Genomic DNA, 57671 nt, shown 5'->3' on the forward strand with positions numbered 1-57671 from the left:
GAACATGTGACCCCTGCCGTGTGAAGGCAGTGCTCTACCGCTGAGCTAATCGCGCTTTAATTGGTGGGTGATACATGGATCGAACATGTGACCCCTGCCGTGTGAAGGCAGTGCTCTACCGCTGAGCTAATCACCCGAAGACCGCAATTCTAGCAGCATCCAAAGCGGCTCTTCGGGAAAACTCGTAAATTTCCTGAAAAAACTCAGTTCGACCGCAGCTCGCGCCGCAGAATTTTGCCCACATTGGTCTTGGGCAGCTCATCGCGGAACTCGATGAAGCGCGGGCGTTTGTAGCCGGTCAACTGCTCCTGGCAGTAGCGCATGACGCGGTCTTCGGTCAGCGACGGGTCGCTGCGCACTACATAGACCTTGATGGATTCACCCTGCTGCTCGTCTTTGACGCCGACGGCCGCGCACTCCAGCACGCCGGGGCACATGGAGATGATGTTCTCCAGCTCATTTGGGTAGACGTTGAAGCCGCTGACCACCATCATGTCCTTCTTGCGGTCGATGATGCGGGTGTAGCCCTCGTCGTCCAACACGCCGATATCGCCGGTGCGCATATAGCCGTCTGCCGTGAAGGCCTTGGCGGTTTCTGCGGGCTGGTTGTAGTAGCTGTGCATGACGTTGGGGCCCTTGATGCACAACTCGCCCGGCTGCCCGTTGGGGACGCTGTTGCCGTCGTCATCCTTGATCGCCACCGAGATGCTGGGCAGGGGCAGGCCGATGGTGCCGGTGAACTCTTTGTTGGTGACCGGGTTGTTGGTGCCGATGGCGCAGGTCTCGCTCATGCCCCAGCCTTCAATCATGGCGCAGCCCGTGACCTGCTGCCACTGGCGCGCCGTGCCTTCTGAGGCGGCCATGCCGCCAGCCTGTGAGATGAAGAGCTGCGAGAAATCGAGCTGGCGGAACTCGGGGTTGTTCAGCAAGGCGTTGAACAGCGTGTTGACCGCAGGGAACACATGGACGGGGCGCTTTTTGAGTACCTTCACAAACTTCGGGATATCGCGCGGGTTGGGGATCAGGCTCAGGCTGCCGCCTAGCCGCATGGCGAACAGGCAGACCGTGAGCGCGAAGATGTGATACAGCGGCAAGGCCGCGACGATATGGGTTTCATGGGCCTTGACCCGGCCCTCCAGCGCGGGTGTGAACCAGGTGTGGGCCTGCAGCGTGGCAGCCACGATGTTGCGGTGGGTCAGCACCGCGCCTTTGGACAGGCCCGTAGTGCCGCCCGTGTATTGCAAGAAGGCGGTTGAGTCGAGCGTGGCCGTGCTGGGGGTGAGCTTGCGCTCTGCACCTGCTGCCAGCGCCTTGGTGAACGGCGTGACCTGGCGCTGCTGGCTACCGGTGCCAGGACCCGGACCAAGAGGCAGATCAAAGGCGGGCACCATCTTGGCCAGATGGCGCACGGCAAACGTGATCCAGCTGCCGTAAACGCCGCCCAGCAAGTCGCCCATGCTGCTTAGGCAGATGTGGCGGATGGCTGTGCGCTCCAGCACCTGGCCCAGCGTGTGCGCAAAATTTTCCAGAATGATGATAGCTGTGGCACCCGAATCCTTGAGCTGGTGCTCCAGCTCGCGCGGGGTGTAGAGCGGGTTCACATTCACGCAGGTAAAGCCCGCGCGCAGCACACCGGCCATGCTGACGGCGAACTGCGGCACGTTGGGCAGCATTATGGCCACGCGCGCACCGGGCTCCAGCCCCAGACTTTGCAGCCACGCGCCCATCTTTGTGGATAACTGGTCCAGCTCGGCGTAGCTCATCCAGCGGTCCATGCAGACCGAAAACGGACGGTCTGCATGCTGGGCAAAAGCCTCTTCCAGCAGGTGCACCAGCGAGCGGTACTGCTCGGGATGCACGTCGTGCGGCACATCGGGCGGGTAGTTCTTGAACCAGGGAGCTGCAGCGTCCATGAAAGGCACCTTGGAGAGGCCGCTCATGCATGCAGAAGGCGGCAGGTTGAACAAAGTGAAGCGTGCTTGCGCTGCGGCTGATTCTGCGGATCGTGTCTGCAAGGGTCTACGGGGGCTTGTCCTAGGCGCTTGGGGCCCGGTTTGCTAGGCTGCGCTGGTGGAGGTGTTGAACGTGAATACCTGGTTCTGGCGCTGTGTGGTGATGAGTAGCTGGCTGGCGTTGCTGCTGTGGTGCGGCTACTGGTGGCAGCGATCGGTTGCGATCGCCTTGCTGGGTGCGGGCCTGATTGCCTGCGGCGCAGGGCTGCAGCTGGGCGTGCAGATGCTGATGATGCGTGCGGTGTTGCGCCGCAGGGGGCAAGCGCTGCCGGCGGCCAGCATCGCCTGGCGCGCATGGCTGGCGGAGTGGCGCTGGGCGGTGCGCATTTTTGGCTGGCAGATTCCGTTTCAGGAGCATGCCGAGGCGGATGGCATCCACCCTCATCGCGCCGTACAGGCCGATGTAGCTCCCCAAGGGCTGGTGGGCGTGGTGCTAGTGCATGGCTATTTTTGCAACCGTGCTGTGTGGAATGGCTGGCTGTGCAAGCTCAAGGCACGCGGCATTCCCTGCGCAGCCATGACCTTGGAGCCAGCCCACGGTAGCCCTGTCGAAGCCATGGTGGAAGATTTGGATCAATGCGTCAAAGCGCTTGCACAGTATACGGGGGTAGCTCCACTTTTGGTAGCGCATAGCATGGGCGGGCTGGTGGTGCGGGCCTGGCTCAAGCGGCTGAGCGCCAGTGAGAGGGCGCAGTATGCAGCCCATGTGGTGACGGTTGCTACGCCGCATGGCGGCACATGGCTGGCGCGGTTTGCGCACCGCCAGCCGGCCGTAGATATGCGCGAAGGCAGTGACTGGCTGCAGCAGCTGGGTCAGCCGCCGCTGGATGTGCCGTTCAGCTGCTGGTGTAGCAGCAGCGACAACATCGTGTTCCCGCCCAATCTGGCGACCTTGCCGCAGGCGCAGCTGCATCAGGTGGATGATGCTGCGCACATGCAACTCTTGTTTGATGCGCGGGTGTGGCGCCATTGCCTGCAACTGCGTGGGCAGTTGCAGGAGGAGGTGGATCAGGCCTGAGGCGCTGGGGCAGCCGGGGCTGCAGAGCTTTCCGGGTCGCGGACCAGGTGGATATCGGTGGCCGATACCAGCGCAATGTTCTGCTCCGCGCAGCGCTGCAACAGGCCAAACAGCAGATCGCTGCGGGTGCTGTAGACACTGCGCGAGCTGGAGACATGGCCAAAGCTGGTGATGTTGACCACGCTGCCGTTGATGGAGTCCACATACATGGCTGGTGCGGGGGTGGCCAGCACGGCTTCATGCTCGGCGTACAGGCCCAGCAGCACTTCGCGCAGCTTGACGATGTCGGTGTTCAGCGGCACGGAAAACGCAATCGAGATGCGGCCCAGCGCGCCATCCATGGTCAGGTTCTGCACGGACTTGGTGATGAACTCCGAGTTGGGGACGATGATGGTTGATTTGTCATCGGTCTGAATCTCGGTGGCGCGCACGCTGATGCGGCGAATGTCACCCACCTGGTCGCCAATGCGTACCCTGTCGCCCAGCTTTACGGGGCGCTCGGCCAGCAAGATCAGGCCAGAGACAAAGTTCTGCGTAATGGCCTGCAGACCAAAACCGATACCGACGGATAGCGCACTGGCCAGCAGCGCCACCTTTTCAAAACCAATGCCCAGCGCAGCCAGCGTCCATAGCGCTGAGAGCGTGATGCCCACATAGCGCGCCACGGTGCTGATGGAGTTGCGGGCGCCAATGTCCAGTTCGGTCTTGGGCAGATAGGTCTCGACCAGCCAGTGCTGCAGTGTGCGAAAGATGGTCAGGCCCGCAACCAGCACGACGAGGCCACGCACGATGGTCATGGGGCGCAGCACGGCGTCGCCAATGGACAAGCCCTTGGTCAACGTGTCGGTCAGGGCCAGCAGACTGCTGGAGTTGCCGAAGGGTGCAGTCAGGGCCAGCATGCCCAGCAGCAGCAGGCAGACTCGGCCCAGTGCCGACAGCAGCACGCCAATCTGCTCCAGCCGCGATGACTTCAGGCCCGTGCTCAGCACAATGCCCTTGCCAATGCGGCTGTCGGCAGAAAATATCCAGCCAAAGAAGTCATCGGTGAACTTCATTAGCAGCGTGGTGGCCAGCACCACGACGGTGATCCACACCATTTGCGTGGCGACAAAAACGGAGAAGTTCAGGTAGCCGATCAGCGCTGCAATCAGCGCGGCCAATACCGTCAGGTGCCCGCCCAGCCAGGCGAACATCAGCCAGTTGCTGGTGGTGGCGGGGCGATGCTCTTGCGGGTTCTGTGCGGCTTTTTCGCGGTCTATGACTTGCTGGCGCTGGCGCTGCTTTTTGATGACCACCAGCACCGACATGATGAGGGCGACATAGGTCAGTGCGATCAGACCATCCAGCGCCACACTGCTGATGGCGCTGGTGCGCGCGGCGATGTCTACCGCGTTGAGCATGATTGAAAACCAGGTCAGCGCGGCGGCGCCCCAGGCCAGGTGGGTGAGCTTGGGCGCAGCTTCGTCGTCAATATTCAGCAGCCGCCATGAGGGGCGCTTGGGCACCAGCAAGCTGGCGCTGACGGACAGGAAGAATGCCGCCACAAACATGCCCTTGACCCAGGCGTCTGCCACCAGATCCAGCCGCGGCGCAATGGCGTCGATGGAGCGCAGGCTTTCGATAAAGACCATGCCCGCCAGACCGGGAAGGGCCGTGCCTACCAGCAGCATCCACACCGCCAGACCCGAGCGGCGCAGGCGGCCATTGGGCGCGCGCTCAGACGCGGCAAAGTTGCGACCCAGAGTGCGCAGCCAGATGCGCAGCGGAAACATCAGCACCAGCGCGGCCAGCGTGCCCAGCAGCGGAATCTTCCAGCCGTGCTTCGCAATGGCGGCGTTGAAGCTGGTTTCGCCCTGGCGAATCAGGCCATTGATGCGTTGCAGGTCAAGGGGGATGTCAGCGGCAAACTTCTTCCACAGCGAGGGCGACAGGGGCGATGCGACTTTGCGCGCAATTTGCTCGTTGAACTGCTGGGTGCGGATTTTTTCAATGCTGTCGACCGCCTGCTTGGCCTCAACCGACAGCAGCTTGCCGCGTTTGATGGCCGAATCCAGATCGCTGTGCTGCTGCAACAGATCCTTGCGCTGCTGCTTGATCTCTGGGCTTTCTTCCACACCATCGGCCGGAGTCCCTAGCTGGGCGATGCGGGCGTCAAGCTGCTTGAGCAAGGGCTCCAGCGTCATGACGGCGCTGTCCGCATCGCGCTTGGATTGCAGCGCGCTTTCAGACAGGGTTTGCAGGGTATCGGCCGAGTCGGTGTCATCCAGTGCTTTGCGCATGGCGTCCAGCGAAGTGGCTGCCTGCTCCAGTTGCTGAAGCGATGCGGTCTGCGGATCGGTGGTGGACGACGAAGGCTCAGCCGCGATGGCCAGACCTATACAGAGATGAAGCGCTATGAGCCAGCGCAGCAGTCGGATGCAAGGGTGTTGCATGGTTTGATTGGGGGTGAGGCGGGGCCGCAACGCGGCGCGGATTGGCGGCCTTGTGGGCCGCCAGCACGCTACAACTATAGGTGCAATGCTGCGAGCAGGGTTTCCCTGTGCCCCTCTGGTCTGCTATGCAGAAGATAGCTGCCGGTGCTTGATATGTAAGCGCTGGAGCCCTGAATGACTTGTTTTTTACAGTGGTTGTTCACCTGCCAGCAACTCCCTGGCGCCGACGGTAGGCTGCTGGCGCAGCTGTTCATACAGCGGTGCAAATTCGGTGTTGGCCAGAGCGAGCAGTTGCTGCATATCGTCGATGACGAAGTAGGTCTGCTGGTAGGTGTCGATCTTGTAGAGAGTGCGCATGGTGCGCTCCAGCTGCAGGGGCAGGCGGTGCGGCTGGGGGCTGTTGACGCTGTACTCCAGCTCGCCTACGGAGCTGAGAATGCCCGCCCCATAGGCGCGCACGCCGCCATCCTCACGAATCAGCCCAAACTCCACCGTGTACCAGTACAGACGCGAGAGCATCTCGCAGGCGCCCAGCTCGGCAGCCTTCAGCCCGCCTTGGCCGTAGGCCTGAATGAAGTCGGCCATGACGGGGTTGAACAGCAGGGGCACATGGCCGAAGAGGTCATGAAAGACATCGGGCTCGACGATGTATTCAAACTCTTCGGGCTTGCGAATCCAGTCCGTAACGGGGAATTTGCGCTGGGCCAGCAGCGAGAAGAAGGGCACCTCGGGGATCAGCCCAGGCACACCCACAATCTCCCAGCCCGTGGCTTTGAAAAGGCGATCGTTGATCTCTTCAAAGCGCGGAATGCGCTCTTTGGCACCCAGCGATGGCAGGGCGTCAATGAAATGCTGGCTGGCGCGACCCGCCAGCAATGCGGACTGCCGCTCGTACAGGTGGTGGTAAGTGTCGTGCTCGGCCTCGGTATAGGCGGCGTAGTCCTGCGTGCAGGTGTAGTCGGCATGCGCGCGTGTGTAGTCGCCGCGCGGTGGGCGGTCGGATTGGCCATAGACAACAGGGGCTTGTCCCATCATGTGCTCCTTTTTGTAGAGGTCTGGCTAAACCACCGCCTGCAGGCGACGACTTAGCCTGCCTTGATCTTGGTTGCGCTGATCAAAAACTGAAATCTTCGGTTCTCGCGCTTCACAAATTCTGAAAACTCAAGCAGTCGCATGTTTTCCTGGGCAATGCCCATCTTGCGGTACTGGCTGCGGTATTTCGGGTCACTCAGTGCAGCCTGAAATGCCTCTGCGTACTTCTGGGCGTCCTTGTCAGGCAGGCTGGCCGGCGCAAACACGCCAAACCAGGTGGCCACATCAAAGCCTGGCACGGCTGTGTTCATCGGTGGCACATTGGGCAAGGCAATGTTGGGCGACAAGGTGGTGACGGCTAGCGGGACCAGCTCGCCCGATGCGATCAGGGGCAGGGCGGAGGCGAGGTTGTCAAAAACCACGTCCACCTCGCCTTTGAGCAAGGCTTTCTGGGCGGCAGATGCACCCTCGTACTGTTGGCTGCTGATACGCAGATTGGCGAGAGTCTTGAACATCTCTCCCGCGATGTGGCCAATGCTTCCGTTACCCGCGGCGCCCAGCTTCAGGCCATTGGGGTGGGCTTTGATATAGGCCACCAGATCGGTGGTGTTTTGCAGTTTCAGCTCGGCTGCGCGGGCCTTGGTGGTGACCAGCACGTTAGGTACGCGGGCTACCAGAATCAGGGGCTTGAAGTCTGCGTTGACGTCATAGCTCAGAGCCTTGCCCAGGTGCGGGAGCACGGCATGGGTGGCCACGGCACCCATGACAACCAGATTTTGCTGGGGCTGGGCCTTGGCGATGAGATCGACGCCTGTTACGCCCCCTGCGCCGGGCTTGTTCGTGACGGTGATGTTGCCCAGGTTTTGCCGGGCACCTTCGGACAGCAGGTGAGCTGAGGTATCGAGAGGGCCGCCAGCAGGATAAGGGACGACGAAGGACAGGGGCTGGGCCGCGTTTTGGGCAAAGGCGCTAAAAACGGAAGCGGAGAGCAGGGTAGCAAGCAGTAACGTACGTTTCACAATGGTTTCCGGGAAAAATAGGCCCGCCGAGGGCGTCCGGAAGTATAGAAACGCAGAGGACAGCGAAATCCCAGCAGGCGGAATATATTCCGCGGCGTCAGTAAAGGCTTGCGTCGCTTTGGGCGGTGGTGTCAGGGGATCAGCTGATGGGCCTTGAGAACTTTGCCGTAGTAGCTGTGCTCTTGCTGCAAAAAACGGGCGAAGTCCTGCAGTCGCAAGTCCTCGCGGATCACGCCCATGGCGTCGAAGTATTCCTGCACCTTCGGTCTTTGCAGCGTCTGCGCAAAAGCGTCTGACCAGCGCCTGGCCAGTGCATCCGGTATGCCGGCGGTGGCAAACACGCCAAACCAGGTGGGCAGGTTCAGTCCCGGCACGCTGGCTTCCAGGCTGGGTACTTGCGGCAGCACGGGCAGCGGTGAACGCGCAGTCACGCCAATAGCCTTGAGGCGACCGGCGCGCAGATGAATCAGCGCTGAGGCAATGTTGTCGAACATCAGATCGGCCGATCCGTCCAGCAGAGCCGACAACGCCGGACTGGCTCCGGAAAATGGCAGATGCTGCAGCGGCACGCGGGCGAGTGCCTGAAACAGCTCGCCCGCAATATGGCCAATGCTGCCGTTGCCCGCTGATGCATAGCGCAGGGGCTGCCTGGTTTTGCTCATGAAGCGCAGCAAATCGTCGGGCGTGTAGATGCGCCATTGCATGGCCAGATCGGCCCGCATGACCAGTACATGAGGCATGCGCGCCACCATGGTGAGAGGCTGAAAGTCGCGCAGCGGGTCGTAGGGCAGTTGTAGGTTGAGCCAGGGCAGGATGGCATGCGTGGCCACAGCGCCCATCAGCAGCATGGGCTCGCGTGCACCCGCTCTGGCCACCATGGCTGCGCCCTTCGCCCCACCATCGCCATACACATTGAGCACCTGAATGGAGCCCAGCGTCGTGGTCTCCGCCGCCAGCTTGCGCGCTGAGCGATCGAGAGGGCCACCTGCTGCGTAGGGAACGACCAGAGACAGCTCGCTCTTGCGGCGGCTGGTGTTTGAGGGAAATTCGCCATGCACCCCTGCAGCTAGGGCGCTGGAAGCTACTAAAGATGTAGCAGTTGTGGCGGCCAGCCTGAGGGCCTGGCGTCTTGAAAGTCCGGGGGCTGCGGCAGGCAACTCCATTCCCGGCGCTCTGCAGGCTTGTAAGGCAGTGGCGGGTGGATGAGGGTGCGGCACGTGGGCTTTCAGGGCGTTGATCAGCGCTGCAGTGGGCCGGTGTCACCTGAGGGGTGAGCACAAATGCGGCGATGCAGCATTTGTGAAAGTATAGATATGAAAAATGTAACGGATATGGTCCGTTTGATCGTTGGTGGCTACCGGGCAACAGTACCTCGCCCCAGTCTGCTGCAGGGCGGCTGGCGCAGGCAGAAGGGGTGGGGCGGGTGCTGAACATGGCCGTGTTGCCGGTGTGATGGCAGTGGCAGGCTCAGCTCTTGAGCACGCCGCGGCGCATCTGGTCGAGTTCCATGGTCTCGAACAGGGCCTTGAAGTTGCCTTCGCCAAAGCCGCTATTGCCCTTGCGCTGGATGAACTCGAAGAAGATGGGGCCGAGCTGGTTCTCGCTGAAGATTTGCAGCAGCAACTCGCCCTGTGCGCCATCCACCAGAATATTGCGCGCCATCAGCTCGGGCACAGGTTCCTGCAGATTGGGGATGCGCTTGGGCAGCAGCTCGTAATAGGTCTCGCTGGTGTTGAGCAGCTTGATGCCGTTCATCTGCAGGCCATCCACCGTGTCGTACAGATTGGTGGAGCCCAGGGCGATGTGCTGAAAGCCCTCGCCGTGGTACATGTCCAGATATTCCTGAATCTGGCCGGCCTTGTCGTTGCCTTCTTCGTTGATGGGGATACGAATCTTGCCGCAGGGGCTGGTCATGGCCTTGCTCTTGACGCCCGTGGAAAGGCCTTCAATATCGAAGTAGCGAATTTCGCGGAAGTTGAAGATGCGCTCATAGAAGTCGGCCAGTCCGCTCATGCGGCCCCGGTAGACGTTGTTGGTGAGGTGGTCGATATAGGTCAGGCCCAGACCTTCGGGGTGCAAGTCGGCGCCGGGCAGGGGCTCAAAGTCCACGTCAAAAAAGCTGATGTTGCCCAGGTCACCGTCCTTGGCGCCGTTCTTGCCGCGCCATTTGTCGATGAAATAGATCAGGGAGTCGCCAACGCCCTTGATGGCGGGAATGCTCAGCTCGCCGGGGGCGGCCTGCTGGGCATAGCCCCAGGCACCCAGCGAGGTGGCGCGCTCATAGGCAAACTTGGCATCGTCGACACGAATGGCAATGGCGCAGACGCTGGGGCCGTGCAGGCGGGCAAAGCGCTGGGCAAAGCTGTCGGGCTCGGCGTTGATGATGAAGTTGATCTCGCCCTGGCGGTACAGCGTCACATTCTTGCGGCGGTGCTTGGCGATGGCGGTAAAGCCCATGCGCTCGAACAGAGCGCCCATCGCCACGGGATCAGGGGCGGCGTATTCGACAAACTCGAAACCGTCCGTACCCATGGGGTTGTCCCAGGTCTGGAAGTTGCTGGGGGTGCTTTGGGTCAGGTCTGCGTTCATGGCGGGGTCTCCATCCGGTAGGGGGTCAACACATGAAAAACAGGTGTCGAAGGATGGATTTACTGTAGGGCAGAGCATGAACAGCCTTCATGCAAAAATACCGTGGTCGCTACCACTTGAATGCATGAAAATTGCGAGAAATATTGATTTCGTGCAATTTAAGTGGGTATTGCGGGTTAACCCCGAAAAAAACCTGCACTATTTTTATAATCTGCCGCCATGAGCCCTACGCACACCATCGACAAACTGGATAAGGCGATTTTGCGCCGATTGCAGGCCAATGGCCGAGAAACTTATGACGTGATCGGCGAACAAGTCGGCCTGTCGCCCAGCGCCGTGCTGCGCCGGGTTAAACGCCTCGAAGAAAACGGCGTTATCGACCGCTATGTCGCACTGGTGCAGCCCGAAAGTGTGGGTCTGGGCCTGACGGCTTACATCAACGTGCGCCTGGAAAAGTACACCGAAACCAGCAAGCGCAATCCCATGGATCTGTTTCGCGCCAGCGTGCAGACCTGGCCCGAGGTGGTGGAGTGCGTGTCCCTGACCGGTGAGATGGACTATTTGCTGCGGGTGGTGGTGGCTGACATGCAGCATTACAGCCGTTTCATCATGGATACCCTGCTCAAGCACCCCAGCGTGCAAGATTGCAAGACCAGCTTTGTGATGGACAGAGTCAAGGTCACAACGGCGGTTCCCCTGTAGAGTGCAAGGGGCGGTGGCGTCCTTCATACGGACCATGGACTAGCCAAAAAATGGCGCTAAGGTGTTGAATTAACGCAAAATCCTTACAAGATTGTTGCGATGCAATATGGAGCTTGTGATGATTCGGGTTTTTACCTATATTTCATGCCATGAACCTCCCCAAAGACTGGTTGAAATCGCCCTGGCAGGCTGGCTCAGGCTGGCTGCGCGACATGGGTAAGTCCCATAGCGCCGAGCGTCGCTCGCCGTCCTTGGTGCCCATTCGCTCGCTGAGCCCGCGCCATCGTGACCGTATTACCAAGCACCTGCTCAAGCTGGATGCGCGGGATCGCTATCTGCGCTTTGGCTATGCCGCCAGCGATGAGCAAGTGGCGCGCTACGTTGAGCAGCTGGACTTCGAGCGCGACGATATCTTCGGTATCTTCAACCGCCGCCTGGAGCTGATCGCCATGGCCCACCTGGCGTTTGCCGGTCACCCTGAGTACGAAAAATGCGCCGAGTTCGGTGTCTCCGTGCTCAAGACTGCACGCGGCAAGGGGCTGGGCGCGCGTCTGTTTGACCGTGCCGTGCTGCATGCACGCAGCAAGAATGTGAGCATGATGTTTATTCATGCGCTGTCTGAGAACACGGCCATGCTCAAGATCGCACGCAATGCGGGCGCGACCGTCAAGCGCGAAGGCTCGGAAGCCGAAGCCTATCTGGAGCTGCCGCCTGCCAACTTCGAGACCCATGTGAGCGAGCTGGTGACCGAGCATCTGGGCGAGATGGACTACCAGCTGAAGAAGCAGGCTGTCAATTTCTGGAGCTTTCTGGCCGGCGTGCAGGAAGTGCGCAAGGGTGTGCAGGAAGGCCGTCACAAGTCGGGCGAGTAAGGGGGCCTTGGCGCCTGCTTTCGATTGCGTCGCAAATCTGTAACAGTGTTCGAAGTTTGAAGTCTGAAATGCCTCAAGCCCAATCCAGAAAAGCGCAAGCAGCTATCAAAAAGTGATCAATTTGCGACAGCTGGAATATCGGGTCATGGCTTTTGCGCAGTCGCAAGCCTGTTGTCATCACAATCCGTTATTCTTAGTGGCTTGTTTGACTACCGCACGTCCTGCACTCCAAGACAGTGTCTGACCCCCATCATTCGCGCCTTCCTGAGAGGGAAGACAAGCGAAGCTTCCTGCAAAAGGTGGCTGAGTTCATCCATCCGGCTCCGGAATCCCCCGATGAACTGATCGAAACCCTGGCTGAGGCCGAAGACAACCAGGTCATCGGCACCGAGTCCCGCGTCATGCTGGAACGCGTGATTCGCATGGCCGATATGAGCGCCGGAGATGTCATGGTGGCTGCGCCACGCATGGATCTCGTCAATATCGACGCTCCGTTTGAAGAAATCCTGCACCAGGTCATCACCACGGCGCATTCGCGCTTTCCGGTGTACCAGGGCGAGCGCGAGAACATCATTGGCATTCTCATGGCCAAGGATTTGCTCAAGCTGCAGCGCTCTCCGACCCTGAGTATTCGCGCTCTGGTGCGCCACGCCGTGTTTGTGCCCGAGAGCAAGGGTCTCAACGATTTGCTGCGCGAGTTTCGCGCCAACCGAAACCATCTGGCCATCGTCATCGACGAATTTGGCCGCGTGGCGGGCTTGGTGACGATTGAAGACGTGCTCGAAGAAATCGTGGGCGAGATCGAAGACGAGTTCGACATCCCCGAGGATGAGGGCGACATCTTCGCTTTGGCTGACAACAGTTACCGCGTGGCGGGCGATGCCAGCGTCGAGCATGTGAGCGAGGAATTCGAGACCACGCTGCAGGCCAGCGACCCGCATGAGCATTTCGACACCATTGGCGGCCTGATCGCCCATGAAGTCGGCCATGTGCCCAAGCGCGGCGAGCAGATTCATCTGGGCGGGCTGGAGTTCACCGTGCTCCACACCAAGGGCGGCGCGGTGCGCTGGTTCAAGGTCGTGCGCGATCCATCGCCAGACAGTCTGGTTAAGAACTGATATCCCTTATCCTTGAACACACCCAGCCACCCGGTTGGGTGTTTTTGTTAGAGCCTGTCGATTCTTATGACCACAACCGCCGCCACTGTTAAGACCCCCGCCGCCAAGCCCCAGGGCTGGATGAGCGGGCTTTTGATGCTGGTCGCGGGCGGCTTGCAGGCCTTTTCTCTGGCCTGGCCCTGGGCACGCGGTCAGGGTGATGGGCTGCTGACGCTGGTGGGTGGCTATGGTCGCCCGCTGTGGTGGCTGCAGATTCTGTCGCTGGCCGTGCTGGTTCATGCATTGCTGGCGGCGGGCACCGCAAGGCAGGCCGCAGGCAGGGCCTGGCTGTTTGGCACGGCATGGCTGGCCGCTACCTTCTGGTGGCTGTTTATCTCCATGCACACCTACGGCGGTCTGGCCGCACCGCTGGCTGTGGCTGCGGTGCTGGCGCTGGCTGCTTTTTTGGGCTGTTATTACGCCATTGCTTCCTGGTTTTTTAAGCGTCTATCGCATACACCGTATGCGCTGACAGCTATGATTTTTGCAGCCTTATGGACGCTAGCCGAGCTAGCGCGTGGCTGGCTGTGGACCGGCTTCCCCTGGGGGGCTGGCGGTTATGCCCATGTAGAAGGCCCGCTGGCCGCGCTGCCGCGCTGGGTGGGTGTCTATGGCACCGGTTTTGTGGCGGCCTGGGTTGCGGCCTGGCTGGCCATGCTGCTCTGGCGCTGGCAGACGCAGCAGCGCGTGCTGCATGCCAAACCTGCGGTGGCCAGCGTTCTGGCCCTGTCTCTGGCCTTGGGCGGCCTGTGGTGGCTGCGCAATGAAGCCGTTGAGGCTCCCAGTCAGCAGCCCGGCATGAGCGTGGCATTGCTGCAGGGCAATATTCCGCAAGATGAAAAATTTGAAATGGGCTCTGGCGTGGTGGATGCGCTGCGCTGGTATGCCCAGCAGTTGCATGACGCCAAGGCGCAACTGGTGGTGGCGCCTGAAACGGCGATCCCGTTGCTGCCCCAGCAACTGCCTGAAGGCTATATGGACTTTGTGCGCCAGCCGTTTGTGGGAAAAAACTCCCAGCAGGCCGCGCTGGTAGGTATTCCGCTGGGTAATTGGGACAAGGGCTTTACCAACACGGTGGAAGGCTGGCTGCCCGGGCAGACCCAGCCTTATCAGTACGACAAGCACCATCTGGTGCCGTTTGGCGAGTTCATTCCGCCCATGTTCCGCTGGTTTACTGAGTTGATGAACATTCCGTTGGGCGACTTCAACCGCGGCGCTTTGGGTCAGCCATCCATGAACTGGGCGGGCGAACGTCTGTCCCCCAATATTTGTTACGAAGACTTGTTTGGCGAAGAGCTGGCAGCGCACTTTGGCAATGCCGCCACGGCTCCCACAGTGATGGTCAATCTAAGCAATATTGGCTGGTTTGGCGATTCGGTGGCCATTGACCAGCATCTGTCCATCAGCCGCATGCGCTCTCTGGAGTTTGAGCGCCCCATGCTGCGCGCTACCAATACAGGGGCCACCGTGGTCATCAACCACAAGGCCGAGGTTGTCAGCGCGCTGGCGCCTTTTGACCGGGCGGTGCTGCAAGGCGAGGTGCAGGGGCGCGACACTCTGACGCCTTATGCGCGCTGGGTGCATGCGCTGGGGCTGCTGCCTTTGACGCTGCTGTGTCTGGCGGTCTGTGGCTTTGCATGGCGCAGGAATCGAAGCGCTGAAAATTGAATTTCATGGGGGAGTTCCCCATGTGGGATAAGCACTTCTGTCATCAGGCCTTGCCGTATTTGTGGCAGAGTTTCGATCCAGATAACGGGTATTTTGTCTCGGGTATGGCGGCAGCCTTGATAATGCCGGGTTATGTGCGCCCGTGTGGGCGTAGACCCACCCACCCAAATATAGAGTAACGGGTAGCTTGCACAGGCTGCCGTGGAGCAATTGAAAGAATGGCTGAATCTTTTTCCTACGAACAATTGATCGCGTCCGGCGAAGGCAAGCTGTTTGGCGCTGATAGCGGACGTCTGCCCCTGCCTCCCATGCTGATGTTCGATCGCATCACGCACATTGATGAAGACGGCGGCGAGCACGGTCTGGGAAAGATTGTGGCTGAGCTGGATGTGAACCCCGACCTGTGGTTCTTCAAGTGCCACTTCCAGGGCGATCCCGTCATGCCCGGTTGCCTGGGCCTCGATGCCATGTGGCAGCTGATCGGCTTTTACCTGACCTGGCTGCGTCTGCCCGGCAAGGGCCGCGCTCTGGGCGCTGGCGAAGTGAAGTTCACAGGCGAAGTGGGCCCGGACGTCAAGCTGGTGACCTATGAAATCAATATCAAGCGCGTCATCAAGCGCAAGCTGAACATGGCCATTGGCGATGCACGCCTGCTGGCTGACGGCAAGGAAATCTACGTGGCCAATGATCTGCGCGTGGGTCTGTTCCTGCGCGAAGACGGTGCCAAGGGAACGCCAGCATGAGCAAGAAGCGGGTAGTGATCACCGGCGCGGGCATTGTCTCGTGCATTGGTAATGACCTGGCAACGGTGGAGACTTCGCTGCGCGAAGGCCGCACCGGTATCAAGGCCATGCCGAAGTTCACCGAGCTGGGCATGCGCTCGCAGGTGGCCGGTATCCCTGAAATCGACATCGAAGCACGCATTGATCGCAAGCAGTTGCGCTTCATGGGTGACGCTGCGGCTTACTCGCAGATCGCTCTGGAAGACGCCATCAAGCAAGCGGGCCTGACGCCTGAGCAGGTGAGCCATCCCCGTACCGGCCTGATCATGGGCTCGGGCGGCGGCTCGCCAGCCAACCAGATTGAAGCGGCTGATACGCTGCGCGAAAAGGGCATCCGCCGCGTGGGGCCGTATCAGGTCACGCGCTGCATGAGCTCTACCGTGTCTGCCTGTCTGGCGACCAACTTCAAGGTCAAAGGCATCAACTACTCCATCACCTCGGCTTGCTCTACCTCGGCCCACTGCATTGGCGCTGCTGCCCAGCAGATCGCCTGGGGCATGCAAGATGTGATGTTTGCTGGCGGCGGCGAAGAGCTGTCCTGGGGCATGTCCTTGCTGTTTGACGGCATGGGTGCCATGTCCAGCAAGAACAACGAATCGCCCGAGAAGGCTTCGCGTGCCTACGATGCCAACCGTGACGGTTTCGTCATTGCTGGCGGCGGCGGTGCGGTGGTGCTGGAAAGCCTGGAGCACGCTCTGGCCCGTGGTGCCAACATTCTGGCCGAAGTGGTCGGTTTCGGTGCTACCAGCGACGGTGAAGACATGGTCGCACCTTCGGGTGACGGTGCCATTGCTTGCATGCAGCAAGCCATGGAAACCATCGATGCCCCCATCGACTACATCAACACACACGGTACATCGACCCCTGTGGGCGATATGCAGGAAGTGCGCGCCATGCGTGCGCTGTTTGGTGACAAGGTGCCTCCGTTCTCGTCCACCAAGTCGCTGACCGGCCACTCGCTGGGCGCTACCGGTGTGCAGGAAGCCATTTACTGCCTGATCATGATGAACAAGGGCTTTATCGCCGGTTCTGTGAACGTGGATACTCCTGATCCGCTGCTGGGCGATATGCCTCTGGTCACTCAGACCCGTGATGCCGAACTGAAGACCGTGCTGTCCAACAGCTTTGGTTTTGGTGGCACCAATGCTTCCCTGGTGCTCAAGCGCTGGGAAGGCCAGTAAGCTCTGGAGCCTTGATCGCAAGCCCGCTTGACCTCAAGGTAAGCGGGCTTTTTTGTCACCGACGTCACTGACCTAAAGCCTCCTTCATGAAGATCGCAATTCTTGACCGTGATGGCACCCTGAATGAATGGGGTGCGCAAGGCTTTATCGGAAGTCCCGATGAATGGGTGGCTGTGCCCAGTGCGCTGGAGGCGGTCTCGCGTCTCAATCGCGCAGGCTGGCATGTGGTGGTGGCGACCAATCAGCCGGGGCTGGGGCGCGGGCTGTTTGATGTGATTGAGCTCAACGCCGTGCACGCCAAGATGCAGCGTGAGCTGGCGGCCGTGGGTGCCAGGGTCGAAGCCGTTTTTTTCTGCCCTCATGCCCCCGATGAAGATTGCCTGTGCCGCAAGCCGGGTGCCGCCTTGTTTGAGCAGATTGCTGACCGCTATGGTGCGGAAGGCCAGGAAATCTGGGCCATTGGCAGCGGTGTAGAGCATTTGCAGGCCGGCAAGGCGCTGGGTGCAAATCTGGTGTTTGTGGAATCCACAGCCAGACCCGAGTCCAGCGGCGATGCCAATCTGCCAGAGGGCAGTGAGCGTTATCCTGATCTGGAAGCCGTGGTCAACATGCTGCTGCCGCTCAGTGATGGCGGAGCTCCCACAGCCGATTCAGCGCCTGTCTCCCATTGATTTCAGGTTTCAGGTCAAAATAGTCTCAACCGCTTGAAAGATCAGCGCAAGCTGCTATGTTTCTTGCAGATTTTTGAGCCCCATCAACGGGTGCCTGCCCTCAAGCTTTTCGATTGCCGTCATGTCCCTGATCCGTTCAGTCCTCCACATGCTGTGGATGGTCGTCACTGTCATCCCCTACACCCTCGCTGTGCTTTTGACCAAGTGGGTTAGCGGTTCATCCTCCAAGACTTATCGCGTGGCCCGTGCGTGGCTCAAGCTGTCGGTAGACAGTGCCAAGGTCATCATGGGGATTCAGTACCGCGTGCAGGGCATGGAGAACCTGCCAACCGACCCCAAGCAAGGCGTGGTGTTGCTGGTCAAGCACCAGTCCACCTACGAGACCTTCTTGATGCCAGCCATCATGCCGCGCCCACTGGCCTATGTGTTCAAGAAGGAGTTGCTCAAGGTTCCGTTCTTTGGCTGGTCTATTGGTGCTCTGGACATGATCCACATCGACCGCGCCCAGCGCTCGCGCGCTTTTCACAAGGTGGTAGAGCAGGGCAAGCGCCTGCTCGATCAAGGTACATGGGTCATCATGTTCCCCGAAGGGACACGCATCAAGCGCGGCGAAAAGGGCGAATACAAGACCAGTGCCACGCGCCTGGCCATCATGACGGGAGCTCCCGTGGTGCCCGTCGCCGTGACTTCAGCCAAGTGCTGGCCACGCAAGGCTTTCATTAAGTCGCCCGGTGTGGTGGATGTGTCCATTGGTCAACCCATTCCTTCCGTCGGCCGCAAGCATGATGAGCTGATGGCGGAGGTTGAGGCCTGGATCGAAGCAGAAATGCAGCGTCTTGACCCCGAGGCTTACGCCCACAAAAGTTAATCAGCCGAGAAACCTAACCCATGTCCACAGGCGATCGCTTGCAGCAAGCTTGGCAATGGCTGACGCCGCCTGCGGTGGAGGACGGGCAGGGCGGCTTGATACCGCGCAGGCGCTTGCGCAGCGCGGCGATTGATGCAGAGCAGGCCGCGCTTGATTTTGAGAGAAATACGGCTCAACCGCTTGCTGATCGAGCGGTAGATGCTATTGATTTTGTAGAAGATGAGCCGCTAGCGCAGGCGGCCTTGCCTGTGCACCCCGGTGCCAGTCACAGCGCGCAGCTACAAGGGCGTAGCGTGGCTTACTTGCTGCGCCGTTCAGCGCGCCGCAGCATCGGCTTTAGTGTAGGGGCGCAAGGCCTCGAGGTCACAGCGCCGCAATGGCTGGGCATGGGGGATATCGAATCTGCGCTTCAGACCAAGGCCGACTGGATTGTGCGCAAACTGCAGGAATCAGGCCAGCGTCAGCAGATCAAGAACGAAGCCCGCATCTTCTGGAAAGAAGGTGGGCTGCTGGGCTATCTGGGTCAACCTATGGCGCTGCGGCTGACGGGCGGTGCCACCCAGCCTTTGCGCACCCGGCAAACCCATAGAGAACAGGCGGCGGACGGTGTACAAAGCTTGCACCTGCCGCTAACTGCACAGGCCTCTGCAGCGCAGATTCGCGCCGCCGTTCAGGCCTGGATTTTGCGGGAAGCCCGCACCCATTTCACCGCGCGCATGCTGCACTATGCCGCCCAGATGGATGTGCGCTGGAATGCACTGCGGCTGAGCAGTGCCAGCACGCGCTGGGGCAGCGCCACTAGCGGTGGAATCATCCGGCTGAACTGGCGGCTGATGCAGCACAGCCCGCAAATCATTGACTATGTGGTGGTGCATGAGCTGGCGCATCTGCACCATATGGATCACAGCCCGCAGTTCTGGTCCGTGGTGGAGCAGGTACTGCCCGACTGGAAGCAGTTGCGCAGGTCATTGAGAGACAAGCCGCTTCCCGCCTGGGAGTAGGCGGAGTGCAGTGGCAGTCAACAACAAGGATTCAATATGAACAATACGACGCAAATTCAGCCCGCAACCGGCTATGCCGGCGATGTGCCAGCGGAGCTGGCCTGGCAATGGCTGCAAAGCGGCGAAGCCGTGCTGGTCGATGTACGCACCGATGCCGAGCGTGAATGGGTAGGCAAGGTGCCGGGCGCGATTGCCGTGGCGTGGAAGCAGTGGCCAGGCATGGCGGCCAATCAGAACTTCGATGAGCAGCTTCGCGCAGCCGTGCCCGAAGGCAAAAAAGTCGTGTTGCTATGCCGCAGCGGCGTGCGCTCCGTCGCAGCCGCCCAGCGCGCCACAGGTCTGGGCATTGAGGCTTACAACATCCTCGAAGGCTTTGAAGGCGATGTGGACGCCAATGGTCAGCGGGGCAGCTTGAGCGGCTGGCGCAAACGCGGCCTGCCCTGGAGTCAGTGATGCCAGAGCAGCCACAAACTTAAGCCTCGCGGTAGCCGTTCGGGTTCTGGCTCTGCCAGCGCCAGGTGTCAGCACACATGGCATCCAAGCTGTGCTCGGCCTGCCAGCTCAGGGTTTTCAGGGCGTGGTCCGGGTTGGCGTAGCAGCTGGCCACGTCACCAGGACGGCGCTCGGCGATTGCATAGGGCAAGGTTTTGCCGCACGACTTTTCAAAGGCGTGCAGAACTTCAAGCACGCTATAGCCTTTGCCGGTGCCCAGGTTGACAGTTAGCAGTTCGGGCTGAGCCAAGCCCGCCAGTTTTTCTAGCGCCTTGACATGGCCCCGGGCCAGATCCACGACGTGGATGTAGTCGCGCACGCCGGTGCCATCCACCGTGTCATAGTCGCCGCCAAAAATCTGCAGCTTCTCGCGGCGGCCCACGGCGACCTGTGCGACAAAGGGCAGCAGGTTGTTGGGAATGTCCGAGGGGTCTTCGCCAATCAGGCCGCTTGCATGCGCACCGATGGGGTTGAAGTAGCGCAGCACAGCCAGTGACCACTGCGAGTCAGAGCGGTAGAGGTCAGCCAGAATCTCTTCCACCATGAGCTTGCTGCGACCATAAGGGTTGGTGGCAGAAGTGGGGTGTTCTTCATTGAGCGGCAGATACTGCGGCGAGCCATAGACTGTGGCTGATGAGCTGAACACCAGCTTGCGCACATTCTGGTTCTTCATCGCACGCAGCAGAACCAGGGTGCCGTTGACGTTGTTGTCGTAATAGTCCACGGGCTGGGCGACAGATTCGCCAACCGCCTTCTTGCCCGCAAAGTGCACCACGCTGTCTATGCTGTGCTCTTTAAGTGCCTGCTCCAGTGCACTCTGGTCGCGAATGTCGCCGCGAATGACCGGAATCGAGCGCCCAGTGATTTTCTCTACTCGCAGAATGGCTTCTGGGTGGCTGTTGCTGAAGTTGTCAAAGATCACGACTTCATGGCCGTGGCTGAGCAATTCGATGGCGGTGTGGCTGCCGATATAACCGGCGCCGCCTGTGAGCAGAGTTTTCATGGAAAGCAGTCTATCGTTGGCTGTATGAAAAAAGCGCTCATCTGAGCGCTTTTTTGGTGTTAATTGTGTTTAAAGCGCAGGGATACGCAGCTTCTGACCCGGATAAATCTTGTCCGGGTTGCTGAGCATGGGCTTGTTGGCTTCAAAGATGGTGTTGTACTTGTTGGCGTCGCCGTAGTACTTCTTGGAGATTGCCGACAGTGTGTCGCCGCGCACCACATCATGGTACTGGGCTTCGGGTTCGGGGTTGGTGACGCTCATCAGGTTGTCCACAGACTGGACATTGGCGACGTTACCGCAGCACAGTGTGACTTTTTCCTTCGCAGTCTGGGTGGGGGCTACGCCTTGCACCGTGACCTTACCTTGAGATCCATCGAACTGCACCTGCAGATTGGAGACGCCCAGATTCTGTGTGTTGATGTAGTTTGCGATGGCTTGAGCCGCCTTGACATTCAAGTCGTCCGATGGCGCTGCCGCATGTGCATCGCTGCCGCCAAACAGTTTTTCACCGGCTTCCTTGATGAAACTGAACAGACCCATGGTTTTCGACTCCTCAAAGTGATGGAAGAAATAAGCGTTTCACTTTACATGGAAATACAGAAGATTCCTTGCATGACATGGGCTCTGCGCTTTTTTGACAATTTCCCATCAATAGGTAATGAATGTTGCAACCGAGTGCCTGCAGCGGGGAAAAGTACTGATAATCCGCCGCATGACATTTTTGGCGATAGACATTGGCAACACCCGTTTGAAGTGGGCCATGTATGAAGATCACCGCCCTGGGGCTGCCTTGCTGGCGCATGGGGCGGAGTTTCTGGAGCATATCGAGCGACTGGCAGAAGGGGCCTGGGCAGGCTTGCCGGCGCCCGATCGTATGCTGGGCTGCGTCGTGGCTGGAGAGACGGCAAGACGCCGCGTGCATGAACAAATTGAACTCATGGTGGGCTGGAACTTCGAGCCTCAGTGGGCCGTTCCCTCCACCGCCGAGGCGGGGGTGAGCAATGGTTATGACCATCCTTCCCGGCTAGGCGCAGATCGCTGGGTCGCAATGATTGGTGCGCGCCACCATATGCTGCAGCTGGGTGACCCAAGGCCATTGATTACCGTCATGGTCGGCACCGCTGTCACGGTGGATGCCATGGATGCCCAAGGCCACTTCCTCGGCGGCCTGATTATTCCCGGTCATGGCATCATGCTCAAAGCCTTGGAAGGGGGAACTGCTGGCCTGCATGTCCCCACGGGAGATGTCAAAAGCTTTCCCAGGAACACCAGTGATGCATTGACCAGCGGCGGCACCTATGCCATCGCGGGAGCTGTTGAACGCATGTACCAGCATCTGGCCGAGCATTGCGGCGCTGAGCCCATGTGCATCATGGCCGGCGGTGCGGGCTGGAAGATGTCTCCAAGCATGACTCGCCCCTTTCAGCTGATCAATAACCTGATTTTTGATGGTTTGCTGGTGATGGCTGAAAAGCGCTGGGGTTGAGACTGCTCTAGGTATCCCATCCGCGCTGAGATCATTCGAGTTTTAATTTAAGGTTGTTTTCATGATTTTTGTAACCGGCGGTGCGGGTTTTATTGGTGCTAATTTCGTTTTGGATTGGCTGGCAAATACAGGTGAATCGGTTGTCAATATTGACAAGCTGACTTACGCCGGAAATCTTGAAAATCTGAGTAGTGTCATGAGCGAGCCTCGCCACATCTTTGTGCAGGCGGATATTGGCGATGGTCAGCAGATGGCTGCTTTGCTGGCAAAGCATCAGCCTCGCGCTGTGGTGAACTTTGCGGCTGAGTCGCATGTGGATCGCTCAATCCATGGTCCTGAGGACTTTATTCAGACCAATGTGGTCGGCACCTTTCGCTTGCTGGAAGCCGTGCGCGCATATTGGGGCGGCCTTGATGCTGGCTTAAAGAAGGATTTCCGCTTTTTGCATGTGTCGACCGATGAGGTGTATGGCACTTTGTCGCCCACTGCACCAGCGTTCACAGAAGAGCACAACTATGAGCCCAATAGCCCATATTCGGCCAGCAAGGCGGCCAGCGATCATCTGGTTCGTGCCTGGCACCATACCTACGGCTTGCCGGTGCTCACCACCAACTGTAGCAACAACTACGGGCCGTTGCACTTCCCTGAAAAGCTGATCCCACTGGTGATTGTCAACGCCTTGGCTGGCAAGCCCCTGCCTGTTTACGGCGATGGCATGCAAGTCCGTGACTGGCTGTATGTGCGCGACCATTGCAGCGCCATTCGCCGGGTTCTGGATGCTGGCAAGCTGGGTGAGACCTATAACGTGGGCGGCTGGAACGAGAAGGCCAATATCGATATCGTCAAGACGGTATGCGGCTTGCTTGATGAGCTTAGCCCCCGCAAGGATGGCCTGCTGTATGCACAGCAGATCACCTATGTACAGGATCGTCCCGGGCATGACCGTCGCTATGCCATTGATGCCCGCAAGCTTGAGCGTGAACTAGGCTGGACGCCTGCTGAAACCTTTGAAACGGGTATCCGGAAAACGGTTCAGTGGTATTTGGAAAACCCTGAATGGGTGGCTAACGTTCAGTCTGGCAGCTATCGCGACTGGGTACAAAAGCAGTACGCGGAGTAAGCCAGCATGAAAATTTTGCTGCTGGGTAAAAACGGTCAAGTGGGCTGGGAGTTGCAGCGCAGCCTCGCCCCGCTGGGTGAGTTACTGGCTCTTGATCGCCGCGATAAAGGTGGAGATATCTCCGATCTGTTGGCTCTGGCGCAGGTCATTCGTGATGTGCGGCCGGATGTCATCGTCAATGCAGCGGCTCATACGGCCGTGGATAAGGCAGAGAGTGAGCCAGATCTGGCTCGGCGCTTGAATGCCGAGGCACCTGCGTTGATGGCTGAGGAAGCCCAGAAACTTGGTGCTTTGCTTGTGCACTACAGTACCGACTATGTGTTCGATGGCGCTGGAACCATAGCCCATAAGGAAAGTGATGAGGTCGGTCCCTTGTCGGTCTACGGCCGCACCAAACTCGAAGGTGAGCAGCGCATTGCGCAGACGGGCTGCAGACATCTGATTTTTCGCACCAGTTGGGTTTATGCGGCACGTGGCGGTAATTTTGCCAAGACCATGCTGCGCTTGGCGCAGGAGCGTGAAAAACTCAGCGTTATTGACGACCAGTGGGGTGCCCCAACGGGCGCTGACCTGATTGCAGACATCAGCGCTCATGCGATTCGACATGTGACCCAGCATTCCGCCGACCTGGGTGTTTACCATCTCGTCGCGTCAGGTGAGACCAACTGGCATGCCTATGCCAGTTATGTAATTGAGCGGGCTAAAAACCTGCGACCTGACTTGGCCTGGAAAGTGCAGGACATTGCGGCAGTGCCGACAACGGCCTTCCCCACACCTGCTGCTCGCCCCCTGAATTCGCGCCTCAATACTGATCAATTGCAGGCAGCGATGAAGCTGCATTTACCGCACTGGAAGTGCGGCGTAGACCGCATGCTGCAAGAGATTCTCTAAATATAAAGCCCGCACGAAGGGAAACGATCCATGACAAAAGCACGCAAAGGCATCATCTTGGCTGGTGGCTCGGGCACGCGCCTCCATCCTGCAACGCTTGCCATTAGCAAGCAACTGCTGCCGATCTACGACAAACCCATGATTTACTATCCGCTGAGCACGCTGATGCTGGCGGGCATACGCGACATTTTGATTATTAGCACGCCGCAGGACACGCCGCGTTTCGAGCAGTTGCTGGGTGACGGCAGTCAGTGGGGCCTGAACCTTGAATATGCAGTGCAACCCAGCCCGGATGGTTTGGCGCAGGCATTCATCATTGGCGAGGCTTTTCTCAACGGCTCACCCAGTACGCTGGTGCTGGGTGACAATATTTTTTACGGCCACGACTTTCAGCGATTACTCAAAGAAGCCAGTGAGCAACAGGAGGGTGCGAGCGTGTTTGCTTATCACGTGCAAGATCCCGAACGCTATGGTGTTGCTGAGTTTGACGAGTACGGTAAGGTCCTGTCGTTGGAGGAAAAGCCGGAAAAACCAAAATCCAATTTTGCGGTTACAGGGCTGTATTTCTACGATGACCAAGTGGTCGAGATGGCCAAAGCGCTCAAGCCATCACCGCGCGGTGAGCTAGAAATCACAGACCTAAACAGGTTGTACCTAGAAAAATTGCAGCTCAACGTACAGCTCATGCGGCGTGGATACGCGTGGCTGGATACAGGAACGCACGATAGCTTGTTAGAAGCGGGGCAGTTTATTGCGACGCTTGAACAGAGACAGGGGCTTAAAGTTTCTTGTCCTGAGGAAATTGCTTTTCGTTCTGGCTGGATTGATGCCGCTCAACTGGAAAAACTTGCCCAGCCGCTGCTTAAAAATGGCTATGGTAAATATTTAATGCAATGCATTAAAGGGCATAAATTTTGAGACGTTTGCTCACCGCTTTTCCGGAACTCATTTTGCTTGAGCCCAAGGTTTGGATGGATGCGCGCGGGTCTTTTCAAGAAACGTTCAATCATCGTAGTTATGCTGAATTTTTGGATAAGGATATCGTCTTCTTACAAGACAACCTCAGCTATAGTTGTCGAGGAGTTTTAAGAGGCTTGCACTATCAAGTTTCATCTTGTGCGCAAGGGAAATTGATCTATGTGGTTCATGGTGAAATCTGGGATGTCGTGGTCGATATTCGTCAGAATTCTCCGAATTTCGGTAAGTGGGTGAGTCACCAACTCTCGGCGAAGAATGCTCAGCAGCTTTGGATTCCTCCAGGGTTCGCGCACGGATTTCTCGTTCTGAGTGACACAGCGAATGTGATGTATAAAACCACGGCCTATTACGCGCCGCAGGCAGAGCGCGGTATCGTTTGGAACGATACGGACATTGACATTCAGTGGCCAGATCTGGGTATGGATTTTCTGCTGTCTGACAAAGACCAAAAGCAGCCCACTTTTAAGCAGGCCGAAGTCTTTACAGGCTGAAGCAGCACGAGCTCGATAAAAAGCGGCAGCCAAGTGACGGCCGTTTTTTCTGTGCAGGCATTACCCGCTCTGCGAGAGTCCGAACACGATCAGTAAGGCTACCATCGCGCACAGCATGGCCAGCGCAATCTTCGCCCAGCTATAAGGCCGCTCACCGGCAATCTGCCCGGTATAGCCATTGGCCACGATTTGGTAGGTCTTGCTGCCGTAGGTATAGCCCACCAGCCAGGCGGGTACCAGCGTGTGTTTGAAGGTGCGGCCTGAGTACTGGCGCTGAACCTGCAGGTTACGCTGAGTATCGCCGGGGACCTGCTGTGAGCAAAGGCTGCGCAGCTGGCTATCCATATCTCCTTCGTTGAGCTTGGCGGCTTTGCTCAGGTCCACCTGGTAACGCTCTACCGTCCAGCCGCGCACAAACTCGGGGCTGTAGGGTTTGAGGTCAGTGGAGGTGGGAAAGGGCTCAATCTGGCGCAGCAGATTGGGTTGCACACCGACGGTGCCGGGCACCAGTTCATCGTCAAAAAAATGCTGCAAGCTGCCTGATGCCGACTCCCAGCGCACATGCTGCACTTGGCGGGTTTGCACATTGCCGTTGCTGTCACGATACGACTCGGTGGTGTAGTAGTAATAGCCGGCCTCGGCGCGCCACTGAGCGGCGGCGTGGGCGTCAAACGTCCAATAGGGCAGGTATACGCCGTGCAGCGTATCGGTCAGTGCTGCGCTTTTGAGTTTGCTGGGCGCAAACCAGCGGCTGCCATACCACTGGCGAATCTTGTCGCGAACCTGCCCGTCGCTGATCTTGAACGGCAAGATGCTTTGCGGCGTGATGGCGTCATTGCGCTCTTCGTGGGCCACGATGGCGGGTGAACCGCAAAAGTCACAGCGCTGGGCTGTTGTTTTGTTCAGAAAGACCGAAATGGCACGGCAGTTCTGGCATTGCACCTCGTAGCGCTCATTCGTTCCCCAGCCGCGGCCGTTAGCAGGGTTACGCAAAGCCTCGGCTAAATCCTGCTCCAAGACGGCCTGACCTAGTTCAGGCTGCGTTTCCTCACTCCAGGGCACCACCGTGCCGCAGTAGGGGCACTTGAGCGATTGGGCTTTGGCATTCCACTCTAAATTGCCTGCGCATTCCGGACAGACATGTTTACCGACCATGGCGGGCGGCGCGACTTCAGTGGCAGGGGAATAGCTGGAAGAGGGGGCTTTGTCGGTCACGGCGTGCATTTCTCAAAGGCACTGCATTGGACCTTGGACACCGGCGCAGTCAATCAAAGAGACGCCGGGAAGGGCCGCCCCGCAGCAAGAGGGCGTCGACCCCTCCCGCGAAGCGAGAGAGGGGAAAGCCGTGTCGCGGCTCAGGGGGCTTTTACCCTCTCAAGAACTCGTCAAGTGCCGCCTGCGCAATACGCCACTGGCTGCCGATCTGGCGGGCCTTGAGGTTGCCTGCCTGAATTTCGGCTAGTACATCGGCCTCGGCCACGCCCAGCACCTGCGCTGCTTGAGCAGGAGTCAGAACTTGCAGTCCACTTGCAGCGGGGGCGGCAGGTGTTTGCGCAGCCTGTGAGGCTGCAGGCGAGAAGGGGTCTACGGCAGCTGCTCCTGCTGCGATAGCGCCGCCGCCGCCAGACTGCATGCCTTTCATCATCTCTTGTGCCATGCCAAAGCCCATGGCCATGGTGGCGGGGATGGTGGCCGCAGCTGCGCCTTCGCCGCCGTTGGCCATTGCTTGGCCCATCTGGTACTTCACATAATCGTTGAGGTTGCCAATGGCGCCCATGCTTGAGCGCTTGTCGATGGCTTGCTCGACTTCAGGCGGCACGGAGACGTTTTCCAGCAGGAAGCTGGTGATCTCCAGGCCATATTTTTCTGCGACAGGTGGGTTGATGAGCTGCAGCAGCGCATCACCCAGCTCGCTATAGCGCTGGGCCACGTCAAGCGCGGGAATTTGTGCCTTGGCCAGCGCTTCAGAGAAGATGCTGACGATGCGCGAGCGCATCGTGTCAGCAAACTCGTCCAGGCGGAAATTTTGATCGGTGCCCGCCACTTCCTTGAGGAACTTGGCTGGGTCCACGATGCGGAAGTCATAGGTACCAAAGGCGCGCAGACGGATTACGCCAAAGTCCTTGTCACGCATCATGATGGGGTTGGACGTGCCCCATTTGTTGCCCGTGAACAAGCGTGTGTTGATGTAGTAAACATCGCACTTGAAGGGCGAGTTGAAGCCGTACTTCCAGCCACGCAGTGTGGACAGGATGGGAATGTTCTGCGTGGTCAGCTGATAGCGACCCGGATTGAACAGGTCGACGAACTGGCCTTCGGAGACAAACTGAACCTGTTGCGACTCGCGAACGATCAGCTGGGCGCCGTTCTTGATTTCCTTGTCCTCATCAGGCCAGCGGTACGACAGCGTGTCGCGCGAATCATCGGTCCATTCGATGATTTCAATCAGTTGCTTGGTGATGATTTTCATGAAATCCATGGCGAGCTCCAGAAGTGGATGACGGGAAATGAAACATTCTAGGAGGCTGGCAGGCCGCGCAGCCCCGCTATCGCCAAGGAACGGCAGGGAAATTGTTAAAAAAGTGAGCGTCTTGTGCTTTATCTATATGGGCTAGATGCCTAAGAAACCTGATTTCAATCGCATTGGCGCGGAAGCAGCGCTGTACGAACTTTCACATTTTGAAATCTCATCTGCAGTAGCTCCCTTGGAGAATGCATTCCGTGGGGCCGCGGATACAGCCTACGCCCAGCGTAGGACTCTCAGACTTAGAATCACTGTCTACGCGGCTAGACCGCCCAGACACTCCTATATAGATAAGCGACAGATTATTTCTGCCGCGTGAACGTACCTTTTGTCATGCTGACCTTCCAACAAATCATTCTGAAATTGCAGTCCTATTGGGCCGAACAAGGCTGTGCACTGCTCCAGCCCTATGACATGGAAGTTGGCGCCGGTACCTCGCACACCGGCACATTTCTGCGCGCCATTGGCCCTGAGCCATGGAAGGCAGCTTATGTGCAGCCCAGCCGCCGCCCCAAGGATGGCCGCTTTGGCGAGAACCCTAACCGCCTGCAGCATTACTACCAGTTCCAGGTCGTTCTGAAGCCTGCACCCGACAATATTTTGGAGCTGTACCTGGGCTCGCTCGAAGCGCTGGGCTTCGATCTGAAGAAGAACGACATCCGTTTTGTGGAAGATGACTGGGAAAATCCAACTCTCGGCGCATGGGGCCTGGGCTGGGAAGTCTGGCTCAACGGCATGGAAGTGACTCAGTTCACCTACTTCCAGCAAGTGGCCGGGATTGACTGCAAGCCTGCCACCGGCGAAATCACCTACGGTCTGGAACGCTTGGCCATGTATCTGCAGGGCAAGGAATCGGTGTACGACCTGGTCTACACAGACGGCCTGAAGTACGGCGACGTGTTCCACCAGAATGAGGTGGAGCAGTCCACTTACAACTTCGAACACTCGAATGTGGACTTTTTGTTCAGCGCTTTCAACGCCCACGAAGACACAGCCAACCAGTTGATTGAAGCCCAGCTGGCTCTGCCAGCCTATGAGCAAGTGCTCAAGGCCGCTCACACCTTCAACCTGCTGGACGCCCGTGGCGCCATCAGCGTGACCGAGCGCGCTGCCTATATCGGCCGCATCCGCAACCTGGCCCGTGCCGTGGGCAAGAGCTACCTAGACAGCCGTGCGCGCCTGGGCTTCCCCATGGCGCCCAAGGCCCATGCCGATGAAGTGCTGGCCGAGCTGGCCAAAGCCGCAGAGCAGGCCGCCAAGAAGGCCGCCTGAGTCGCGCAAGCTCTCTGCCACGCTTCACTGAAGTCCCACATATAAGCAATATCTGCCGCTAGTCCTTATCTATCAAGCGCTAGCAGCTATCAAAATATCATGAACGCATCGAATCTACTGGTTGAACTGTTTGTCGAAGAGCTGCCCCCCAAGGCGCTGCAAAAGCTGGGTGATGCTTTTGCCGCCGTCATCTTCGATCAGCTCAAGGCCCAGGGCCTGCTGGCATCCACCGAATCCCGCCTGACCGCCTACGCATCACCCCGCCGTCTGGCCGTGCATGTCACTGAAGTGCTGGCGCAAGCCGAAGACAAGGCCATCTCGCAAAAGCTGATGCCTGTGGCCGTGGCTTTGGACGCAGAAGGCAAGCCCACCGCCGCATTGCTCAAAAAGCTGGCTGCGCTGGGGGCCGATGAATCTGCTGTTGCAGATCTGAAGCGTCAAGGCGAAGGCAAGGCTGAAGCCCTGTTCTATGAATCCACTGCTAAGGGCGTGATGCTGACCGACGGCGTGCAAAAGTCGCTGGACGAAGCTCTGGCCAAGCTGCCCATCCCCAAGGTCATGCGCTACCAGCTGCAGGACGGCTGGAGCAGCGTGCACTTTGTGCGCCCCGCCCACGGTCTGGTTGTGATGCACGGTACCGAAGTGCTGATCGGCGTGAAGACACTGGGGCTGACCGCAGGTTCGGCCACCCACGGCCACCGCTTTGAAGCTGCTGTTGACCCCGTCGTCATCCAGGGCGCTGACAGCTATGCCGAGCAACTGCGCAGCGAAGGCGCCGTAATCGCCAGCTTTACCGAGCGCCGTGCGGACATCGCTGCTCAGCTCAAAGCTGCTGCAGACCGCATTGGCGGTGGCGTGCATGCTATTGATGATGAAGCTTTGCTGGACGAAGTGACGGCCCTGGTCGAGCGCCCCAATGTGCTGGTTTGTGAATTCGAAAAAGAATTCTTGAACGTGCCGCAGGAATGCTTGATTCTGACCATGAAGGCCAATCAGAAGTACTTTCCGCTGCTGAGCGCCGACGGCAAGCTCACACACCAGTTCCTGGTGGTGAGCAACATCAGCCCCCAAGATACCTCTGCCGTAACTGGCGGCAACGAGCGAGTGGTGCGTCCGCGCTTGGCCGACGCCAAGTTCTTCTTCGACCAGGACCGTAAGAAAACTCTGGCCAGCCGAGTCGAACTGCTGGACAAGGTCGTTTATCACAACAAGCTGGGTACCCAGGGGGAACGCATCGCCCGTGTACGTGCCATTGCCAAGACCATTGCCCAGCAACTGGGTAACCCCGAACTAGGCCGTCAAGCCGACCAAGCAGCCATGCTGGCCAAGACCGACTTGGTCACCGACATGGTAGGCGAGTTCCCCGAGCTGCAAGGGACCATGGGTCGTTACTACGCGTTGAACGATGGGCTGGATGTGGCTGTGGCTGACGCCATTGAAGACCACTACAAGCCCCGCTTTGCTGGCGACGAACTGCCCCGCAACGATGTGGGCGTGGTCGTGGCTCTGGCCGACAAGCTGGAAACCCTGGTCGGCATGTTCGGCATCGGCAACCTGCCCACCGGCGACCGTGACCCCTTCGCCTTGCGCCGCCACGCGCTGGGCGTGATCCGCATGCTGGTGGAAAAGGAGCTGGCGCTGGATCTGGAAACCCTGCTGGTTAGCACCTTGCCCGCCTTTGGTGACAAGATCACTGACGCTACTCCTCAGCTGGTTGAATTTATTTACGACCGCCTGGCCAATATGTTCCGCGAACAAGGATATAGCGCCCAAGAGGTGGAGGCTGTGTTGGCATTGCATCCCCAGCGCCTGTCGGATGTGCAAAAGCGGTTGGAAGCGGTGCGGGCGTTTGCTGCGTTGCCGGAAGCGCCAGCATTGGCTGCGGCTAATAAGCGTGTGGGCAATATCTTGAAGAAGGCGGAAATGGTGGTTCAGCCTCTGGTGAATGAGGCATTGTTGCTGGAGGTGGCAGAAAGAGAGCTCTATATCGCACTGCGAAAATTGGCACCGAAAGCACAGCAGCAGTTTACGGAAAGTGATTACACAGCGAGCCTAAAAACTTTAGCTGAACTGCGTAATCCTGTAGATGCATTCTTTGAGAACGTTATGGTTAATGCTGATGACGAGGAGTTGAAGGTAAACCGATTTTGTCTGCTGGCCGTTCTGCATGAAACGGTGAATCGAGTAGCAGATATTTCCCGTCTGGTAATGTGAAAAAACACAGCAGTCTTATTCTTCGGTAGAACTGTTTTTTATAGCCAGAAAGTTATTATTTTGTGAAGTAAGGAGGGTATCTTCATCAATGTGGGTGTCGTAAATCCTGTTCATCTTTGTCATCATGCTGCCGTAAAACTGAATAAAAACTGCAGCTCAGGATTTAGTGTGAAGCAGAAAGCGCTATGCAAGAAATTTCAAAAGTATCTTTATTCATGAGTAATAAGCCAATCTACGTCACTCAGCCTCACCTCCCGCCGTTGGAGGACTTTATTCCCTATCTGGAAGAAATTTGGAGCAACAAGGTGCTCACTAATGGAGGCCCATTTCATCAGCAGCTGGAGCAGGCCTTGTGCGATTACCTCGGTGTTAAGCACATTGCTCTATTTTCCAATGGCACCCTAGCTCTAATTACTGCGCTGCAAGCCTTGCGAGTTACCGGCGAAGTTATCACCACGCCGTATTCCTTCGTAGCCACCGCGCACTCGCTTCTGTGGCATGGCTGCAAGCCCGTATTTGTGGATGTGGAGCCGGGTACCCTTAACCTTGACCCGGCCAAGATTGAGGCTGCCATTACTCCGCATACCACTGCGATCATGCCGGTTCACTGCTATGGCAACCCCTGCGACACGGCGGCTATTCAGAAAATCGCTGATAACTACAATCTGCGCGTTATCTATGATTCTGCCCATGCTTTTGCGGTGCAGGATTCTGGTGGCAGCGTGCTGCGTCATGGGGATCTATCGGTGCTAAGCTTTCATGCCACCAAGGTGTTTAACACCTTCGAGGGCGGAGCTATCATCTGTCCCGATGCAAAAACTAAGCAGCGCATCGACCATCTGAAAAATTTTGGTTTTGTCGATGAGACCACAGTCGCCGCTCCCGGCATCAACGCCAAGATGAGTGAGATCAACGCTGCCTTTGGTCTGTTGCAGCTTAAGCACATGCCCCAAGTGCTGGAGCTTCGCGCTACTATCGACGCCCGCTACCGCCAAGCGCTGAAAGGGGTTAAAGGTATTCACTGTCTGCCCCAAGGACAGCAAACCGTGGCCAATCATTCCTACTTCCCTGTGCTAGTACAAAGCGACTATCCATTGAGCCGCGATGCGCTATATCAAAAACTCAAAGAACAGGGCATTCATGCTCGACGCTATTTCTACCCGCTGATCAGCGATTTCCCCATGTATCGCGGTCTGCCTTCCTCTGGGCATGCTCGCTTGCCAGTGGCTGCTCGCGCTGCAGAGCAGGTGCTGTGCTTGCCAATTTATCCATCGCTATCTGCTGAGCAGCAGGAAACCGTTGTTAATGCCATTCTGAAGGTGAACTAATAATGCAAAAAAAAATACTTTTTCTTGGTGCAGCTCCGACTCAAGTTCCCCCGCTGCATTACGCTCGCTCCCAAGGTCACTACATTATTACCTGTGATTATTTGCCCGATAACCCAGGTCATAAGTTGGCTGATGAATGGCACAACACTAGTACAACAGATAAAGACGCTGTATTGGCGCTTGCTCAAAAACTCAATATTGACGGCATTGTTGCATATGCCTCAGACCCTGCAGCCCCTACAGCTGCCTATGTCGCTGAAAAAATGGGGCTACCTGGAAACCCATACCAATCGGTACTCACGCTCGCGCGTAAAGATTTATTTCGCGCATTTTTAAAAAAGCATGGGTTTAATGTGCCACGTTCGGAGTCTTTTTACGAACGCGAAAAAGCTAGAAAGTGGCTGGCCGAAATTGGTGTCCCTGCCTTTATCAAACCAGTAGATTCATCTGGTAGCAAAGGTGTTACGAAATTGTTGGATGCCAAAGATTTTGATGCGGCGTTTGACCATGCCTTGCATTATTCTCGTGAAAAAATGGTAGTCGTTGAGCAACAAATTATTCGCTCGCGTTATCAGGTTGCGGGCGATGGTTTCATTATTGGTGGAAAGCTGGTTTTTCGTTGCTGGGCAGATGAACATTTTGATAAGCTGTGCAACGGGCTTGTCCCGATTGGCCAAACATTCCCTACATCTCATCCTAAAGAATGGTTAGATGTTGCACATGCAGAGAGTCAACGCTTGCTTGATTTGCTTGGTATGAAAACGGGGGCGCTAAATTTTGATTATGTGTTCGATGAAAAAGGACGATTCTATTTTCTGGAGCTAGGCCCACGTAATGGAGGGTGTTTGATTCCAGAAGTGATTCGCTATGGAACGGATGTGGATCTAATTAAATATACTGTGGATGCTGCATTGGGCCTATCTTGCTCCGATCTGAAAATGCAACCCGTTAATGGCTATTGGTCAAGCTATATGATTCATTCGCTTGAGGATGGCGCATACAAAGAATTGTGGGTATCTGAGCGAATTAAGCCAAAAATAATTGAGCAAGATCTCTACATACAACCAGGTGAAAAAGTAAAAAAATACCTTGGATCAAATGATACATTGGGAACTATGATTATCAATTTTGATAGTATGGAGGAGATGTTGAATATGATGGATAACATGGAGAATGAAATTCGTGTCATCGTCCAATAGCGCAATAGGTGGATATCTCCAGCTGGAGACTCCACAACAAAAAAGAACTTGGCATCAAGGTGCGTTGCAGTACCAATCTGCGCGCGCTGCATTTTGCTCGCTTTTGCAAAGTATGCCGAATGTTTCTCGTGTTTGGATGCCTGCATATATCTGCGACTCTATGCTTTCACCAATTAAATTTTCAGGCAAGGAATTTGTATTTTTTCATATTAACGAAAAATTCGACATTGCAACAAAAATTGAGCTTGAGAAAAATGATTTACTTCTTTATGTAAATTATTTTGGAGGGTGCGAGCCAAACATTCATCGTATTTTGGAAAAATACAATCGCCAACAAGTAATTATTGATTGCTCTCAAGCTTTCTATGCGGGGCCTTACAATTGTTTAGCTACTATCTATTCTCCCCGTAAATTTTTTGGTGTGCCTGACGGAGGAATAATGTTTTCTAATCGTGAGATTACACCAGTTATTGAGCAAGACGAAGACAGTATTTCGCGAATGGATCATCTCATCGCGCGCTTGGCGCTTTCTGCTGAAATGGGGTATGCAAGCTATCAACGAGCAGAAGCTAGCTTGGAAAATTGCTCGCCTAAGAAAATGTCAGTACTTACGCAGAAACTATTGGAGTCAATTGATTATTTGGCTGTGCAAAAATGCCGACTGCGTAATTTTTCTATATTGCAGAAAGCTCTTGGTGATAAAAATCAGTTGAATTTTGATTTTTCCACAATAACACCATTGTGCTATCCATATTTGCCAAAAAATTTAATAAGTAAAAATCACCTGGCTGAAAATAGTGTTTTTATACCCACATATTGGCAAGATGCTCTAAACAGAAATGAATTAAATGAATTTGAAAGTACTCTTGCTAGCAGACTTGTTGCAATCCCTTGTTACCAGGGGCTCGTTGAAAGTGATATAGAGATATTAATAGAAGAAATGAACTCATGAAATACCATCTAAGAGAGATTGAAAAGAAAGATATACCATCAATTAACGAATGGCGTAATAATAGAGAGATAATAAATTATCTCGGGGCTCCATTTAGATATATCAATAAAGATGTTGATGAGGCTTGGTATTCTTCTTATATAAATAATAGAAATTCATCCGTAAGGCTGGCTATCGTCGAGGACCATTCTGATGGAATCATTGGAGCTGTTTATTTAACATCTATTGATTGGGTAAATAGATCGGCTGAATTTTCAATTTGGATTGGCGCAATAGATTATCAAAGCAAGGGCGTTGGGAAATTTGCATCCCACCATATGCTTTCTCATGCATTCAATGATATTGGAATGCAGCGTATTCATTTAACAGTTCTTTCTGATAATACTCGTGCCAGAAATTTATATAAGAATGTTGGATTTAAGGAAGAGGGGGTTTTGAGGAAAGTAATCTTGAAAAATGGTATTTATAAGGACATGATTCTGATGTCGATTTTGGCGCAAGAGTTTACGGCGACTATTTAATGTCCTTTCGAAAAAATATCCTAGCAAACTACGCAAGTCAGCTCTATGTTACGGCTGTGGGCATCGTTATGGTTCCCCTGTATATACGTTATATGGGGGCAGAGGCTTATGGTTTGGTTGGCTTCTTCACAATGCTACAAGCTTGGTTCAACTTGCTGGATATGGGCTTAACTCCTACCATGGCACGTGAAAGCGCGCGTTTCAATGGTGGCGTCATAACTGTGCTGGATTACCGTCGTTTGGCGCGAACGCTAGAGGGCATTTTCGTTGCGGTGGCGCTGCTGGGTGGAGTGTTGCTCTTTGTATTGGCGAGGCCTATTGCCGGAAATTGGCTCAATGCTAACCAATTGCCGTTGAATGAAATCACTACTGCCCTGCAGCTCATTGCCGCAAATATTGTACTGCGTTGGATGTGCGGATTATATCGAGGGGTCATCACCGGTGCGGAGCGGCTGGTGTGGCTTAGCGGCTTTAACAGCCTAATTGCTACTGGACGTTTTGTGTTGATATTGCCAGTATTGATATTTGTCAGCGCCACACCACTGGTTTTTTTTAGTTTTCAGCTCGGCGTGGCGTTGCTGGAGCTTCTTGGTTTGGCCTGGATGGCCTACCGGCTGCTGCCGCGCATACCTGCTGGCCAGCGCATCCACTGGGAATGGGCACCGCTTAAGCCTGTGCTCAAGTTCTCGCTTTCCATCGCATTTACCTCGTCAGTTTGGGTGCTGGTAACACAGACCGATAAGCTGGTTCTATCGAAGATTTTGCCGCTAGCCGACTATGGATATTTCACAGTGGCGGTACTAGTGGCAGGCGGCATCATGATTGTCAGTGGACCCGTTGGAAGTGCCCTTATGCCACGTATGACCCGCCTACAGGCTGAAGGGCGGGAAGAGCAGTTAATAGCGGTATACCGTCAAGCGACGCAGCTTGTTACTCTCATGGCGATCCCTGTCTCGTTGGTGCTGATTTTTTTCGCGCCGCAGGTACTTTGGGCATGGACGGGTGATGCGGCACTGGTCGGCAAAGCTGCCCCTGCCCTCAGTCTTTATGCAATTGGCTACACATTTCTCGCCGTGGGGGCCTTTCCATATTATTTACAATATGCCAAAGGCAATTTACGCATGCACTTGATTGGTAATGCATTATTTTTGTTTTTTCTCATACCATCTATTATTTTGGCTGCTAGAAACTACGGAATGATTGGGGCAGGTTGGGCGTGGTTAGTAGCCAATGCTATATATTTTTTATTTTGGACACCTCTAGTGCATCGTCGATTTTCTCCGGGTATGCACAGCAGTTGGTTGTGGTGTGATATTGCTCGTCCAGCTTTTCTGCCTATAGCTGCGGTTCTATTAGTTGTGAAATTCATGCCTTGGTTTGAAAATCGCGCCTTGCTAGCGGCGGAGTTAGTTGGTATTGGTTTTGTGCTATTGATTTTGGCCTTTCCACTGGCTAGCCGTATTAAAATATTAAATGAAGAACCATATTTTGCAAATTAATACACCTACCATTGCTGAATCTGAGTCGTTGGGACGGGTGCCGAAAGTCTCTATCTGTGTGGTGACCTATAACCATGAAAAATATATAGGGCAATGTTTACAGAGTCTTGTGGAACAAAAGACAAATTTCGATTTTGAGATTATTGTTGGAGACGATTTTTCGACTGATGGAACTCGAGAAATAGTCAAGAGTTTTGAAAAAAAATATCCAAGTGTTATATTTTCACTATTTCATGGTGAAAATATCGGTCCAACGAGAAATTATGTCCAGACGCATCTATTAGCTCAAGGGGAATTCGTTGCACACCTTGATGGGGATGATATTGCGTACCCAGGTAAATTGCAAGTTCAGTATGATTTCTTGAGTAAAAATAAAAATTATGTTTTGGTTTGGCATAGAGTTGATATTTTCGATGATTGGGGAAATGTTAATTCATCTTTGCATCACCGTCTTGGCGAAGTTATTAATGTAGATGAAATAACTCTTAAGGATTTAGCAAAGTTTGGTTCGCTAGGTGCTGCGAGTTCCCTTATGTATAGAAAATCTGCAGCAGATTTTTTAAAGAAAATTCATGGAGAAGCATTAGATTATTTTATTGCTATTTCTCTTTTGAATAGCGGCATTGCTGCTCGATTAGATGATATTTTGGGCGGGTACAGAATTAATTTATCGCAAGTAACAGCTTCTAAGACGAAGAGTAGATATTTCGTTAGATCACCAATGCGTAATCTCTATGCCAGTCATTTGAAAAGTTTATATTTTGACAATAAAAATTTAAAAGAAGATATATTTTTAAATGCCTTTTTTAATTTTCTGATTGAAATTAGATTTTTGCGGCAATCTGCAATTCCATTCTTGCTTTTATTTTTGCGTACTTTGAATATTTCGTCATTATTGAAGATTCCTTATTATTTTTTTGACGCGATGAAAATTAGAGATAGATAATGAGTAGAAGTAATAAATTGTTCATTGCAAATCCATTTTGGATTTTATTTGGTATTTATTTTTTCGCTAATGCGTATTCGCTAATGGTTGCTTTGACAGGAGCTCCATTGGGTGTTGACTCTCAGCAGTATGTTTTTGAGCTGGAGGATGTTTTTTTGACGAGTCTTGCTCTATTTTTTTCATTTTGTTTTGTTTTATTTATTTATTATTTTTCCTATCAATCTGCTCGAGTTAAATCTGTATTTAGTCTTGGTAATAGGGTGGGCTTATTTGTTCTGATTATTCAGCTTGCATATTTTATTTATAGCTATATGTATGGCGTTAATATTGCGGGAGTTGAGGATTCTGTAGAGGGTATGGTTCTTTTGAGAATTTTATTCTCTATTATTCAGCCTGAAATTATTTATCTGATAGCTGCTCCTGGATTAAGGTCAAGGTGGTGGTTTGTTATTAACTCTGCAGTCTATATAGTTTCATCTTTAATGAGGGGGTGGATGGGCGGATTATTTTTGATTGCAATAATTTTTTTAATTAAAAAATATCCTTTCGAAATTAGTTGGAAAAGATTTTTTTATGTGTGCGGAGTTATTTTTGTTGGGGTTTTAATTTTTCCGATATTGGTTAGTGTTAAATGGTCAATCAGATCGGGAGAAGGTTTTGATAATGCATTGATTTATTTGCGCGAAGTTGGTTATTTTAATTACATGTTTGAGAGCTTTGGATATCTTATAAATAGATTTCAAATGTTCGGGCATGTTGCTTTGTTAAGTGAAAATTCAAATTTTCTATTTGAATCATACTCTGCAGATAAATTTATTCCTTATTGGATGGATGGACTTCCTCAATGGATTTGGTTGAAATTTAGTGGGGTTGAGATATTTCAACTAAATAGGTATATGGTGAGTGAATTTTTCGGCTCAGATAATTTGGCATACTCAACTAATCCAGGAATAGCTGGCTGGTTTTTTGTGTTGAAAGAAAAATCGCTAGTGTTTTTGATTTACTTGTTAGCTATCACGGTTATTCCTGCAATCTTTATTTTGAAGTTCGCTGGCGAAAAATATTTTCTATATTTAATGTGTTTTTCGTTTGTATACTTGTTTCATGGTTGGATCGGTGCATACTTTAATATGATGATCTATCTTGTTTTATTTGTTGGATTTCGTAAAATTTTTCTACAAAGTTTTATAAAATGAATTAAATGTTTTTGCGTAATATTTAATTGCATTAATTTTATTTTTCTAATTTAACTAGAGATAGTATGATTTTGAATGATTCGAAATTTAGTGTGTCGGTCCTGATGTCTGTATATGAGAAAGAGCAGCCGGCTTTTTTGAGGCAAGCTCTTCAGAGTTTACTGGAGCAAGTGCTGCAGGCTGATCAGGTTGTTTTAGTGTGTGATGGCCCGATTCCATCGTCGCTAGATGAGGTCGTTGCGGAGTTTTCTCGCGTAATGCCCTTGACTATCATTAGATTGCCCACTAATGTTGGATTGGCGAGAGCATTGAATTCTGGTCTTCAATATTGTGATAGTGAGTGGGTTGCTCGATTTGATACCGATGATATATGCGAAAGAAATAGATTTTCTAAACAGATCGACTTCATAAAAAATAATCCTGATGTGGATGTTTTGGGTTCAAGCATTGTTGAGTTTGAATCTAATCCAGATGAGCCATATGCGATGCGCAAAGTAAAGTTAACGCACGCTGAAATAGCATCAGCTGCTCGATTCAAAAATCCAATGAATCATATGACGGTGATTTTTCGTAAAAATGCTGTTTCTGGTGTTGGTGGGTATCCATTTGATGAATTAAATGAGGACTATGCATTGTGGATTAAATTAATTATGAATGGATATAGGATGTCAAATATATCAGAACCTTTGGTTCGAGCAAGAGCTGGCCGAAGCATGGTTTCTCGCAGAGGAGGCTTTAATTATTTTGTGACTGAATTTAATATGCAGAAACGAATACTTAGAGAGGGGTTTATTAGTATTTGGATATTTTTTTATAATGTTATAGTTCGTTTTTTTGTTCGCTTGATGCCAAATTATTTGCGAAATATTTTGTATAAATTGTTTCTTCGTGATAAAACTATTTGAGATTTTATGTCAAGTATTTTAATTACTGGCGCTTCAGGCTTTGTTGGATGTGAGATTCTGACGCAACTGCTGAAAAGTGAAGAGTCTGTGAAGTTGGATGTTGCGGTCAGAAAATTGAATGAATTGTGGCCGAAACGAGTATTTCAGCATGTGATTAATGAGATTGATGGGGGAACTGACTGGTCATCTGTTGTCAAGGGGAAATCGACTGTTATTCACTGCGCTGCGAGAGCGCATATATTGCATGATAAGGCAATAAATCCATTGCAAGAGTTTCGCCGGATCAATGTTGATGGGACATTGAATTTGGCGAGGCAGTCTGTTAAGGCAGGTGTGAGAAGGTTCATATTTCTAAGTTCCATTGGTGTGAACGGTGCTGAGACCTTTTTGCATCCTTTCACTGAGTTTGATACGGCTGCGCCACATTCTCCATATGCTATGTCGAAGTACGAGGCTGAACTGGGGCTTCAAATATTGGCTGCTGAAACGGGTATTGAGATTGTTATAATTAGGTCGCCATTAGTTTATGGGCCCAAGGCGCCCGGTAATTTTGGTTCGCTCATGCGGTGGATTAGAAGTGGTGTACCATTGCCACTTGGTTCTATTAATAATCGACGCAGTCTAGTTTCCATCAACAATCTTGTTGACTTGATATTGATATGTGTAAATCATCCTGCAGCTTCTAATCAAGTTTTTTTTGTATCCGATAACGAAGATGTTTCCACCACTGAGCTGTTGCGCCGTATGGGGAAGGCGATGGGCAATCCGGCACGTTTAGTACCGATACCTAGTAGTTTTTTACGAATGGCGGCGACGGCGCTAGGGCGGCGGGAGATTGCAATCCGTTTATGTGGATCTTTGCAGGTAGATATTGAAAAAACACGACGATTATTGGGATGGAATCCGCCTCTTTCGCTTGACGAAGGTCTAAAGAAGGCTGCAGAAGGAGGCGCGAGTGAAAAGAATTTTTGATTTATTGGTGGCATTGGCTGCTGTTTTAGTCTTGGCTGTTCCGATACTAATCGTAGCCTTAGGGGTTGGGCTGACTTCTGCTGGTCCAGTTTTATACTGGTCTGATCGAGTGGGACGTAATAACAAAATTTTCAAGATGCCCAAGTTCCGTAGTATGCGCGCGGGAACTCCTGCTGTGGCTACGCATTTGTTGGCTAATCCAAAAGCTCATCTAACACCAATAGGTGGTTTTTTGAGAAAGAGTAGCCTAGATGAGTTGCCGCAACTTTGGAGTATTCTGGTTGGTGATATGAGCTTTGTCGGGCCGCGTCCTGCGTTGTTTAACCAGCAGGATTTGATTGAGCAACGTACGGAGCTTGGTGTTCATACCTTGGTGCCTGGTTTAACTGGCTGGGCTCAAGTGAATGGGCGTGATGAATTACCAATTTCGGAGAAGGTCAAGTTGGATGCCGAGTATCTGAAGCATCACTCGCTGTGGATCGATATTCGGATTCTGTGGCTGACTTTTGTGAAAGTTTTGAGTCGTGATGGAATTACGCACTGACCGTTTGAATTGAGGAAATGATGCGCTTATTAATTGTAGGGGCTGGTGGGCATGGTAAGTCTGTTGCAGAGGCCGCCTTGGCATCTGGCAGCTTTACCTTGTCTGGGTTCCTGGATGACCAGGCAAAAAATGTCTGGGAATTTCCAGTTTTTGGTGGAACTCAGGATATGGCCGCGTGGCGTGAGGCTGCGGATGTTGCCATTGTTGCCATTGGGAATAATTTATTACGTCAGCAGTTGCAGCAACAGCTTATGCAGGCAGGCTATACGTTAACATCAGTGATTCATCCGCGGGCCACGGTTTCTCCAAGTGCAGAATTGGGAGTTGGCAGTGCGATAATGGCGGGATCTATTATTGGTACTGAAGCAAAGCTTGGAGTGGGAGTGATTGTGAATAGCGGTGCAGTGGTTGATCACAATTGTGTTGTTGGGAATTATGGACATCTCGGTGTGGCATCAGCCATGGCTGGCGGAACCCAATTGGGTGCAGGGGCTTGGATGCAGGCAGGCGCTGCTCTGGGATGTGGCGTAGAAGTGCTACCTGGTGCATTTTTATCGTCGGTTTCAGCATTCAGAACGGAGTAGAGAATGCGGCGTTTGCAGTCGATGGTCGCGCTTCTCCTCACATTGCCTCGCTTGGCGAAGCAGGCGGTGGTTTTTAGTGTGGATCTGATCATGGCTTTGCTGGCTGTTTGGCTGGCTTTTTATTTACGCATAGATCAGACAGGCTGGCCAATATTGCAGCAGGACTTCGTATATGGCTTAGCTGTGGTGCTGTTCGTACCAGTTTTTGTGCGCATGGGCCTGTACCGCGCAATCTTCCGCTATGCCGGTATGCCAGCGGTTGTGGCCACTGCGACTTCTGTTCTCATCTACGGCATCTTCTTCTTTGCGATTTTGCTGTGGATGCGCTGGGATGGGGTTCCACGCAGCATAGGCTTGATTCAGCCTATCTTATTCCTGCTGTTAGCAGGGGGCTGGCGTATTTTTGCGCGCTACTGGTTATCTGGGGGGAGTGATGCCGAGCATGACTCGCTTTTCAAAAAGCATTTGTTGATTTATGGTGCAGGCGAAGCAGGAGTGCAGACAGCATCTGCTTTAGACGTGATGCGTGAATTTTCAGTGCGCGGATTTGTTGATGAGGATCCAGATAAAATCGGGCGCACTATCAACGGAACCCCCATCATTGATCCTGCTGATGTGGCTGAATTTATTCAAAATCACAATATCTCCAACATCTTGCTGGCAATCCCTTCCTTGAATCGCCAGAGACGTCGAGAAATAATCGATCAACTGCAGTTGTTGCCTGTGCATGTGCGCTCTCTACCTGGCATGTTGGATCTTGCCTCGGGCAAGGTGACGGTGGCGGATTTTCAGGAGCTGGATATTGAGGATCTGCTGGGGCGCGATCCGGTTGCCCCCAATCAGCAACTGCTGGCCAAAAATTTGAGTGGCAAGGTGGTGCTGGTGACGGGGGCTGGCGGAAGCATTGGTAGTGAGCTGTGTCGGCAGATCATCATGGAGAATCCGCAGGCATTGGTACTGGTGGAGCACAACGAATATGGGCTCTACTCGATTCATCACCAACTGGAACTGCTGTGCAAGGAGCATGGGTTGAGTGTGCAGTTGATGCCCCGATTGGGGAGTATCCGAAATTTGCGCCGCCTGCGCGCTATTTTTAAAGAGCACATGCCTCACACGGTCTATCATGCTGCGGCTTATAAGCATGTGCCACTCGTGCAAGAGAACCCAGCGGAAGGCATTCTGAACAATGTCTTTGGCACACTCAATGTAGCGCGTGTGGCGATGGAGGCGGGGGCGGAGCGCTTTGTGCTCATCTCTACCGACAAGGCGGTGCGACCTACCAACGTAATGGGGGGCAGTAAGCGAATGGCAGAGCTGGTGCTGCAGGCTATGGCTGCGGTACCGAGCGTGGACTTTACGCCCATCGATGAACAGCCCGCAGGCCGAACCACTGTAAATCGCACCTGTTTTTGCATGGTGAGATTTGGCAATGTGCTGGGTAGCAGTGGCAGTGTGGTGCCGCTGTTTCGCAGCCAATTGCGTAGTGGTGGGCCATTGACGGTGACACATGCTGCCGTGACGCGCTACTTCATGACTATTCCGGAGGCAGCACAGTTGGTGTTACAGGCTGGAGCCATGGGCGATGGTGGTGATGTGTTTGTCCTTGATATGGGGAAACCAGTGAAGATCGTTGACTTGGCTCGTCGGATGATTCAGCTGTCTGGTTTGACTGTTAAGGATGAGGCGCACGCATCTGGAGATATCGAGATCAAGGTTGTTGGTTTGAGGCCTGGCGAAAAGCTTTACGAAGAACTTCTCATTGGCGATAACCCGGAAACAACGGAGCATGCTCGGATTATGAAAGCGCACGAGCAATTCTTGTCTTGGGACGGTTTGCTGCCTCACCTTTTGACGCTGCGAGCTGGAGCGAAAGCAGGAGATGCGGAGTTGATCAACAATGTACTGACTCAGCTAGTCAGTGGGTACGTTCGATCAGATAGCGACGAGGTGATGCGCGTGAGCAGCAAGGCAACTCGGCAGTTGATGAGCCATCCAACGGTTCACTGAAAGACTATCCTTCTTTGTATCCATCCTTCAGATGAGGCAAAATTCCCATAGAAGGCAAGGCCGCTTATCAGCGGCCTTTTATTTTCAATTTGCAAAAACCTGTTTGCGCAGGCACTCGTACCCATGGACCCCATCACCCACATCGCCCCTCGCGACAAAGCCGAAATTCTCGCGCAGGCACTGCCCTACATCCGTAAGTTTCATGGCAAGACCATGGTTATCAAGTATGGCGGTAACGCCATGACCGATCCGGCTCTGCAGGCCGACTTTGCAGAAGATGTGGTTCTGCTCAAGTTGGTGGGTATCAATCCGGTGGTGGTTCATGGTGGTGGGCCTCAGATTGAAGCGGCGCTGGGGCGTCTGGGTAAGAAGGGGGAGTTCATTCAGGGCATGCGTGTCACGGATGAAGAGACCATGGAAGTCGTGGAGTGGGTGCTTGCTGGTGAGGTGCAGCAGGACATCGTGGGTCTGATCCATCAAGCCGGCGGAAAGGCCGTGGGTCTGACGGGGCGTGACGGCGGCCTGATCCGCGCCAAGAAGCTCAAGATGCTGGATAACAAGGATCCGAGCATTGAGCACGATGTGGGGCATGTGGGCGATATCGTCGCGATCGACCCAAGCGTTGTGAAGGCACTGCAGGATGATGCGTTCATTCCTGTGATCAGCCCCATCGGTTTTGGTGAAGAGAACGAGAGCTACAACATCAACGCGGACGTGGTGGCGAGCAAGCTGGCGACTGTGTTGCAAGCTGAAAAACTGGTGCTTTTAACCAACACTCCGGGTGTTCTGGATAAGGCAGGCAAGCTGCTGACCGATCTGACTGCGCGTGAAATCGACGGTTTGTTTGCGGATGGCACGATTTCTGGCGGGATGTTGCCCAAGATTGCTGGTGCTCTGGATGCCGCCAAGGCCGGTGTGAACGCGGTTCACATCATTGATGGTCGCGTGCCGCATTCCATGCTGCTGGAAATTTTGACGGACCAGGCTTATGGCACGATGATTCGTAGCCATTGATGAGCCTGTCTGGCCCTGACGTGTGGCAGCCCATTCAGGGTAGCCTTTCGCATAAAGCGTTAACATCGTCACAGGGCTTTTCCGGGCGGACCTGAGCTCAGGACCCCGCCGCAAGCCGCCTCTTTGGGCGGCTTTTGTTTTTGAGCTAGGTAGGACTTTATGCGTTTGCTTCTGGTGGAAGATGATGTGATGGTGGCCAGCGGTATCAAGCTGGGTCTGTCCGATGCAGGTTATGCCGTGGACTGGGTCGGTAGTGCTGAGCGTGCTCTGGAGGTGCTGGCTCAGGAGGCGTTTGATGTAGCGGTGATCGATATCGGTCTGCCAGGCATCAACGGGCTGGAACTAACCCGCCGCCTGCGCAGCAGCGAGGTGGAAAGCAAGGCCATGCCGGTTTTGATCCTCACTGCGCGTGATGCGCTGCAGGATCGGGTGCAGGGGCTGGACTGGGGGGCGGATGACTATATGGTCAAGCCCTTTGAGCTTCCCGAGCTGCTGGCGCGTCTGCGGGCGCTGATGCGCCGTTCGCAGGCCGCAACGTCTGCTGTGCTGAACTTTGGCTGTATTGAGCTGGATACGGCGGGTCGCCGTGCTGGTGCCCGTCAGGCACCGCAAGAAGGTGAGAACGAAGGCAAGCTGCTGGCGATTGATCTGGGTCCGCGCGAATGGACGGTGCTTGAGTATCTGTTGCTCAATGCGCCTAAGCCTGCCAGCAAAGAGAAATTGCTGCAGGCGCTGACGGGCTGGGACCGTGAAATCACACCCAATGCCGTAGAGGTTTATGTCTCGCGTCTGCGCAGCAAACTGGAGCCGCATGGCGTGGCTTTGCGCTCTATTCGTGGCTTTGGTTATCGGTTGGAGTTGATGCCTGAAGTTCTTTGATTAAATTGCTTTGATTCATCAAACTGATAGCTGCTTGCGCTTGATTGATATTGATTTCAGATAGCTTTATCTCTTAATTCTTTATTAATAATGCGCTGGCAGCTATGAAAAATAGAGCTATCAGCCTCTTTATTCACATACGTATTAATGACCGCCAATCTGCGTTTTCGTCTGCTGGTTTTGCTTCTGGTGCCGCTGATGCTGCTGGGGGCCATGGGCGGCTGGTTCAGCTACAGCGCGGCGGATGAGGCTTCTACCCAGCATGACCAGCGCTTGCTGCGATTGCTGCCCGCATTGGCGGATTCGGTTCTAGCCCCGTCGATTGCCGATGGCACGCCGCCGCTGGTGTCGCTGACTCCCTCGGTTGAGGATTTTTTGCGCAATCAGGGCGATGAAGTGGGTTATGCCATTGGCGATCTGCAAGGCAATGTGGTTGCGGGCGATGCCTGGATACGCTTTGATGTTCCGGCTACTGGCACGGCGGAATTTCACAGCCAGGAGCATGACGGAGTGACCTATCGCGTGGGGGTGCTCAAGGCCGAGACCTATGGCGCGGGTGAGATGGTCGTCATGCTGGCGGATAGCAGTGATGTGCGCCAGCAATGGGTGCGCCAGTTGATCATGCATGTGCTGCTGCCCAATCTGCTGCTGATTGCCGGGGCGGCCGTGGCGATTTACTGGTCGGTCAGCCGGGCCTTCAAGCCGCTGCATAAGCTGACTCAGGCGGTCGAGCGCCGCTCACCGCGCGACCTCAGCCCTATTGATGAGCAGACATCCCCTGCTGAAGTGCGCCCGCTGGTGCGTGCGCTCAATCGCCTTTTCTCTTTAGTCAATGCGCAGGCCGAAGGTCAGCGCCGCTTTGTGGCTGATGCGGCCCACCAGTTGCGCACGCCACTGGCGGCCTTGCAGGCGCAGGTAGAGGCCTGGGCGCTGAGCGCGCAAGAGGCGCAGCGCATTGCCAAGCGTAGCGGCGGGCAGGCGCAGGTGGTGCTGAATGTGGAGCAGATTGAGCAGTTGCGTGATGCCACGCGGCGTACCTCTCAGCTAACGCGCCAGTTGTTGGCTCTGTCGCGTGCGGATGCCCGCAATGCCGAGGTGCAGCCTCTGCAAGAGGTCGATCTCAAAGACCTGTGCGAGAGCATGCTGGAGACTTTTATCGACCGGGCCTCAGCCAAGGGTCTGGACTTTGGGCTGGAAGTTCAGCCAGCTTCTGTCTGGGGCCATAGCTGGTTGCTGCGTGAGCTGGTCTCGAACCTGGTGGAAAACGCCATTAAATACACGCCCCAAGGTGGCCGTGTCACGCTGCTTTGCGGACTGCGCCCGCAGCCTGTGGGTACGGATGATGTCACGCTGCTCAATATGCCCGGCGTGGCGCAATGGGCCTATATCGAGGTTGATGACGATGGCCCCGGTGTGCCCGAGGAAGAGCGCAGCCAGATTACCCAGCGCTTTTATCGCGCTCAGGGTGTGGTGGAAGAGGGCACGGGTTTGGGTTTGGCGATTGCCGATGAGATTACTCAACTCCATCAAGGCGTTCTGAGTTTTGCCGACGGTAGTTTGGGTAAAGGCTTATTAGTAAGGCTTGAAATTCCAGTTCAAACAGTTTCAGAAGGTAGCCATGATCTATCTGAAGGTCTGCAAGGGTGATTTCTCGGTTACGCTTGGGAGGTGGTGAGAGCGGTGGGTTGAATGTTCAGGCGCGGAGACCACAAAACCGGATTAAGTACGGTTTTGCAAACCTGAAAGCCTGCCGATTAGGGAGTCGTGTGCTTAACAGTGCAACTGGCTGTGAGAAAATTGCTAATAAATACTGAGTCGCCTATGTCTGAGTCTGAAGTCCTGTCGCCTGTTTCCAATAACGAAAATCTAACTGAGGACACATCCGTCGCTCCTGCATTGGCCCCTGCGCGCAAGCGTCCCAAGCCTGGCGAGCGCCGTGAGCAAATCTTGCAGGCCCTGGCATCCATGCTGGAAAAGCCCGGTGCCGATCGCATTACAACGGCTGCCCTGGCTGCCCATCTGAGCGTGAGCGAGGCGGCTCTGTATCGCCACTTCGCCAGCAAGGCCCAGATGTTTGAAGGCCTGATTGAATTCATCGAGCAGTCTGTCTTCTCCATGGTGCAGCAAATCGTAGGCCGTGATGTGCCAGAGGCACCGCACAACCCTATCGAAGGCGCGCGCAATGCCAACCGCGTGATCGCTCTGCTGCTGCAGTTTGGTGAGAAGAACCCTGGAATGGTGCGTGTGATGGTGGGCGATGCCATCGTGTTTGAGCACGAGCGCCTGCAAACGCGCATGAACCAGTTCTTTGACCGCATTGAATCCACCCTGCGCCAGTGCCTGCGCCCTGCAGCGGGTGCTATGGGTTCTTCCGCTCCTACGGCTGAAGCATCGGTAGCAGCCAGCGTGTTGACTGCGTTTGCGCTGGGCCGTCTGCAGCGTTATGCCCGCTCGGGCTTCCGCCGCCTGCCGACGGAGCACCTGGATGCAAGCCTGGCCATGATGGTCGTGGTTTAAGTCCAGCGACTTTCCCGTCATGAAAAACGCCGCAGTCGCAGGACTGGCGGCGTTTTTTCATGGTGGCGAGGATGGTGCAGCTAGGGAAATCCTTTGCAAGAAAGGATAAGTGTTTACCCTTTATGCGCCTGAATCGATAAAGAAACTGTGCAAAATAGAACGAACGTTCGTTTTATTGGGAATTTCATGGTTTCGTCTTCCGTTCCCCGTTCTTCAACTTCTCCCGCTAGCCGGGATGCGGCGCATTTGGCTGGCCGCGTAGAGGGGAGTGCCGGGCTGAATAATCCAGAGATGCCCGCAAAGACTGCAGCCAAGTCTCGCAAGGCGCCGCCCGCTGCGCAAGCTGCTGTTAGCCCCAAGGCAGAGGGCGCTGAGCCTGCCGTCAAGACTTCGGGACGCTCATTGGCAAAAGGCCAGCAAACCAAGGCCACGATTGTGGAGGCTGCTCTTAATTTGGCAACCCATATAGGTCTGGAAGGCCTGTCCATCGGTGCGATTGCTGAACTTACGGGTATGAGCAAGTCAGGTGTGTTTGCTCACTTTGGCTCGCGTGAAGAGTTGCAGATTTCCGTGGTGCATGAATACCACGACCGTTTTGAGCAGGAAGTGTTCTACCCAGCCATCGAGGCAGAGCGTGGCATACCGCGTCTGCGTGAGCTGTTTGGAAACTGGATGAAGCGCACTTCCATGGAGATTGATTCCGGCTGCATCTATATCAGCGGTGCCGTGGAGTTTGACGACCGCACCGGGCCTGTGCGCGATGCGCTGGTCGAGTCCGTCAGCACCTGGCTGGCTGCCATGCGTCGCACGATTGAGCAGAGTCAGGAGTGTGGCGACCTGCGTGCTGATGCCGATGCAAGCCAGTTGCTGTTTGAAATTCACGGCCTGATTCTGGCTCTGCACTACGAAGCCCGCTTCTTGCACAGCGAAGGCTCGATCGAGCGTGCCCATGCTGGCTTCAACAATATTCTGGCGCGCTACGCCAGTGAGCCACCAGCGGCCTGACGCCCCACACGGCAAGCGACAAGTCCATCTAGCAACCCTATCCAACGCGCAACTACCTCAGGAGACGACACATGCCCAGCTACAACCCGCCACTGCGTGATATGCAATTCCTCATGCATGAGGTCTTCAAGGTCGCTGAGTCTTATCAGCAGATGCCCACGCACGCCGAGGTGGATGTAGACACCATCAATGCGGTGCTGGAAGAGGCTGGCAAGTTTGCGGCCAATGTGACCTTTCCGCTGAACATCAGCGGAGATGCCGAGGGTTGCACGCTGGACAAGGCCACGCATGAGGTAACTACGCCCAAAGGCTTCAAGCAAGCCTATGCCCAATTTGTGGAGGGTGGCTGGCCTGCATTGTCCTGCGACCCCGAATACGGCGGTCAGGGCCTGCCCATGGTGCTGAACTCGGCGCTGTATGAAATGCTCAACAGCGCCAATCAGGCGTGGACCATGTACCCCGGCCTGTCCCACGGAGCCTATGAAGCCCTGCATGCTTACGGTACACCCGAGCAGAAGAAGACGTATCTAGGCAAGCTGACCAGCGGTGAGTGGACGGGCACCATGTGCCTGACCGAGTCGCATTGCGGCACCGATCTGGGCCTGCTGCGCAGCAAGGCCGAGCCGCTGGCCGATGGCACTTACAAGATCACCGGCAACAAGATTTTCATCTCCGCTGGCGAGCACGACTTCACCGAAAACATCGTGCATCTGGTGCTGGCCCGCCTGCCTGATGCGCCTGTGGGCTCCAAGGGCATCAGCCTGTTTGTGGTGCCCAAGTTCCTGATCAAGGCCGATGGCTCCCTGGGCGAGCGCAACCCCATCTTCTGCGGTGCGCTGGAGCACAAGATGGGCATCCACGGCAATGCCACGGCGCAGATCAATATCGATGGCGCCATCGGCACCATGGTGGGTGAGCCCAACAAGGGCCTGCAAGCCATGTTTGTGATGATGAATGCCGCCCGGCTGGGCGTGGGCAACCAGTCGCTGGGCTTGACCGAAGTGGCGTTCCAGAACGCGCTGGCCTATGCCAAGGACAGGCTGCAGATGCGTTCGCTGTCTGGCGTCAAGGCCAAAGACAAGCCAGCGGACCCCATCATCGTGCACCCCGATGTGCGCCGCATGCTGATGACAGCCAAGGCCTATGCCGAAGGCGGCCGCGCGCTGTCCACCTTCAGCGCACTGCTGATTGATACCGAACTGAACCACCCTGACGAAAAAGTGCGCAAAGACAGTGCAGAGCTGGTCGCGCTGCTCACGCCCATCGTCAAGGCCTTTATCACCGACAACGGCTGGATCTCCACCACCATGTGCCAGCAGGTCTATGGCGGCCACGGCTTCATCACCGAATGGGGCATGGAGCAGTTTGTGCGCGATAACCGCATCAACATGATTTATGAGGGTACCAACGGCGTGCAGGCGCTGGACTTGCTGGGCCGCAAGATCCTGGGCAACCAGGGCGCCACGCTCAAGAAGTTTGGCAAGCTGATTGGCAAGCTGGTGGAGGAAGAGGGCGTCAATGAAAAGATGAGCGAGTTCATTACGCCCATCGCCATGCTGGGCGATCAGATGACCAAGTTCACCACCGAAATCGGTTTCAAGGGCATGCAAAACCCCGACGACGTGGGCGCGGCATCTGTGGACTATCTGCGCGTGGCCGGTCACCTGGTCTTTGGCTACCTGTTTGCCCGCATGGCGCAAGTGGCTCTGCGCGAGATTGCTGCTGGCAATGCCGACCCCTTCTATCTGGGCAAGCTGCAGACCGCACGTTTTTACTTTGCCAAGCTGTTCCCCGAAACACTGACGCTGATGTGCACCGCCCGTGCAGGCAGCCAGTCGCTGATGGACACCGACGCCGCTCTGGCCTGAAGCTCCGCAAGCCATGCAGTCGCGCTATTGAAAGCGTAGCTGCATGCGCTGATTCATCCCTTGTTTTACTTTTAAAGGACTTGGAAATGAAGAAGATTAAAGCACTAGCAGCTCTTGTTTTGGTAGCGGGCGGCATGTCCACTGCATTGGCGCAGATGTCGCCCGTAGGCACCTGGCGCAGCATGGACGAGAAAGAAAATACGCCCAAGGCGCAGGTGAAGATCACCGAAGCGGGGGGCATTGTCTCTGGCAAGGTCGAAGCGCTGCTGCGCAAAGGCGCTGACCCCAATCAGCTGTGCACCGAGTGCAAGGACGAGCTGAAAGACAAGCCCATGGTGGGCATGACGCTGATCAGCGGCGTCAAAAAGGCCGAGGGCAAGGAAGTCTGGGAGGGTGGCAAGATTCTCGACCCCGAAAACGGCAAGACCTACACCGTGCGGCTGACGCCCATCGAAGACGGCAAAAAGCTGGAAGTGCGTGGCTCCATCGGCCCCTTCTGGCGCACGCAGACCTGGATCCGCGTTCAGTAAATCTCAAGACAAAACAGCCAGCGTTGACGCTGCTTGACGCTAGGTTAAGCAGCAGCTGGCCCTTAATGGAACATTGCTCATGTCCCGATTCAATGTGAAAAAAGTCGCCGTGCTGGGTGCGGGCGTGATGGGTGCGCAGATTGCCGCCCATCTGGTTAACGTCAAGGTGCCGGTCATTTTGTTTGACCTGCCCGCCAAAGAAGGCTCCAAGAGCGGCATTGCAGAGCGCGCCATCGCCAATCTCAAAAAGCTCAAGCCTTCGCCCATTGGGGTGGCCGATGATGTGGATCTGATTCAGCCCGCCAACTACGAAGAGCACATGAAGCTGCTCAAGGGTTGCGATCTGGTCATTGAGGCCATTGCCGAGCGCATGGACTGGAAGCTGGACCTGTATCACAAGGTCGCCCCCTTCATTGCCAAGCATGCGCTGGTCGCATCCAACACTTCGGGTTTGTCTATCACCAAGCTCAGCGAGGCTTTACCCGATGTCATCAAGCCGCGTTTTTGCGGCATTCACTTCTTTAACCCACCGCGCTATATGCAGCTGGTGGAGTTGATCAACACGCCCACCACCCAGCCCGAAGTGCTGGACCAGCTTGAAACCTTTGTGACCGCGGTGCTGGGCAAGGGTGTGGTGCGCGCGCATGACACGCCCAACTTCATCGCCAACCGCATTGGTATTGCTGGCATGCTTTCCACCATGAAGCAGGCCGAAAATTTTGGTTTGAACTTTGATGTGGTCGATGACCTCACTGGCAAAAAGCTGGGCCGCGCATCAAGCGGTACCTTCCGCACTGCGGATGTGGTGGGGCTGGACACCATGGCCCACGTCATCAAGACCATGCAGGAGAATCTGAACGAGCAAAGCGACCCCTTCTTTGCTAACTTTGGCACACCCAAGGTGCTGCAAAAGCTGCTGGATCTCGGCTTTCTGGGTAATAAAACCAAGCAGGGCTTTTACAAGCGCGTGGGTCGTGAAACCATGCAGTTTGAGCTGGACAGCGAGGACTACATTCCAGCCGGTGGCAAGGCCGACGAGGTGTATGGCCGCATGCTCAAAAAGCCCGCAGCTGAGCGCTTGAAACTGCTGCGCAATGCCGAGGGCAAGGAAGGCCAGTTCCTCTGGGCCATTCTGCGCGACAGTTTTCACTACGCTGCCGTGCATCTTGAGCATATTGCCGACTGCGCACGTGATCTGGACCAAGCCATGCGCTGGGGCTATGGCATGCAACAAGGCCCGTTCGAGCTGTGGCAAGACGCTGGCTGGCTGGATGTGGCCAAGATGGTTCAGGAAGATATTGATGCAGGCAAGGCGCTGTGCAAGGCACCGCTGCCTCAATGGGTGTTTGAAGGCCCGGTGGCTGATTCCGGTGGCGTGCACACCGCCAATGGCTCGTGGAGCGCATCTCAGGCCCAATTTGTGCCGCGCCGTGTGCTGCCGGTGTACGAACGCCAGCTCTTCCCCGAAAAGCTGCTGGGCGAAACCAACCTGCCCGACTGGCAGACCGCTGGCACCACGATTGCTGAAACCAAAGCGCTGCGTACCTGGACGCTGGATGGCAATGTCTTGATCGCCAGCATCAAGAACAAGATGCACGCCATCAGCCCCGAAGTCATGGAAGGTCTGATGGAGGCGGTGGACGTGGCCGAGAGCGATTTTGATGGCATGGTCATCTGGTCGGGCGACTCGCCTTTCAGCGTGGGAGCTGACCTTGAAGCTACCATGCCCGCCTTTGTGATTGGCGGCGCGGATGCTATCGAAAGCATTGAGCAAGAGCTGCAAAACCTGATGCTGCGCCTGCGTTATGCACAGGTGCCTGTGGTGTCGGCCATTCATGGGCTGGCGCTGGGCGGCGGTTGCGAAATGGCCGTGTACTCGGCCCGCCGCGTGGCGCATATGGAGAGCTATATCGGACTGGTAGAAGTCGGCGTGGGTCTGGTGCCCGGCGCCGGTGGCCTGACTTATATCGCCCGCCGCGCAGCCGAAAATGCCGCCTCCAGCACGGGCAAGGATTTGCTGCCCTTCCTCACCGAAGGCTTTACCGCAGCCGCCATGGCCAAGGTGGGCACCAGTGCACTGGAGTCACGCAAGCTTGGCTACCTGCTGGACAGTGACATCGTGGTGGCCCACAAAGATGAAGTGCTGTTTGTGGCCATCAACGAAGCCAAGTCCATGGCCGCCAGCGGCTGGCGTGCACCGCTCAAGCGCAGCTTCCCCGTGGCGGGCCGCAGCGGTCAGGCCACTATCAAGGGCTCGCTGGTGAATATGCGCGACGGCGGCTTTATCAGCGAGTTTGACCAGTACATCGCAGGAATGATCGCCAACGTGGTGTGCGGCGGCGATGTGGATGCCGGAACGCTGGTGGATGAGGCCTATCTGATGAAGCTGGAGCGCAAGGCTTTCTGCCATTTGATTGCTCATCCCAAGACCCATGAACGTATCTTGGGCATGCTCAATACCGGCAAGCCGGTGCGCAACTAAGGCGAAGCGAGGAGATTCAAAAATGAAGCAAGTACAAGACGCCTACATCGTTGCCGCAACGCGCACGCCCATTGGTCGTTCGCACAAGGGCGTGTTTCGCAACTACCGCCCTGATGATCTGCTGGCCACCACGCTGAAAGCAGCGCTGGCTCAGGTTCCCGGCCTGGACCCGAAGGCCATTGAAGACATCATTTGCGGCTGCGCCATTCCTGAAGGTCAGCAAGGCCTGAATGTGGCGCGCATTGGCGCGGTGCTGGCGGGGCTGCCCACCAGCATTGGCGGCATTACCGTCAACCGCTTCTGTGCCTCGGGTTTGTCTGCCGTGGCCATGGCCGCTGACCGCATTCGTGTGGGCGAGGCCGATGTGATGGTTGCCGCCGGCGTGGAAAGCATGAGCATGGTGCCCATGATGGGTAACTCGCCCAGCCTGTCGCCCACCATCTTCGAGCGCGATGGCGACGTGGGCATTGCCTATGGTATGGGCCTGACAGCCGAGAAGGTAGCCCAGCAGTGGCAGGTCAGTCGTGAGGCGCAAGATGCCTTTGCGCTGGAGTCACACCGCCGCGCCATTGCAGCCCAGCAGGCGGGCGAGTTTTCCGACGAAATCACGCCGATTGAAGTGACAGACCGCACGCTGAACATTGCCACGGGCGAGCCCGTGATCAGCACCCGCACCGTGAGCCTAGATGAAGGGCCGCGCCTTGATACCAGTATTGAAGGTCTGGCCAAGTTGCGCACTGTATTTGCCGCACGCGGCTCGGTAACTGCAGGAAATAGCTCGCAAACCAGCGATGGTGCAGGCGCACTGATTCTGGCCAGTGGCGATGCCGTCAAGCGCTTTGGCCTGACGCCGCTGGCGCGCTTTGTGAGCTATGCGAGCAGAGGCGTTCCGCCCTCGATCATGGGCATTGGCCCGATTGAGGCCATCCCTGCCGCGCTGCGTTATGCCGGTCTCAGCCAGAACGACATGGACTGGATCGAGCTGAACGAGGCTTTTGCAGCCCAGTCTCTGGCGGTGATCAATACCCTCAATCTCGACCCCAGCAAGGTCAATCCCATGGGGGGAGCGATTGCACTGGGGCACCCGCTGGGTGCGACGGGTGCGATCCGTGCGGCGACCGTGGTGCACGCGCTGCGCCGCAAGCAGCTCAAGTACGGCATGGTGACCATGTGCGTGGGCATGGGCCAGGGCGCGGCCGGCATCTTCGAGCGCGTTTAAGCAGCGCAGGCACCTGATGCAGACCGCGCAGCAACCTGCAGTGCAGTGGACGGAGATGAACCTGCCCATCTCCGTCGGCCCGGCCCATTTGGTGCTGCGTCAATGTCAGCCCACGGCGGCAGCGGCGCTGGCGCATGTGGTGGTTGCCCCCGCCATGGGCGTGCAGCAAAGCTATTACCAGCCCTTTGCGCGCTGGCTGGCAGAGCAGGGTTATGGCGTGACCACGTTTGACTACCGTGGTCATGGCCTTTCGCTGCAAGGACCTATGCGCGATACCAAGGCTGATCTGCTGGACTGGGCCAAGGATTGTGAGCAGGTGGCGGCACAGCTCAAAAAACAATTCCCCGATCAGGCTTTGATCTGGATTGGGCACAGCATGGGCTCGCAATTGCCGGGCCTGGCTTCAATGCCTTTGCCCATTAATGGCCTGCTTTCCGTGGCCAGTGGCAGCGGCTACTGGCGCGATAACGCTGCGCCGACCAAACGCGTTATTCGATTTTTCTGGTGGGGCGTGGCGCCGCTGGCGACCTGGCTGTACGGCTCATTTCCGGGGCGCAAGCTGGGCGTGGTGGGTGACTTGCCTGCAGGCGTGCTCTGGCAATGGCGGCGCTGGTGCATGAACCCGCGTTACGCCATGGGCGTTGAAGGCGAATGGGCGGCCAATGCCTATGCCGCTGCCCACTACCCGCTGCATGCTTTGTATATGGAAGACGACGAAATGATGTCGCTGGCCAGCGTGCAGTCGCTGGTGGGCTGGTATCAGAGTGCGCCCAGCACGCTGGAGCATGTGAGTGCGGCGCTGGCTCCGTCAGGGCGCATAGGCCATCTGGGGTATTTCAGAGAAGAGATGGCTGAGCTACTGTGGCGACCCCTGTTGCCACTGCTGCAGAGCTGGCGCGCGGGTGATCGAAGCCCTGGCAAACCCTTGTTTAGGCCGTAAGAGTCACCTGTTTGACGGCCTTCATTCCTGCCCTTGGGCAACACTGAGACCTATGAGCACAGACCTCCACCCCTTTGATCGTGCCGTGGCCCTGACTGCCACGGGAGTGCCCAATCAGTACCGTGGGCAAGCATCGCCGGATTACTGGAACATGGTCGGACCCTATGGCGGCATTACGGCCGCCAGTCTGGTTCAGGCCATGCAGCAGCACCCGCAATGTCTGGGGGATCCGATCTCTATCACCGTCAATTACGCCGCGGCGGTTGGCCCTGGTGCTTTCGAGATTGAGGCCAACCCGGTGCGCACCAACCGCTCGACCCAGCACTGGATTTTGACCGTGCTGCAGCCTGATGCAGACGGAAAGATGCAGGTGGTGACCACGGCCACGGCGGTAACCGCTGTGCGCCGCGAGACCTGGAGCGTGAGCGATATGCCCATGCCCGCCGTCAAGCCAGCGGCAGAGTTTGAGCGTGTACCGCCACTATTCAAAGGTGTTGAGTGGCTCACCCGCTATGAGATGCGTTTTGTGAACGGTATTTTGCCTAAAGAGGAAGACGGCTCAGAGCGCGACTCTCTGACGCAGCTGTGGGTGAGAGACAATCCGCCGCGTCCGCTGGATTTTGCGTCGCTGGCTGCGGTCTCTGACGTGTTCTTTCCGCGGGCGTGGCTGCGCCGCGCCAAACGTGTGCCGGCGGGCACGGTGTCCATCACCGTGTACTTTCATGCCGGGCGAGAGGAGCTGGCCGCTGTGGGCGACGACCTGCTGCTGGCGCAGGCGCGCGGGCAGGAGTTCCGCAACGGATTTTTTGACCAGACAGCCCAGTTGTGGAGCAAGTCTGGCCAGATGCTGGCCACCAGCCACCAGATTGTTTATTACAAGGAATAAGGCGCCGAATCCGGCGACCGATTCACCATTCGATAAGGCAAGACCATGAGCAATACCCAGGATTCCCAGGACATTCTGGTGCACACCGAAGAGGGCGTTTGCACCATCACCTTCAACCGCGCAGCAAAGAAAAACTCCTTCACCGAAGCCATGTACACGCAGATGGCAGATGCGCTGGTATCGGCCAAGATCGATGCAGGCGT

52 protein-coding genes and 1 tRNA gene (1 of these 53 running past the window's edge) are annotated in these 57671 nt (G+C 55.4%); 42 read left to right on the top strand and 11 right to left on the bottom strand.

Annotated elements, in window-relative coordinates; translation table 11 throughout:
* Positions 1-61: 61 nt before the first annotated feature.
* Both RSF91_RS05285 and RSF91_RS05290 read right to left on the bottom strand, forming a co-directional pair.
* Positions 62-136, bottom strand: a tRNA-Val gene (locus RSF91_RS05285).
* Positions 137-203: 67 nt separating this feature from the next.
* Positions 204-1913: an AMP-binding protein gene (locus RSF91_RS05290; protein ID WP_332567433.1), complete on the bottom strand. Its 1710-nt coding sequence runs from the start codon at positions 1911-1913 to the stop codon at positions 204-206.
* A 172-nt stretch (positions 1914-2085) separates the two neighbouring features.
* Between RSF91_RS05290 and RSF91_RS05295 the strand changes: the two genes are divergently transcribed.
* Positions 2086-3030 (top strand): esterase/lipase family protein, encoded by a 945-nt coding sequence (locus tag RSF91_RS05295; protein ID WP_332567434.1) that lies wholly within the window; start codon positions 2086-2088, stop codon positions 3028-3030.
* On the opposite strand, the gene RSF91_RS05300 is transcribed toward RSF91_RS05295, so the two are convergent.
* The 5 genes from RSF91_RS05300 to hppD all read right to left on the bottom strand — a co-directional run bounded on the left by RSF91_RS05300 (position 3021) and on the right by hppD (position 10102).
* Positions 3021-5462: a DUF3772 domain-containing protein gene (locus RSF91_RS05300; protein ID WP_332567435.1), complete on the bottom strand. Its 2442-nt coding sequence runs from the start codon at positions 5460-5462 to the stop codon at positions 3021-3023. The two genes, RSF91_RS05295 and RSF91_RS05300, sit on opposite strands and share 10 nt — an antisense overlap.
* Before the next feature lie 186 nt (positions 5463-5648).
* Positions 5649-6494, bottom strand: coding sequence for a phenylalanine 4-monooxygenase (gene phhA / locus RSF91_RS05305; RefSeq protein WP_332567436.1), 846 nt, complete (start codon positions 6492-6494; stop codon positions 5649-5651).
* A gap of 53 nt (positions 6495-6547) precedes the next feature.
* On the bottom strand, positions 6548-7513 hold the full coding sequence (locus RSF91_RS05310; RefSeq protein ID WP_332567437.1) for a Bug family tripartite tricarboxylate transporter substrate binding protein: 966 nt from the start codon (positions 7511-7513) through the stop codon (positions 6548-6550).
* A gap of 131 nt (positions 7514-7644) precedes the next feature.
* Positions 7645-8676 (bottom strand): Bug family tripartite tricarboxylate transporter substrate binding protein, encoded by a 1032-nt coding sequence (locus tag RSF91_RS05315; RefSeq protein WP_332567438.1) that lies wholly within the window; start codon positions 8674-8676, stop codon positions 7645-7647.
* A gap of 304 nt (positions 8677-8980) precedes the next feature.
* Positions 8981-10102, bottom strand: coding sequence for a 4-hydroxyphenylpyruvate dioxygenase (hppD, locus tag RSF91_RS05320; protein WP_332567439.1), 1122 nt, complete (start codon positions 10100-10102; stop codon positions 8981-8983).
* A gap of 219 nt (positions 10103-10321) precedes the next feature.
* On the opposite strand from hppD, the gene RSF91_RS05325 reads away from it, so the two are divergent.
* The 10 genes from RSF91_RS05325 to RSF91_RS05370 all read left to right on the top strand — a co-directional run bounded on the left by RSF91_RS05325 (position 10322) and on the right by RSF91_RS05370 (position 19457).
* Positions 10322-10804, top strand: a complete 483-nt coding sequence (locus tag RSF91_RS05325) for an Lrp/AsnC family transcriptional regulator (protein WP_099735618.1) — start codon at positions 10322-10324, stop codon at positions 10802-10804.
* A 149-nt stretch (positions 10805-10953) separates the two neighbouring features.
* On the top strand, positions 10954-11676 hold the full coding sequence (locus RSF91_RS05330) for a GNAT family N-acetyltransferase (RefSeq protein ID WP_332567440.1): 723 nt from the start codon (positions 10954-10956) through the stop codon (positions 11674-11676).
* Between the two features lie 236 nt (positions 11677-11912).
* On the top strand, positions 11913-12794 hold the full coding sequence (locus tag RSF91_RS05335; protein ID WP_332567441.1) for an HlyC/CorC family transporter: 882 nt from the start codon (positions 11913-11915) through the stop codon (positions 12792-12794).
* A gap of 66 nt (positions 12795-12860) precedes the next feature.
* The gene (gene lnt / locus RSF91_RS05340; protein WP_332567442.1) at positions 12861-14501 is read left to right on the top strand and encodes an apolipoprotein N-acyltransferase; all 1641 of its coding nucleotides are present in this window, start codon (positions 12861-12863) and stop codon (positions 14499-14501) included.
* A gap of 218 nt (positions 14502-14719) precedes the next feature.
* Positions 14720-15244 carry a bifunctional 3-hydroxydecanoyl-ACP dehydratase/trans-2-decenoyl-ACP isomerase gene (fabA, locus tag RSF91_RS05345; RefSeq protein ID WP_099735623.1) on the top strand — a complete coding sequence of 175 codons (525 nt, stop codon included), beginning with the start codon at positions 14720-14722 and terminating at the stop codon, positions 15242-15244.
* Entirely contained in the window at positions 15241-16464 is a 1224-nt protein-coding gene (fabB, locus tag RSF91_RS05350; RefSeq protein WP_169107485.1) for a beta-ketoacyl-ACP synthase I, read from the top strand. The genes fabA and fabB overlap by 4 nt, the downstream gene beginning before the upstream one ends.
* Positions 16465-16550: 86 nt before the next feature.
* Entirely contained in the window at positions 16551-17135 is a 585-nt protein-coding gene (locus RSF91_RS05355) for a D-glycero-alpha-D-manno-heptose-1,7-bisphosphate 7-phosphatase (protein ID WP_332567443.1), read from the top strand.
* Positions 17136-17256: 121 nt separating this feature from the next.
* On the top strand, positions 17257-18003 hold the full coding sequence (locus RSF91_RS05360; protein ID WP_332567444.1) for a lysophospholipid acyltransferase family protein: 747 nt from the start codon (positions 17257-17259) through the stop codon (positions 18001-18003).
* A 20-nt stretch (positions 18004-18023) separates the two neighbouring features.
* Positions 18024-19004: a M48 family metallopeptidase gene (locus tag RSF91_RS05365; protein WP_332567445.1), complete on the top strand. Its 981-nt coding sequence runs from the start codon at positions 18024-18026 to the stop codon at positions 19002-19004.
* Between the two features lie 36 nt (positions 19005-19040).
* Entirely contained in the window at positions 19041-19457 is a 417-nt protein-coding gene (locus RSF91_RS05370) for a rhodanese-like domain-containing protein (RefSeq protein ID WP_332567446.1), read from the top strand.
* Positions 19458-19476: 19 nt separating this feature from the next.
* Here the strand turns inward: RSF91_RS05370 and galE are convergent, their stop codons facing one another.
* Both galE and lysM read right to left on the bottom strand, forming a co-directional pair.
* The gene (gene galE / locus RSF91_RS05375) at positions 19477-20499 is read right to left on the bottom strand and encodes a UDP-glucose 4-epimerase GalE (RefSeq protein ID WP_332567447.1); all 1023 of its coding nucleotides are present in this window, start codon (positions 20497-20499) and stop codon (positions 19477-19479) included.
* 69 nt (positions 20500-20568) lie between these two features.
* Positions 20569-21039, bottom strand: coding sequence for a peptidoglycan-binding protein LysM (lysM, locus tag RSF91_RS05380; RefSeq protein ID WP_332567448.1), 471 nt, complete (start codon positions 21037-21039; stop codon positions 20569-20571).
* A 172-nt stretch (positions 21040-21211) separates the two neighbouring features.
* Between lysM and RSF91_RS05385 the strand changes: the two genes are divergently transcribed.
* The 5 genes from RSF91_RS05385 (at position 21212) to rfbC (ending at position 25465) form a co-directional block, all read left to right on the top strand.
* Complete coding sequence (locus RSF91_RS05385; RefSeq protein WP_332567449.1) at positions 21212-21985, top strand: type III pantothenate kinase; 774 nt, start codon at positions 21212-21214, stop codon at positions 21983-21985.
* Positions 21986-22046: 61 nt separating this feature from the next.
* The gene (rfbB, locus tag RSF91_RS05390) at positions 22047-23105 is read left to right on the top strand and encodes a dTDP-glucose 4,6-dehydratase (protein WP_332567450.1); all 1059 of its coding nucleotides are present in this window, start codon (positions 22047-22049) and stop codon (positions 23103-23105) included.
* Between the two features lie 6 nt (positions 23106-23111).
* A complete protein-coding gene (gene rfbD, locus RSF91_RS05395) occupies positions 23112-23996 on the top strand; it encodes a dTDP-4-dehydrorhamnose reductase (RefSeq protein WP_332567451.1) in 885 nt (294 codons plus the stop codon).
* A gap of 30 nt (positions 23997-24026) precedes the next feature.
* A complete protein-coding gene (rfbA, locus tag RSF91_RS05400; RefSeq protein WP_332567452.1) occupies positions 24027-24914 on the top strand; it encodes a glucose-1-phosphate thymidylyltransferase RfbA in 888 nt (295 codons plus the stop codon).
* Positions 24911-25465, top strand: a complete 555-nt coding sequence (gene rfbC, locus RSF91_RS05405) for a dTDP-4-dehydrorhamnose 3,5-epimerase (protein ID WP_332567453.1) — start codon at positions 24911-24913, stop codon at positions 25463-25465. Before rfbA ends, rfbC begins: the two co-directional genes overlap by 4 nt.
* A 60-nt stretch (positions 25466-25525) precedes the next feature.
* Here the strand turns inward: rfbC and RSF91_RS05410 are convergent, their stop codons facing one another.
* Entirely contained in the window at positions 25526-26620 is a 1095-nt protein-coding gene (locus RSF91_RS05410; RefSeq protein WP_332567562.1) for a zinc ribbon domain-containing protein, read from the bottom strand.
* A 211-nt stretch (positions 26621-26831) separates the two neighbouring features.
* The gene (locus RSF91_RS05415; protein WP_332567454.1) at positions 26832-27944 is read right to left on the bottom strand and encodes an SPFH and helix-turn-helix domain-containing protein; all 1113 of its coding nucleotides are present in this window, start codon (positions 27942-27944) and stop codon (positions 26832-26834) included.
* A gap of 378 nt (positions 27945-28322) precedes the next feature.
* On the opposite strand from RSF91_RS05415, the gene glyQ reads away from it, so the two are divergent.
* The 26 genes from glyQ to RSF91_RS05545 form a co-directional block, all read left to right on the top strand.
* Positions 28323-29261, top strand: coding sequence for a glycine--tRNA ligase subunit alpha (glyQ, locus tag RSF91_RS05420; protein WP_332567455.1), 939 nt, complete (start codon positions 28323-28325; stop codon positions 29259-29261).
* A 99-nt stretch (positions 29262-29360) separates the two neighbouring features.
* Positions 29361-31475, top strand: coding sequence for a glycine--tRNA ligase subunit beta (gene glyS / locus RSF91_RS05425; RefSeq protein ID WP_332567456.1), 2115 nt, complete (start codon positions 29361-29363; stop codon positions 31473-31475).
* Positions 31476-31660: 185 nt separating this feature from the next.
* The gene (locus RSF91_RS05430) at positions 31661-32803 is read left to right on the top strand and encodes a DegT/DnrJ/EryC1/StrS family aminotransferase (protein ID WP_332567457.1); all 1143 of its coding nucleotides are present in this window, start codon (positions 31661-31663) and stop codon (positions 32801-32803) included.
* A 2-nt stretch (positions 32804-32805) separates the two neighbouring features.
* Entirely contained in the window at positions 32806-34002 is a 1197-nt protein-coding gene (locus tag RSF91_RS05435) for an ATP-binding protein (protein ID WP_332567458.1), read from the top strand.
* A complete protein-coding gene (locus tag RSF91_RS05440; protein WP_332567459.1) occupies positions 33986-34954 on the top strand; it encodes a hypothetical protein in 969 nt (322 codons plus the stop codon). The genes RSF91_RS05435 and RSF91_RS05440 overlap by 17 nt, the downstream gene beginning before the upstream one ends.
* Positions 34951-35475 (top strand): GNAT family N-acetyltransferase, encoded by a 525-nt coding sequence (locus RSF91_RS05445; protein WP_332567460.1) that lies wholly within the window; start codon positions 34951-34953, stop codon positions 35473-35475. The genes RSF91_RS05440 and RSF91_RS05445 overlap by 4 nt, the downstream gene beginning before the upstream one ends.
* Positions 35475-36974, top strand: coding sequence for an oligosaccharide flippase family protein (locus tag RSF91_RS05450; RefSeq protein ID WP_332567461.1), 1500 nt, complete (start codon positions 35475-35477; stop codon positions 36972-36974). Before RSF91_RS05445 ends, RSF91_RS05450 begins: the two co-directional genes overlap by 1 nt.
* Positions 36949-37920, top strand: coding sequence for a glycosyltransferase (locus tag RSF91_RS05455; RefSeq protein WP_332567462.1), 972 nt, complete (start codon positions 36949-36951; stop codon positions 37918-37920). Before RSF91_RS05450 ends, RSF91_RS05455 begins: the two co-directional genes overlap by 26 nt.
* Before the next feature lie 17 nt (positions 37921-37937).
* Entirely contained in the window at positions 37938-39116 is a 1179-nt protein-coding gene (wzy, locus tag RSF91_RS05460) for an oligosaccharide repeat unit polymerase (protein ID WP_332567463.1), read from the top strand.
* A 65-nt stretch (positions 39117-39181) separates the two neighbouring features.
* Positions 39182-40021, top strand: a complete 840-nt coding sequence (locus RSF91_RS05465; RefSeq protein WP_332567464.1) for a glycosyltransferase — start codon at positions 39182-39184, stop codon at positions 40019-40021.
* A gap of 6 nt (positions 40022-40027) precedes the next feature.
* The gene (locus RSF91_RS05470) at positions 40028-40993 is read left to right on the top strand and encodes a UDP-glucose 4-epimerase family protein (protein ID WP_332567465.1); all 966 of its coding nucleotides are present in this window, start codon (positions 40028-40030) and stop codon (positions 40991-40993) included.
* Positions 40977-41537 carry a sugar transferase gene (locus tag RSF91_RS05475; RefSeq protein ID WP_332567466.1) on the top strand — a complete coding sequence of 187 codons (561 nt, stop codon included), beginning with the start codon at positions 40977-40979 and terminating at the stop codon, positions 41535-41537. The genes RSF91_RS05470 and RSF91_RS05475 overlap by 17 nt, the downstream gene beginning before the upstream one ends.
* 20 nt (positions 41538-41557) lie before the next feature.
* Complete coding sequence (locus RSF91_RS05480) at positions 41558-42121, top strand: PglD-related sugar-binding protein (RefSeq protein WP_332567467.1); 564 nt, start codon at positions 41558-41560, stop codon at positions 42119-42121.
* 3 nt (positions 42122-42124) lie between these two features.
* Positions 42125-44128 (top strand): polysaccharide biosynthesis protein, encoded by a 2004-nt coding sequence (locus tag RSF91_RS05485; protein ID WP_332567468.1) that lies wholly within the window; start codon positions 42125-42127, stop codon positions 44126-44128.
* 123 nt (positions 44129-44251) lie between these two features.
* Positions 44252-45142 carry an acetylglutamate kinase gene (gene argB, locus RSF91_RS05490; RefSeq protein ID WP_332567469.1) on the top strand — a complete coding sequence of 297 codons (891 nt, stop codon included), beginning with the start codon at positions 44252-44254 and terminating at the stop codon, positions 45140-45142.
* A 159-nt stretch (positions 45143-45301) separates the two neighbouring features.
* Complete coding sequence (locus RSF91_RS05495; protein ID WP_099735648.1) at positions 45302-46021, top strand: response regulator transcription factor; 720 nt, start codon at positions 45302-45304, stop codon at positions 46019-46021.
* Positions 46022-46168: 147 nt separating this feature from the next.
* Positions 46169-47668, top strand: coding sequence for a sensor histidine kinase (locus RSF91_RS05500; RefSeq protein WP_332567470.1), 1500 nt, complete (start codon positions 46169-46171; stop codon positions 47666-47668).
* Positions 47669-47842: 174 nt separating this feature from the next.
* Positions 47843-48538 carry a nucleoid occlusion factor SlmA gene (gene slmA, locus RSF91_RS05505; RefSeq protein WP_332567471.1) on the top strand — a complete coding sequence of 232 codons (696 nt, stop codon included), beginning with the start codon at positions 47843-47845 and terminating at the stop codon, positions 48536-48538.
* Positions 48539-48724: 186 nt separating this feature from the next.
* Positions 48725-49543, top strand: coding sequence for a TetR/AcrR family transcriptional regulator (locus RSF91_RS05510; RefSeq protein WP_332567472.1), 819 nt, complete (start codon positions 48725-48727; stop codon positions 49541-49543).
* A gap of 71 nt (positions 49544-49614) precedes the next feature.
* Complete coding sequence (locus RSF91_RS05515; protein WP_332567473.1) at positions 49615-51411, top strand: acyl-CoA dehydrogenase C-terminal domain-containing protein; 1797 nt, start codon at positions 49615-49617, stop codon at positions 51409-51411.
* 86 nt (positions 51412-51497) lie between these two features.
* A complete protein-coding gene (locus RSF91_RS05520; RefSeq protein WP_332567474.1) occupies positions 51498-51941 on the top strand; it encodes a DUF2147 domain-containing protein in 444 nt (147 codons plus the stop codon).
* Positions 51942-52020: 79 nt separating this feature from the next.
* Positions 52021-54423, top strand: coding sequence for a 3-hydroxyacyl-CoA dehydrogenase/enoyl-CoA hydratase family protein (locus tag RSF91_RS05525; RefSeq protein WP_332567475.1), 2403 nt, complete (start codon positions 52021-52023; stop codon positions 54421-54423).
* Positions 54424-54445: 22 nt separating this feature from the next.
* On the top strand, positions 54446-55642 hold the full coding sequence (locus tag RSF91_RS05530; RefSeq protein WP_332567476.1) for an acetyl-CoA C-acyltransferase: 1197 nt from the start codon (positions 54446-54448) through the stop codon (positions 55640-55642).
* A gap of 16 nt (positions 55643-55658) precedes the next feature.
* On the top strand, positions 55659-56582 hold the full coding sequence (locus RSF91_RS05535) for an alpha/beta hydrolase family protein (RefSeq protein WP_332567477.1): 924 nt from the start codon (positions 55659-55661) through the stop codon (positions 56580-56582).
* 52 nt (positions 56583-56634) lie between these two features.
* Positions 56635-57468 carry an acyl-CoA thioesterase gene (locus RSF91_RS05540; protein ID WP_332567478.1) on the top strand — a complete coding sequence of 278 codons (834 nt, stop codon included), beginning with the start codon at positions 56635-56637 and terminating at the stop codon, positions 57466-57468.
* 45 nt (positions 57469-57513) lie between these two features.
* Positions 57514-57671, top strand: partial view of an enoyl-CoA hydratase gene (locus RSF91_RS05545; protein WP_332567479.1) — the 5' portion only. It continues 637 nt past the right edge of the window; 158 of the gene's 795 nt are visible here — the first part of the coding sequence; it begins with the start codon at positions 57514-57516; its stop codon lies off the right edge, out of view.

The sequence above is a fragment of the Comamonas sp. genome (assembly GCF_036643215.1).
Classification (GTDB): Bacteria; Pseudomonadota; Gammaproteobacteria; order Burkholderiales; family Burkholderiaceae_C; genus Comamonas.

Excerpts from the sequence above, each read along its gene's own strand:
- RSF91_RS05470 (WP_332567465.1), top strand. The coding sequence starts at position 40,028 with ATGTCAAGTATTTTAATTACTGGCGCTTCAGGCTTTGTTGGATGTGAG.
- RSF91_RS05465 (WP_332567464.1), top strand. The coding sequence starts at position 39,182 with ATGATTTTGAATGATTCGAAATTTAGTGTGTCGGTCCTGATGTCTGTA.
- RSF91_RS05330 (WP_332567440.1), top strand. The coding sequence starts at position 10,954 with ATGAACCTCCCCAAAGACTGGTTGAAATCGCCCTGGCAGGCTGGCTCA.
- RSF91_RS05385 (WP_332567449.1), top strand. The coding sequence starts at position 21,212 with ATGACATTTTTGGCGATAGACATTGGCAACACCCGTTTGAAGTGGGCC.
- RSF91_RS05315 (WP_332567438.1), bottom strand. The coding sequence starts at position 8,676 with ATGGAGTTGCCTGCCGCAGCCCCCGGACTTTCAAGACGCCAGGCCCTC.
- RSF91_RS05535 (WP_332567477.1), top strand. The coding sequence starts at position 55,659 with ATGCAGACCGCGCAGCAACCTGCAGTGCAGTGGACGGAGATGAACCTG.
- glyS (WP_332567456.1), top strand. The coding sequence starts at position 29,361 with ATGAACGCATCGAATCTACTGGTTGAACTGTTTGTCGAAGAGCTGCCC.
- hppD (WP_332567439.1), bottom strand. The coding sequence starts at position 10,102 with ATGAACGCAGACCTGACCCAAAGCACCCCCAGCAACTTCCAGACCTGG.
- fabB (WP_169107485.1), top strand. The coding sequence starts at position 15,241 with ATGAGCAAGAAGCGGGTAGTGATCACCGGCGCGGGCATTGTCTCGTGC.
- fabA (WP_099735623.1), top strand. The coding sequence starts at position 14,720 with ATGGCTGAATCTTTTTCCTACGAACAATTGATCGCGTCCGGCGAAGGC.
- rfbD (WP_332567451.1), top strand. The coding sequence starts at position 23,112 with ATGAAAATTTTGCTGCTGGGTAAAAACGGTCAAGTGGGCTGGGAGTTG.
- RSF91_RS05445 (WP_332567460.1), top strand. The coding sequence starts at position 34,951 with ATGAAATACCATCTAAGAGAGATTGAAAAGAAAGATATACCATCAATT.
- rfbA (WP_332567452.1), top strand. The coding sequence starts at position 24,027 with ATGACAAAAGCACGCAAAGGCATCATCTTGGCTGGTGGCTCGGGCACG.
- RSF91_RS05430 (WP_332567457.1), top strand. The coding sequence starts at position 31,661 with ATGCAAGAAATTTCAAAAGTATCTTTATTCATGAGTAATAAGCCAATC.
- RSF91_RS05480 (WP_332567467.1), top strand. The coding sequence starts at position 41,558 with ATGCGCTTATTAATTGTAGGGGCTGGTGGGCATGGTAAGTCTGTTGCA.
- RSF91_RS05300 (WP_332567435.1), bottom strand. The coding sequence starts at position 5,462 with ATGCAACACCCTTGCATCCGACTGCTGCGCTGGCTCATAGCGCTTCAT.
- galE (WP_332567447.1), bottom strand. The coding sequence starts at position 20,499 with ATGAAAACTCTGCTCACAGGCGGCGCCGGTTATATCGGCAGCCACACC.
- RSF91_RS05450 (WP_332567461.1), top strand. The coding sequence starts at position 35,475 with ATGTCCTTTCGAAAAAATATCCTAGCAAACTACGCAAGTCAGCTCTAT.
- RSF91_RS05520 (WP_332567474.1), top strand. The coding sequence starts at position 51,498 with ATGAAGAAGATTAAAGCACTAGCAGCTCTTGTTTTGGTAGCGGGCGGC.
- RSF91_RS05540 (WP_332567478.1), top strand. The coding sequence starts at position 56,635 with ATGAGCACAGACCTCCACCCCTTTGATCGTGCCGTGGCCCTGACTGCC.
- RSF91_RS05500 (WP_332567470.1), top strand. The coding sequence starts at position 46,169 with ATGACCGCCAATCTGCGTTTTCGTCTGCTGGTTTTGCTTCTGGTGCCG.
- RSF91_RS05365 (WP_332567445.1), top strand. The coding sequence starts at position 18,024 with ATGTCCACAGGCGATCGCTTGCAGCAAGCTTGGCAATGGCTGACGCCG.
- RSF91_RS05495 (WP_099735648.1), top strand. The coding sequence starts at position 45,302 with ATGCGTTTGCTTCTGGTGGAAGATGATGTGATGGTGGCCAGCGGTATC.
- phhA (WP_332567436.1), bottom strand. The coding sequence starts at position 6,494 with ATGGGACAAGCCCCTGTTGTCTATGGCCAATCCGACCGCCCACCGCGC.
- glyQ (WP_332567455.1), top strand. The coding sequence starts at position 28,323 with ATGCTGACCTTCCAACAAATCATTCTGAAATTGCAGTCCTATTGGGCC.
- lysM (WP_332567448.1), bottom strand. The coding sequence starts at position 21,039 with ATGGGTCTGTTCAGTTTCATCAAGGAAGCCGGTGAAAAACTGTTTGGC.
- RSF91_RS05510 (WP_332567472.1), top strand. The coding sequence starts at position 48,725 with ATGGTTTCGTCTTCCGTTCCCCGTTCTTCAACTTCTCCCGCTAGCCGG.
- lnt (WP_332567442.1), top strand. The coding sequence starts at position 12,861 with ATGACCACAACCGCCGCCACTGTTAAGACCCCCGCCGCCAAGCCCCAG.
- RSF91_RS05525 (WP_332567475.1), top strand. The coding sequence starts at position 52,021 with ATGTCCCGATTCAATGTGAAAAAAGTCGCCGTGCTGGGTGCGGGCGTG.
- RSF91_RS05360 (WP_332567444.1), top strand. The coding sequence starts at position 17,257 with ATGTCCCTGATCCGTTCAGTCCTCCACATGCTGTGGATGGTCGTCACT.
- RSF91_RS05435 (WP_332567458.1), top strand. The coding sequence starts at position 32,806 with ATGCAAAAAAAAATACTTTTTCTTGGTGCAGCTCCGACTCAAGTTCCC.
- RSF91_RS05415 (WP_332567454.1), bottom strand. The coding sequence starts at position 27,944 with ATGGATTTCATGAAAATCATCACCAAGCAACTGATTGAAATCATCGAA.
- RSF91_RS05290 (WP_332567433.1), bottom strand. The coding sequence starts at position 1,913 with ATGGACGCTGCAGCTCCCTGGTTCAAGAACTACCCGCCCGATGTGCCG.
- RSF91_RS05530 (WP_332567476.1), top strand. The coding sequence starts at position 54,446 with ATGAAGCAAGTACAAGACGCCTACATCGTTGCCGCAACGCGCACGCCC.
- RSF91_RS05455 (WP_332567462.1), top strand. The coding sequence starts at position 36,949 with ATGAAGAACCATATTTTGCAAATTAATACACCTACCATTGCTGAATCT.
- RSF91_RS05370 (WP_332567446.1), top strand. The coding sequence starts at position 19,041 with ATGAACAATACGACGCAAATTCAGCCCGCAACCGGCTATGCCGGCGAT.
- RSF91_RS05355 (WP_332567443.1), top strand. The coding sequence starts at position 16,551 with ATGAAGATCGCAATTCTTGACCGTGATGGCACCCTGAATGAATGGGGT.
- RSF91_RS05485 (WP_332567468.1), top strand. The coding sequence starts at position 42,125 with ATGCGGCGTTTGCAGTCGATGGTCGCGCTTCTCCTCACATTGCCTCGC.
- argB (WP_332567469.1), top strand. The coding sequence starts at position 44,252 with ATGGACCCCATCACCCACATCGCCCCTCGCGACAAAGCCGAAATTCTC.
- rfbB (WP_332567450.1), top strand. The coding sequence starts at position 22,047 with ATGATTTTTGTAACCGGCGGTGCGGGTTTTATTGGTGCTAATTTCGTT.
- slmA (WP_332567471.1), top strand. The coding sequence starts at position 47,843 with ATGTCTGAGTCTGAAGTCCTGTCGCCTGTTTCCAATAACGAAAATCTA.
- RSF91_RS05325 (WP_099735618.1), top strand. The coding sequence starts at position 10,322 with ATGAGCCCTACGCACACCATCGACAAACTGGATAAGGCGATTTTGCGC.
- RSF91_RS05515 (WP_332567473.1), top strand. The coding sequence starts at position 49,615 with ATGCCCAGCTACAACCCGCCACTGCGTGATATGCAATTCCTCATGCAT.
- RSF91_RS05410 (WP_332567562.1), bottom strand. The coding sequence starts at position 26,620 with ATGGTCGGTAAACATGTCTGTCCGGAATGCGCAGGCAATTTAGAGTGG.